The 46,986-nt window shown below is 54.8% G+C and carries 54 protein-coding genes, 1 rRNA gene and 1 pseudogene (1 of these 56 only partly in view); 45 read left to right on the forward strand and 11 right to left on the reverse strand.

The genetic code is table 11. The features are described from left to right. From hisC to ypjB, 11 genes are all read left to right on the forward strand, one after another. On the forward strand, nt 1-802 hold the 3' portion of the coding sequence (gene hisC / locus B1A75_RS09855) for a histidinol-phosphate transaminase (protein ID WP_074043332.1). Its footprint begins 296 nt before the window's first position; 802 of the gene's 1,098 nt are visible here — the last part of the coding sequence; its start codon lies off the left edge, out of view; its stop codon occupies nt 800-802. An 87-nt stretch (nt 803-889) separates the two neighbouring features. Beyond that, nucleotides 890-1,993, forward strand: coding sequence for a prephenate dehydrogenase (locus B1A75_RS09860; RefSeq protein WP_074043331.1), 1,104 nt, complete (start codon nt 890-892; stop codon nt 1,991-1,993). A gap of 27 nt (nt 1,994-2,020) precedes the next feature. After that, nucleotides 2,021-3,304 (forward strand): 3-phosphoshikimate 1-carboxyvinyltransferase, encoded by a 1,284-nt coding sequence (gene aroA / locus B1A75_RS09865; RefSeq protein WP_074043330.1) that lies wholly within the window; start codon nt 2,021-2,023, stop codon nt 3,302-3,304. 265 nt (nt 3,305-3,569) lie between these two features. Continuing rightward, complete coding sequence (locus B1A75_RS09870) at nt 3,570-4,826, forward strand: tetratricopeptide repeat protein (RefSeq protein ID WP_074043329.1); 1,257 nt, start codon at nt 3,570-3,572, stop codon at nt 4,824-4,826. 56 nt (nt 4,827-4,882) lie between these two features. Then, nucleotides 4,883-5,416: a ReoY family proteolytic degradation factor gene (locus tag B1A75_RS09875; protein ID WP_013144907.1), complete on the forward strand. Its 534-nt coding sequence runs from the start codon at nt 4,883-4,885 to the stop codon at nt 5,414-5,416. 88 nt (nt 5,417-5,504) lie between these two features. Continuing rightward, nucleotides 5,505-5,960 (forward strand): YpiF family protein, encoded by a 456-nt coding sequence (locus tag B1A75_RS09880; RefSeq protein WP_074043328.1) that lies wholly within the window; start codon nt 5,505-5,507, stop codon nt 5,958-5,960. Nucleotides 5,961-6,104: 144 nt separating this feature from the next. Then, a complete protein-coding gene (locus tag B1A75_RS09885) occupies nt 6,105-6,614 on the forward strand; it encodes a Rieske (2Fe-2S) protein (RefSeq protein WP_074043327.1) in 510 nt (169 codons plus the stop codon). A 3-nt stretch (nt 6,615-6,617) separates the two neighbouring features. Continuing rightward, nucleotides 6,618-7,292 carry a menaquinol-cytochrome c reductase cytochrome b subunit gene (qcrB, locus tag B1A75_RS09890; protein ID WP_011231676.1) on the forward strand — a complete coding sequence of 225 codons (675 nt, stop codon included), beginning with the start codon at nt 6,618-6,620 and terminating at the stop codon, nt 7,290-7,292. A gap of 50 nt (nt 7,293-7,342) precedes the next feature. Then, the gene (locus B1A75_RS09895; RefSeq protein ID WP_074043326.1) at nt 7,343-8,107 is read left to right on the forward strand and encodes a menaquinol-cytochrome c reductase cytochrome b/c subunit; all 765 of its coding nucleotides are present in this window, start codon (nt 7,343-7,345) and stop codon (nt 8,105-8,107) included. A 78-nt stretch (nt 8,108-8,185) separates the two neighbouring features. Further along, entirely contained in the window at nt 8,186-8,809 is a 624-nt protein-coding gene (gene lhaT, locus B1A75_RS09900) for a lipoprotein heptaprenylglyceryl N-acetyltransferase LhaT (RefSeq protein ID WP_074043366.1), read from the forward strand. Nucleotides 8,810-8,917: 108 nt separating this feature from the next. Beyond that, entirely contained in the window at nt 8,918-9,706 is a 789-nt protein-coding gene (gene ypjB, locus B1A75_RS09905) for a sporulation protein YpjB (protein ID WP_074043325.1), read from the forward strand. Nucleotides 9,707-9,843: 137 nt separating this feature from the next. Here the strand turns inward: ypjB and B1A75_RS09910 are convergent, their stop codons facing one another. Then, on the reverse strand, nt 9,844-10,716 hold the full coding sequence (locus B1A75_RS09910; RefSeq protein ID WP_074043324.1) for a YitT family protein: 873 nt from the start codon (nt 10,714-10,716) through the stop codon (nt 9,844-9,846). A 160-nt stretch (nt 10,717-10,876) separates the two neighbouring features. Here B1A75_RS09910 and B1A75_RS09915 point away from each other — a divergent pair, with 160 nt between their 5' ends. From B1A75_RS09915 to nth, 18 genes are all read left to right on the forward strand, one after another. Next, a complete protein-coding gene (locus B1A75_RS09915; protein WP_074043323.1) occupies nt 10,877-11,212 on the forward strand; it encodes a nucleotide pyrophosphohydrolase in 336 nt (111 codons plus the stop codon). Further along, the gene (gene dapB / locus B1A75_RS09920) at nt 11,209-12,006 is read left to right on the forward strand and encodes a 4-hydroxy-tetrahydrodipicolinate reductase (RefSeq protein WP_074043322.1); all 798 of its coding nucleotides are present in this window, start codon (nt 11,209-11,211) and stop codon (nt 12,004-12,006) included. The genes B1A75_RS09915 and dapB overlap by 4 nt, the downstream gene beginning before the upstream one ends. A gap of 30 nt (nt 12,007-12,036) precedes the next feature. Then, the gene (gene mgsA, locus B1A75_RS09925) at nt 12,037-12,471 is read left to right on the forward strand and encodes a methylglyoxal synthase (RefSeq protein WP_066229182.1); all 435 of its coding nucleotides are present in this window, start codon (nt 12,037-12,039) and stop codon (nt 12,469-12,471) included. A 5-nt stretch (nt 12,472-12,476) separates the two neighbouring features. Continuing rightward, a complete protein-coding gene (bshB1, locus tag B1A75_RS09930; protein WP_074043365.1) occupies nt 12,477-13,187 on the forward strand; it encodes a bacillithiol biosynthesis deacetylase BshB1 in 711 nt (236 codons plus the stop codon). Next, the gene (gene bshA / locus B1A75_RS09935; RefSeq protein WP_074043321.1) at nt 13,184-14,320 is read left to right on the forward strand and encodes an N-acetyl-alpha-D-glucosaminyl L-malate synthase BshA; all 1,137 of its coding nucleotides are present in this window, start codon (nt 13,184-13,186) and stop codon (nt 14,318-14,320) included. The genes bshB1 and bshA overlap by 4 nt, the downstream gene beginning before the upstream one ends. Beyond that, nucleotides 14,317-15,531, forward strand: a complete 1,215-nt coding sequence (locus tag B1A75_RS09940; protein WP_079936129.1) for a CCA tRNA nucleotidyltransferase — start codon at nt 14,317-14,319, stop codon at nt 15,529-15,531. The genes bshA and B1A75_RS09940 overlap by 4 nt, the downstream gene beginning before the upstream one ends. Beyond that, nucleotides 15,489-16,478 carry a biotin--[acetyl-CoA-carboxylase] ligase gene (locus B1A75_RS09945; RefSeq protein ID WP_074043319.1) on the forward strand — a complete coding sequence of 330 codons (990 nt, stop codon included), beginning with the start codon at nt 15,489-15,491 and terminating at the stop codon, nt 16,476-16,478. The genes B1A75_RS09940 and B1A75_RS09945 overlap by 43 nt, the downstream gene beginning before the upstream one ends. Before the next feature lie 266 nt (nt 16,479-16,744). Further along, on the forward strand, nt 16,745-17,581 hold the full coding sequence (gene panB / locus B1A75_RS09950) for a 3-methyl-2-oxobutanoate hydroxymethyltransferase (protein WP_079936130.1): 837 nt from the start codon (nt 16,745-16,747) through the stop codon (nt 17,579-17,581). Beyond that, the gene (panC, locus tag B1A75_RS09955; protein ID WP_074043364.1) at nt 17,581-18,483 is read left to right on the forward strand and encodes a pantoate--beta-alanine ligase; all 903 of its coding nucleotides are present in this window, start codon (nt 17,581-17,583) and stop codon (nt 18,481-18,483) included. The genes panB and panC overlap by 1 nt, the downstream gene beginning before the upstream one ends. Further along, complete coding sequence (gene panD / locus B1A75_RS09960; protein WP_033025737.1) at nt 18,465-18,848, forward strand: aspartate 1-decarboxylase; 384 nt, start codon at nt 18,465-18,467, stop codon at nt 18,846-18,848. The genes panC and panD overlap by 19 nt, the downstream gene beginning before the upstream one ends. Before the next feature lie 50 nt (nt 18,849-18,898). Next, complete coding sequence (gene dinG, locus B1A75_RS09965; protein WP_079936131.1) at nt 18,899-21,625, forward strand: ATP-dependent DNA helicase DinG; 2,727 nt, start codon at nt 18,899-18,901, stop codon at nt 21,623-21,625. Nucleotides 21,626-21,961: 336 nt separating this feature from the next. Next, the gene (locus tag B1A75_RS09970) at nt 21,962-22,132 is read left to right on the forward strand and encodes a YpmA family protein (protein ID WP_074043363.1); all 171 of its coding nucleotides are present in this window, start codon (nt 21,962-21,964) and stop codon (nt 22,130-22,132) included. A gap of 5 nt (nt 22,133-22,137) precedes the next feature. After that, complete coding sequence (locus B1A75_RS09975; protein ID WP_074043316.1) at nt 22,138-22,614, forward strand: cell wall elongation regulator TseB-like domain-containing protein; 477 nt, start codon at nt 22,138-22,140, stop codon at nt 22,612-22,614. 21 nt (nt 22,615-22,635) lie between these two features. After that, a complete protein-coding gene (locus B1A75_RS09980; protein WP_074043315.1) occupies nt 22,636-23,817 on the forward strand; it encodes a pyridoxal phosphate-dependent aminotransferase in 1,182 nt (393 codons plus the stop codon). 16 nt (nt 23,818-23,833) lie between these two features. Continuing rightward, nucleotides 23,834-23,995 (forward strand): hypothetical protein, encoded by a 162-nt coding sequence (locus B1A75_RS19880; RefSeq protein ID WP_161496644.1) that lies wholly within the window; start codon nt 23,834-23,836, stop codon nt 23,993-23,995. A gap of 28 nt (nt 23,996-24,023) precedes the next feature. Then, on the forward strand, nt 24,024-25,352 hold the full coding sequence (gene asnS / locus B1A75_RS09985; RefSeq protein ID WP_020278328.1) for an asparagine--tRNA ligase: 1,329 nt from the start codon (nt 24,024-24,026) through the stop codon (nt 25,350-25,352). A 67-nt stretch (nt 25,353-25,419) separates the two neighbouring features. Further along, nucleotides 25,420-26,127: a DnaD domain-containing protein gene (locus B1A75_RS09990; protein ID WP_074043314.1), complete on the forward strand. Its 708-nt coding sequence runs from the start codon at nt 25,420-25,422 to the stop codon at nt 26,125-26,127. A 103-nt stretch (nt 26,128-26,230) separates the two neighbouring features. Continuing rightward, complete coding sequence (gene nth, locus B1A75_RS09995) at nt 26,231-26,902, forward strand: endonuclease III (protein WP_074043313.1); 672 nt, start codon at nt 26,231-26,233, stop codon at nt 26,900-26,902. 100 nt (nt 26,903-27,002) lie between these two features. Here nth and B1A75_RS10000 read toward each other — a convergent pair whose 3' ends face one another. Together B1A75_RS10000 and recU are read right to left on the reverse strand one after the other, a co-directional pair. Then, the gene (locus B1A75_RS10000) at nt 27,003-29,711 is read right to left on the reverse strand and encodes a penicillin-binding protein 1A (protein WP_079936132.1); all 2,709 of its coding nucleotides are present in this window, start codon (nt 29,709-29,711) and stop codon (nt 27,003-27,005) included. 33 nt (nt 29,712-29,744) lie between these two features. Continuing rightward, complete coding sequence (recU, locus tag B1A75_RS10005; protein ID WP_079936133.1) at nt 29,745-30,347, reverse strand: Holliday junction resolvase RecU; 603 nt, start codon at nt 30,345-30,347, stop codon at nt 29,745-29,747. Nucleotides 30,348-30,599: 252 nt separating this feature from the next. On the opposite strand from recU, the gene B1A75_RS10010 reads away from it, so the two are divergent. Further along, nucleotides 30,600-30,842, forward strand: a complete 243-nt coding sequence (locus tag B1A75_RS10010) for a hypothetical protein (protein ID WP_074043310.1) — start codon at nt 30,600-30,602, stop codon at nt 30,840-30,842. Nucleotides 30,843-30,958: 116 nt separating this feature from the next. Further along, complete coding sequence (locus B1A75_RS10015; RefSeq protein ID WP_079936134.1) at nt 30,959-31,342, forward strand: YppE family protein; 384 nt, start codon at nt 30,959-30,961, stop codon at nt 31,340-31,342. A 79-nt stretch (nt 31,343-31,421) separates the two neighbouring features. Here the strand turns inward: B1A75_RS10015 and B1A75_RS19885 are convergent, their stop codons facing one another. Together B1A75_RS19885 and B1A75_RS10020 are read right to left on the reverse strand one after the other, a co-directional pair. Continuing rightward, nucleotides 31,422-31,592, reverse strand: a complete 171-nt coding sequence (locus B1A75_RS19885; RefSeq protein ID WP_013144930.1) for a hypothetical protein — start codon at nt 31,590-31,592, stop codon at nt 31,422-31,424. A 119-nt stretch (nt 31,593-31,711) separates the two neighbouring features. Next, a complete protein-coding gene (locus B1A75_RS10020) occupies nt 31,712-31,912 on the reverse strand; it encodes a YppF family protein (RefSeq protein ID WP_011231648.1) in 201 nt (66 codons plus the stop codon). A 194-nt stretch (nt 31,913-32,106) separates the two neighbouring features. Between B1A75_RS10020 and B1A75_RS10025 the strand changes: the two genes are divergently transcribed. Beyond that, entirely contained in the window at nt 32,107-32,448 is a 342-nt protein-coding gene (locus tag B1A75_RS10025; RefSeq protein ID WP_074044697.1) for a YppG family protein, read from the forward strand. A gap of 83 nt (nt 32,449-32,531) precedes the next feature. Here the strand turns inward: B1A75_RS10025 and B1A75_RS10030 are convergent, their stop codons facing one another. Continuing rightward, complete coding sequence (locus B1A75_RS10030) at nt 32,532-32,786, reverse strand: sigma-G-dependent sporulation-specific acid-soluble spore protein CsgA (RefSeq protein ID WP_011231646.1); 255 nt, start codon at nt 32,784-32,786, stop codon at nt 32,532-32,534. After that, complete coding sequence (locus B1A75_RS10035; protein ID WP_011231645.1) at nt 32,786-32,971, reverse strand: hypothetical protein; 186 nt, start codon at nt 32,969-32,971, stop codon at nt 32,786-32,788. The genes B1A75_RS10030 and B1A75_RS10035 overlap by 1 nt, the downstream gene beginning before the upstream one ends. Before the next feature lie 83 nt (nt 32,972-33,054). Between B1A75_RS10035 and B1A75_RS19890 the strand changes: the two genes are divergently transcribed. Continuing rightward, nucleotides 33,055-33,207, forward strand: coding sequence for a hypothetical protein (locus tag B1A75_RS19890; protein WP_176202401.1), 153 nt, complete (start codon nt 33,055-33,057; stop codon nt 33,205-33,207). Nucleotides 33,208-33,332: 125 nt separating this feature from the next. Here B1A75_RS19890 and B1A75_RS10045 read toward each other — a convergent pair whose 3' ends face one another. Then, nucleotides 33,333-33,797 carry an Hsp20/alpha crystallin family protein gene (locus B1A75_RS10045; protein ID WP_079936136.1) on the reverse strand — a complete coding sequence of 155 codons (465 nt, stop codon included), beginning with the start codon at nt 33,795-33,797 and terminating at the stop codon, nt 33,333-33,335. A 234-nt stretch (nt 33,798-34,031) separates the two neighbouring features. Between B1A75_RS10045 and B1A75_RS20535 the strand changes: the two genes are divergently transcribed. The 7 genes and pseudogenes from B1A75_RS20535 to B1A75_RS10070 all read left to right on the forward strand — a co-directional run. After that, nucleotides 34,032-34,154 carry a hypothetical protein gene (locus tag B1A75_RS20535; protein WP_255781669.1) on the forward strand — a complete coding sequence of 41 codons (123 nt, stop codon included), beginning with the start codon at nt 34,032-34,034 and terminating at the stop codon, nt 34,152-34,154. 188 nt (nt 34,155-34,342) lie between these two features. Beyond that, the gene (locus B1A75_RS10050) at nt 34,343-35,017 is read left to right on the forward strand and encodes a response regulator transcription factor (protein WP_079936137.1); all 675 of its coding nucleotides are present in this window, start codon (nt 34,343-34,345) and stop codon (nt 35,015-35,017) included. Beyond that, nucleotides 35,014-36,426 carry a HAMP domain-containing sensor histidine kinase gene (locus tag B1A75_RS10055; protein ID WP_074044693.1) on the forward strand — a complete coding sequence of 471 codons (1,413 nt, stop codon included), beginning with the start codon at nt 35,014-35,016 and terminating at the stop codon, nt 36,424-36,426. Before B1A75_RS10050 ends, B1A75_RS10055 begins: the two co-directional genes overlap by 4 nt. A 4-nt stretch (nt 36,427-36,430) precedes the next feature. After that, nucleotides 36,431-36,586, forward strand: coding sequence for a hypothetical protein (locus tag B1A75_RS19895; RefSeq protein ID WP_167367387.1), 156 nt, complete (start codon nt 36,431-36,433; stop codon nt 36,584-36,586). Nucleotides 36,587-36,601: 15 nt separating this feature from the next. After that, nucleotides 36,602-37,156, forward strand: coding sequence for a glycerol-3-phosphate responsive antiterminator (locus B1A75_RS10060; RefSeq protein ID WP_079936138.1), 555 nt, complete (start codon nt 36,602-36,604; stop codon nt 37,154-37,156). A 158-nt stretch (nt 37,157-37,314) separates the two neighbouring features. Continuing rightward, nucleotides 37,315-38,973, forward strand: a complete 1,659-nt coding sequence (locus B1A75_RS10065) for a glycerol-3-phosphate dehydrogenase/oxidase (RefSeq protein ID WP_079936139.1) — start codon at nt 37,315-37,317, stop codon at nt 38,971-38,973. A gap of 150 nt (nt 38,974-39,123) precedes the next feature. Continuing rightward, nucleotides 39,124-39,525, forward strand: a pseudogene (locus B1A75_RS10070) (GH36 C-terminal domain-containing protein); the annotation flags it as partial. Between the two features lie 66 nt (nt 39,526-39,591). Here the strand turns inward: B1A75_RS10070 and B1A75_RS10075 are convergent. Further along, complete coding sequence (locus B1A75_RS10075) at nt 39,592-40,374, reverse strand: EcsC family protein (protein WP_079936140.1); 783 nt, start codon at nt 40,372-40,374, stop codon at nt 39,592-39,594. 192 nt (nt 40,375-40,566) lie between these two features. Between B1A75_RS10075 and B1A75_RS10080 the strand changes: the two genes are divergently transcribed. From B1A75_RS10080 to B1A75_RS10095, 4 genes are read left to right on the forward strand one after another with little or no spacing between them, the layout of a single operon-like run. Further along, nucleotides 40,567-41,751 carry a galactokinase gene (locus tag B1A75_RS10080; protein ID WP_074044689.1) on the forward strand — a complete coding sequence of 395 codons (1,185 nt, stop codon included), beginning with the start codon at nt 40,567-40,569 and terminating at the stop codon, nt 41,749-41,751. Then, nucleotides 41,748-42,734 carry a UDP-glucose 4-epimerase GalE gene (gene galE, locus B1A75_RS10085; protein ID WP_074044688.1) on the forward strand — a complete coding sequence of 329 codons (987 nt, stop codon included), beginning with the start codon at nt 41,748-41,750 and terminating at the stop codon, nt 42,732-42,734. Before B1A75_RS10080 ends, galE begins: the two co-directional genes overlap by 4 nt. Before the next feature lie 2 nt (nt 42,735-42,736). Then, entirely contained in the window at nt 42,737-44,287 is a 1,551-nt protein-coding gene (gene galT / locus B1A75_RS10090; protein WP_074044687.1) for a UDP-glucose--hexose-1-phosphate uridylyltransferase, read from the forward strand. Between the two features lie 28 nt (nt 44,288-44,315). Then, nucleotides 44,316-45,338 (forward strand): LacI family DNA-binding transcriptional regulator, encoded by a 1,023-nt coding sequence (locus B1A75_RS10095; RefSeq protein WP_074044686.1) that lies wholly within the window; start codon nt 44,316-44,318, stop codon nt 45,336-45,338. Between the two features lie 16 nt (nt 45,339-45,354). On the opposite strand, the gene B1A75_RS10100 is transcribed toward B1A75_RS10095, so the two are convergent. Both B1A75_RS10100 and B1A75_RS10105 read right to left on the reverse strand, forming a co-directional pair. Next, nucleotides 45,355-45,798, reverse strand: coding sequence for an Hsp20/alpha crystallin family protein (locus B1A75_RS10100; protein ID WP_011231631.1), 444 nt, complete (start codon nt 45,796-45,798; stop codon nt 45,355-45,357). Nucleotides 45,799-45,862: 64 nt separating this feature from the next. Continuing rightward, nucleotides 45,863-46,153, reverse strand: a complete 291-nt coding sequence (locus tag B1A75_RS10105) for a hypothetical protein (RefSeq protein ID WP_074044685.1) — start codon at nt 46,151-46,153, stop codon at nt 45,863-45,865. Nucleotides 46,154-46,753: 600 nt separating this feature from the next. Between B1A75_RS10105 and B1A75_RS10110 the strand changes: the two genes are divergently transcribed. Beyond that, nucleotides 46,754-46,986 (forward strand): 16S ribosomal RNA (locus tag B1A75_RS10110); the annotation flags it as partial.

Here is a 46,986-nt window from a genome sequence, read left to right on the forward strand (position 1 = left end):
CGCCTTTTTAGAGCCGGGCGTGAATACGGTGATGGCGGCGCCGACGTTCCCGCAATACCGCCATAACGCCATCATCGAGCAGGCCGAGGTGCGCGAAGTGCCGCTTGTTGATGGGCGGCATGATTTGGAGGCGATGCTTGCGGCCATCGATGAAAACACGCGCATCGTCTGGGTTTGCAACCCGAACAACCCGACGGGCACGTATGTGAATGACACTGAGCTGCGCGCCTTTTTGGACCGCGTGCCGCCGCACGTGCTCGTCGTCGTGGACGAAGCGTACTACGAATATGCGACGGCGCCTGACTACCCGCAAACGGTGCCGCTTTTAAACGAGTATGAGCGGCTTGTCGTCATGCGCACGTTCTCGAAAGCATACGGGCTCGCCGCGCTCCGCGTCGGCTACGGCGTGGCGAGTGAGGCGCTCATCCGCGCCGTCGAGCCGGCGCGCGAGCCGTTTAACACGTCGACCATCGCCCAAGCGGCCGCGGCGGCCGCGCTTGACGATCAAGCGTTCATCCGCGCCTGCGTCGAACGAAATCGCGCCGAGCTTGAGCGGTATTATCGCTTTTGCGAGGAGAACGGCCTGAAGTATTACCCGTCGCAAACGAACTTTTTGTTCATTGATTTCGGGATGGATGGCGACGAAGTGTTCCGCTATTTGCTGGAGCGAGGCGTCATTGTCCGCTCGGGCAAAGCGCTTGGGCTGCCGACCGGCGTGCGCGTGACTGTTGGCACGAAAGAGCAAAACGACCGGGTGTTGGAACTCGTTTCGCAGCTGCTTCGGGAAAAACAGCTCGCCTGACCGTTCGGCGGCAGGATGGATAGAAAAGACCGGCCCGTTGCTTTTCGAAAGCAGCGGGCGCACGTTTACATAAAGTAGGTGGGACGATTGGAAGGAAAGGTGTTCATTGTCGGCCTCGGCTTGATCGGCGGATCGATTGCATTGGCGATTAAAAAAGCACATCCGGAGGCGGTGATCATCGGCTACGACGTCAATGAGCGGCAGCTCGGCTTGGCGCGCTCGCTCAAGGTGATCGACGCAGCAGCCCGTTCGCCCGAAGACGGATACGGGCAGGCGGATTTGATCGTTCTGGCCGTTCCGGTCATGCAGACGGAGGCGCTGCTTTTGTCGATGCCGCTCGAGCGGCTGAAGCGCGGCGTCATCGTCACCGATGTCGGCAGCACGAAGCAGCGCATCGTCCAAGGCGCCCGCCGCCTGTTGGATCGTGGCGTAGCGTTCATCGGCGGCCATCCGATGGCCGGGTCGCATAAAAGCGGTGTGGCGGCGGCAAGGGCTCATCTGTTTGAAAATGCTTTTTACATTTTGACGCCGACGGACGATGTGCCGCCGCAGCAAGTCGAGGCGTTGAAACAGTGGCTTGTGGGAACGAAAGCGCAGTTTGTCATCTTAACGCCGGAAGAGCATGACCGCATCACTGGCGTAATCAGCCATTTTCCGCATTTGATTGCGGCGAGCCTCGTCCATCAGGCGCGCGAATATGAGTGCGAAAACGCCCTCGTCAGCCGGCTGGCGGCCGGCGGCTTCCGCGACATCACCCGCATCGCGTCGAGCAATCCGGAAATGTGGCGCGATATTTTTATCCATAACAAGCATGAACTGCTTGCGCTCTTTGACCGCTGGATCGCCGAAATGGAGCGGCTGCGCTCGTTTGTCGAAGAAGAAAACAGCATCGCCATTTACCATTACTTTTTGGAGGCGAAACAGTTCCGCGACGGGCTGCCGTCGAGGACGAAAGGAGCGATTCCGTCGTTTTACGATTTGTATGTCGACGTGCCGGATTATCCGGGCGTCATCTCCGAAGTGACCGGCTATTTGGCCGAGGAAAACATCAGCATCACGAACATCCGCATCATTGAGACGCGCGAAGAAATTTACGGCGTGCTCCGCCTCAGCTTCCAAAGCGAAGACGATCGGGCGCGGGCGAAAGCGTGCCTCGCCAAACATACGAACTATGCCACCTATGAAGGGTAGCAATGAAAAACAGTGGAGGGATTTTGCATGCAGCTGCCAACCAACGTGTCATCGCTCCGAGGAATGATCGAAGTCCCCGGCGACAAATCGATTTCCCATCGCGCCGTCATGCTCGGGGCGCTTGCTTCTGGACGGACGGTGATTGACCATTTTTTGCCTGGGGCGGACTGTTTAAGCACGATCGACTGTTTCCGGAAACTCGGTGTCGACATTCGCCAGGACGGGACGACAGTCGTTGTCGAAGGAGCCGGCCCCGGCGGGCTGCGCGAGCCGGCCGCGGTGCTTGATGTCGGCAACTCGGGAACGACGGCGCGCCTGTTGCTCGGCATTTTGGCCGGCCAGCCGTTTCACGCCTGCCTTGTCGGCGATGAATCGATCGCCAAGCGGCCGATGGGGCGGGTGACGAAGCCGCTTCGCGAAATGGGGGCGCGTATTGACGGGCGTGACAGCGGCAATTATACGCCGCTTTCCATCCGCGGCGGCGCGCTTCGCCCGCTTCGCTACACTTCGCCGGTGGCGAGCGCGCAAGTGAAATCAGCCGTTTTGCTTGCGGGCTTGTTCACCGACGGCGTAACGTCGGTCACCGAGCCGCACCGCTCGCGCGACCATACCGAGCGGATGGTTCGGTTGTTTGGTGGTGAAGTGAATGTGGATGGCTTGACCGTCTCGGTGGCCGGTCCGCAACGCTTGCGTGGGACGCACATTTACGTTCCCGGCGATATTTCGTCAGCCGCCTTTTTCCTTGTCGCCGGCGCCATTGTGCCAAACAGCGAAATTACGCTGAAAAACGTCGGCTTAAATCCAACGCGGACCGGTATCGTCGATGTGCTCAACGAAATGGGGGCAGACGTCGTGATTGACAACGTCCGCAATGAGGAAACCGAGCCAGTCGGCGACATTACGGTCCGCACGTCGACGCTTCGGGCGGTCGAAATCGGCGGGGATCTGATTCCAAGATTGATCGACGAAATTCCGATCATTGCCTTGCTCGCGACGCAGGCGGAAGGAACGACCGTCATCAAAGACGCGAGCGAACTGAAGGTGAAAGAGACGAATCGGATCCATACGGTCGTCACCGAGTTGAAAAAATTCGGCGCTGACATCGAAGCAACCGACGACGGCATGATCATCCGCGGCAAAACACCGCTTTATGCCGACGGGATTGTTGTCGACAGCCATGGCGACCACCGCATCGGCATGATGCTCGCCGTTGCCGCCTGCATCGCCAAAGGGACGGCCCGCCTCGAGCGCTCGGAAGCGGTCGCCGTTTCCTATCCGGCGTTTTTTGCCGATCTCCGTTCGCTTCTGTAAGGCCTCCCGCCCCAAGCGGGCGGGCGGTCATATTTTGCTTTGTTCGTTCATATGTTGTCAGTGAGAGGAATGGCTCCGCATTTTTGAAAGCGGATACATTCCCGGTTTCCGGCCGAAAAACGGCGCACCTTCCAGACAGAGAGCGGTTTGGTTGCGGAAACGGCCATGATCGATTATCATCATTCATGTTCCCGTTGTAACGGTACATAACGATTTGAATGGCAAAGGCGGATGGCCGCCTGCCGCAAGAGAGGGCTGACGAACCATGACACGCGTCGAACAAATCATTCGCTTAGTGGAAAACGGAAACGTCGACCAAGCGTTGGCGCTCGTGCCGAAAGTGAAAAAATATGGAAATGATGAAGAAAAATATGTACTCGCCGACTGCTTGTACGGATGGGGAATGCCGGAAGAGGCGAAGGAGCTGCTTGAGGAGCTGGCTGCCCGCTATCCGGATGACGGCGACATTCGCTTGTTTTTGGCGGAAGTGTATACGGAGCTTGAAGCCGAAGAGGAAGCGCTCGCCATTTTGTCGGAGATCGGAGAAGATGATCCGCAGTTTGTCCGCGCGTGCCTTCTTGCCGCCGATTTGTACGAAATGCAAGGGTTGGCGGAAGTGAGCGAGCGGAAGCTGCGTCAAGCGTACGAGAAAGCTCCAGATGAGCCGATCGTGCAGTTTGCGTTGGCTGAGCTGTATTTTTCGCACGGCGAATACACAAAAAGCGTGCCGCTTTATGAACAGGTGCGGAAGACGAATAAGGAGATGGCCGGCGTCCTCATCGCCGAGCGGATCGCTGAGGCGCTCAGCCGTTCCGGGGAATTCGAGGCGGCGCTTCCGTATTATGAGGAGGCGCTCAATGAAAAAATGGACAGCCGGACGCTGTTCGCCTACGGATTCACCGCGTTGCAGGCCGGCTATACACAAACGGCCATCGATAAGCTCAGCGCTTTAAAAGAGCTCGATCCGGACTACACTCCGCTTTACCTTTATTTGGCGAAAGCGTATGAACAAGAAGGACGGCTCGTGCAAAGCTATGAGACGGCGCTTGAGGGAATCGGCGTCGACGAATGGAACAAAGAGCTCCGCCTTTACGCCGGCAAGCTGGCGCTCAAGCTGAACAAGCCGGTGGAAGCAGAAGAGCACTTGAAAAAGGCGCTTGAGATCGATGGCGGGTACATCGAGGCGCTCACGGTTTTATCGGCGCTTTGGCTAAACGAACAGCGCTATGAGGATGTCGTAGCGCTTCTTGAGCAGGCGATGGCCGATGGCGAGTACGATCCGCAGTTTGAATGGGACCTTGGGCGCGCCAAACATCGGCTTGAAATGTACGACGATGCATTAAACCATTACGGCGAGGCATATAATTTCTTTAAGCACAATGTCGAGTTCCTCGAAGAGTACGGATATTTTCTCATCGAGGAAGGAAATCGGGCGGCGGCGAAAGAAATATTTCAACAGATCGTCCGTCTCGACCCAACCCATACGGAGGCGGCGGAGATGCTGCTTGAGCTCGAAGAGTAGGGGAGAAGCGGTGGCCCAACCTCTTTCTTGGAAACCGATCGAGGGGGAAGCGCAGAATGACGCACGTATCCGTCAATGAGAAAAAAGAGTTTATCCGTTGGTTTTTAAGCCACTATCAGTTGAAGCGGCGCGAGTGTGTCTGGATTTTAAACTATTTGATGAGCCATGACCAGCTCATGCAAAAGGTGCATTTTGTCGAGAATGCCCAATATTGCCCGCGCGGCATCATTATGTCGACCCATTGCGTCGACGATGTGCCGTTCCGCTTTTACAAAGGCAATGTGATGACGACCGATGCAGAGAAATCGTTCCACGACATCCGTTTAAACCGCGACGAAGATATTTACATTCAACTGAATTTCCGCGCTTCTTTTCACTCGCCGCAATATGTCGCCGTGCTTGAGGAAAACCCGTATGCGCCGAAGCAGGCGCAAGTGAGCGAAAACGACCAGCGCCTTGCCGAGCAGTTTTTGGAACGCTCCATTTATGAATTCCGGCGCGGGCGGCTCATGAAGCTGATCGATGAGGCGCTTGACCGCCATGATGAAGAGGCGTTCCGCCGCCTGACCGATGAATTAAACAAATTGTAAAAACCTTGCCGCCGGCAAGGTTTTTCTTTTGCCGAAAAATATGGTATGGTGATGAAGGGAAGAAACTTTAAGGCAAAGGAGAGTACGAATGAAGTGGACAGGCGAGGACGTCGCCCTCTATGAACGAGAGCGCGACTACATCGACACGGCGCTCCTTCCGCTTTTGCCGGTGGCTTTCGGCCAAGGAGCGAAGCGGTTCGCTTCCGGAGGGGAGCTCGTCGGGCTCATCGCGGCCGAGGTCGAGCGGCAGTTGAAGGGCCGGTTGTTTTTGTTGCCGTCGTTTGTGTATTTTGCCGATGAGCCGCGGGCGCTGCTTACCGAAAGACTGGCGGATTGGACCAACCGGCTTAGGCGGGAAGGAATGAAGCATTTGTTTTATGTGACGTGCGACCGTGCGTGGCAAGAGGGCGAAGAAGCCGACCGCGTTTGGTTCGTTCCAGTTGTTCCTCTCGAGAGCATGGATGAATCATACAAGCACAAGCTTGTCAGAGAGCAGGCCGCCGAGCTGCTCCGCTTTCTCGTCGGTCGCTGGGCGCAAGAGTAGACGCGGCAAAGTCCGACGTTTTGCCGTCTGCGATATTGACCTTGTCCAGCAATTGAGCTATCATTAGAATGTCCTAGTTTTCCATATGTGTTATACATACAATCGTCCGGTGCGGACTTGATTTTGCATAGAGGGGGGAAGACGATGAGCGACAACAAACATCGTGTAACGAGACGTCAGTTTTTAAACTACACGCTGACCGGCGTCGGTGGCTTTATGGCGGCAGGGATGCTTATGCCGATGCTCCGTTTTGCCTTTGACCCGCTTTTGAAAGATGAGGCAGGAACGGACATGGTCGCGGTAGCGGACGTCAAAGAGATTACGACCGAACCGAAGCGTTTCGACTTTAAAGTGAAAGTGAAAGACGCTTGGTACGAGTCGGAAGAGCCGAAATCAGCATGGGTGTATAAAACGGACAAAGGGGAGATCATCGCCCTGTCGCCGATCTGCAAACACCTCGGCTGTACGGTCGACTGGAACACGGACAAAGAGCATCCGAACCAGTTTTTCTGCCCATGCCACTACGGGCGCTATACGAAAGACGGCACGAACGTTCCGGGGACGCCGCCGCAAGCTCCGCTTGACCGTTACGAGTACAAAGTGAAAGACGGCAAGCTGTATTTAGGTAAGGCGAAACCAAGAAAGGAGGCGTAATGCGTGTTAAACAAGCTGTATGACTGGGTCGATGAACGCTTAGATATTACGCCTTTATGGCGGGATATCGCCGATCACGAAGTTCCAGAGCACGTCAACCCCGCCCATCATTTTTCCGCCTTTGTCTATTGTTTCGGCGGGCTGACGTTTTTTGTCACGGTCATTCAAATTTTGTCAGGCATGTTTTTGACGATGTACTACGTCCCGGATATTAAAAACGCGTGGGAATCGGTGTATTACTTGCAAAACGAAGTGGCGTTCGGCCAAATTGTGCGCGGCATGCACCACTGGGGGGCAAGCCTTGTCATCGTCATGATGTTTTTACATACGCTGCGCGTCTTTTTCCAAGGGGCTTATAAAAAGCCGCGCGAAATGAACTGGATCGTCGGCGTATTGATCTTTATGGTGATGATGGGTCTTGGCTTCACCGGCTACTTGTTGCCGTGGGATATGAAAGCGCTGTTTGCGACGAAAGTTGGTTTGCAAATCGCGGAAGCGACGCCGCTCATTGGCCCGGCCATTAAGACGCTGTTAGCTGGGGACCCAGAAATTGTCGGCGCGCAAACGCTGACGCGCTTCTTTGCCATTCACGTCTTCTTCTTGCCGGCCGCTTTGCTCGGCTTAATGGCAGCGCACTTTTTAATGATTCGCAGACAAGGCATTTCCGGTCCGCTATGATCGGTCGGCCCGACGTTTGCAGGCGATAGAAAAAAGGAGGGAACCACGCAATGCATCGCGGAAAAGGAATGAAATTCGTCGGCGATTCCCGTGTTCCCGCGGTGAGAAAACCGAATATTCCAAAGGACTATTCGGAATATCCCGGGAAAACGGAAGTGTTTTGGCCGAACTTCCTGCTCAAGGAATGGCTGGTCGGATCGGTCTTTCTCGTCGGTTTCTTATGCTTGACGGTCGCCCATCCGTCGCCGCTTGAGCGGATCGCCGACCCGACGGACACGACGTACGTGCCGCTGCCTGACTGGTATTTCTTGTTCTTATACCAATTGCTCAAATATTCGTATGCGTCTGGTCCGTATACGGTTGTCGGCGCGATCATCATCCCGGGGTTGGCGTTTGCGGCGTTGCTTTTGGCGCCGTTTTTGGACCGCGGCCCGGAGCGCCGTCCTTGGAAGCGTCCGGTAGCGACCGGGATGATGCTGTTGGCGCTTGCGGCGATGATTTATTTGACATGGGAAGCGGTCGTCACGCACGACTGGAAAAAAGCGGCTGAACAAGGGAAAATTCGGGCGGAAGTGAAAATTGACACGAACGCGGAAGGCTATAAAATCGCCCAAGCGAACACATGTACATCGTGCCACGGACAAAACTTGTCCGGCGGCGCTGGCCCGTCGCTCATCGGCACCGGCCTGAAGCCGGAGGAAATCGCCAAAATTGCGAGAGAAGGGAAAGGCAGCATGCCGGCTGGCATTTTTAAAGGCACGGATGAAGAGTTGAAAAAACTGTCCGAATTCATCGCCGGACTAAAAGCGGAATAATCGTTTCGACACGAAAAAGCTGACTCGCGTTAGTCAGCTTTTTTCGTGCCAACATGAAACCGAGGCGAGGTGCAGATGATGGCATGGATTTATGCGCTGCTGGCTTCCCGGCCGGTTGTTTGGCTGCTCTTGTTCGTCAACGCGGCCGGCACCATCTATGGATATTATTGGTATCGTTATCAACTTGCCGATACGCCGCCCGTCTTTTTGCCGTTTGTTCCCGACAGCCCGACGGCGAGCCTTTTTTTTCTTGTCGTCCTTGTGGCATGGCTTTTCGGCAGGTCGGCGCCGCTTTTTGAAGCGTTGGCTTTGGTGACGCTTGTTAAGTATGGAATTTGGGCGGTCGTCATGAATGTGCTCGTTTGGCGCGTCACCGGCACGCTCGATTGGACCGGCTGGATGCTCATCGTTTCGCACGGGGCGATGGCGGTCGAAGGAATGCTGTATGCCCGGTTTTATCGATTTCGCTTCCTTCACCTTATGCTGGCGGCCGTGTGGACGCTGCATAACGATGTCATCGACTACGTCTTTGGCATGATGCCGCGCTATAGTGTGCTGGCTGACTACGCCGGCGAAATCGGCTATTTTACGTTTTGGTTGAGCATCGCATCGATTGCCGTTGCGTATCAGCTTGGTGTCCGCCTCCGGCGCCAGCCGCTTCTGCCGGGCAGCGGCCTGTCTTCCCGGCAGGCATCAGAGTAGAGCGTTGAACACAAGGGGGAACGTTGGGCGGTAGCTTTCTGGCAGTTGCCTGGTCTACTCTTGTCCACTCCTTCATACATTGTACTAGTGGATGAGGGAGGGACGATGATGAAGCGAATCGGGCTAGCCATGCTGTTGTCGCTTGCCTTTTTATGGCCAGCGCCCATTGGCGTGGCCGGACAAACAAACGGTTGGGAGCAGTTGGACGATATTTCCGACGAGGCGCTGCAATTGGCGAAAAACGGGCGTTTTGTCGAAGCAAAAGAAGTGCTCCGCTATTTTTCCGAGCGGTTTTTCGCCCTTGGGGCAAAAGAACGGTTGAAATCGGCCGATGAATTGCGGGCGGTGACCGTGACGCACGAGCAGGCAGTCAAGGCGATGACGGCGCCGATCCCCGCGGAAGACAAGGTGGCGGCGATCACCCAGTTTCGCCTTGTTGTTGACGCCATCCATTCGACATACCAGCCGCTTTGGACGGAGATGGAGCCGGCTGTCATGGGGGCGTTTGCCGCGGTCGAAAAGGCGGCACAACAAGGCGAGCAGAAAGCGTATGCCGCTGCCCTCCGCCAGTTGCTTGACCGCTATACATTGATCGAGCCGAGTGTGAAAATCGACGTGCCGCCGGAAATCGCGACAAAGGTCGATGACGATCTTGAGGCATTGCAGGCCGCCGCGTTTTGGCAACGCGGCGAAGGCGAGCAGCGCGAGCAACTCGCCGATGCGCGTCATGATCTAGAAGCGCTGTTTGCCGGGGTGAAAAAGGACGAAGCTGATCCGTCGCTGATTTGGGTGATGATTTTCACTGGCGGGGTAATCGTGCTGACGCTGACGTACGTTGGCTGGCGGAAGTACAAAGGGGAAAAAGAAGAGAAGCGGGCGCGGCAGCCGGAAGAATAAGCGCCGGCGCTCTTGGTGAGGGGGAAACGTTTCCCCCTCTTTTTTGTTTTCCCGTAGCTTTGCGCAAGCGCCGCCCCGGCACTTTCAAGCGGCGCTTGCCGGGCTTGTCCCGGTTGGGCTTTCGCGCCAGCGGCTTTTCATGGTTCCAGCGGCCGCTTTTGTTCATCGAGCGTAAACCCTTCGCCGAGCACATCATGCACATCGGTGACGGCGACGAACGCATGAGGGTCAACGGACATAATGACGCTTTTTAAGCGCGGCAGTTCGTTTTTGGCGACGACGCAATACAAAACATCGCGGTCGCGCTTCGTATACGAGCCGCGCCCTTTCAGCACGGTGACGCCGCGCTCCATCTCTGTCAAGATGCGGTTGGCGATCTCTTCGCTTTTTTCTGAGATGATGGTCGCCCCTTTCGCCGCATAGCCGCCTTCCTGCATAAAATCAATGACCCGGGCGGCGATAAAGACGGCGACCAACGTATACATCGCCTCGCGGTATGACAAGTAAAGAAGAAGCGACAACGTGATGACGGTGGCGTCAAAGGCAAACATCGTTTTGCCCATGCTGATGCCTTTATATTTATGGACGAGGCGGGCGATAATATCGACGCCTCCGGTTGTGCCGCCGTAGCGGAAAATAATGCCGAGGCCGACGCCGATAAAGACGCCGGCAAACAAGGCGGCAAGCGTCATGTCATGTCGAAGCGGCATATGAATCATGTAGCGTTGAAAGATGGATAAAAACACGGAAACGGCGACCGTGCCGATGACGGTATACAAAAACGTCTGGCGGCCGAGCAGCTTCCAGCCGATGAAAAAGAGTGGAATGTTGAGCGCCAAGTTGGTGATGGCTGGATCCAGTCCGAACAAAAAATAAAGAAGAAGCGTAATGCCGGTAAACCCGCCTTCCGCCAAATTGTTTTGCATGTTGAAATGAACGAGACCGAAGGCGAAAATGGCGGCGCCAAGCAAAATAAACAGGCAGTTTTTTATCTTTAGTCCGAAAATCATACCGTCCCTCCGTCCGCAAAAATAGTCGGCGCCCTTAATTATAGAGGAACTCGCCCGTATAGGCAATGATGGCCGAAAACGGGGCGGATTGGCAGCGGGCGAAAACATTTGTCAAATGCGCCGCTTTTCGCTAACATGAAAACAGGCGAGGTGACAAGCCATGCAGGAGAAAACGATGAAACAAATGCAACAGGAAGTAGATGACTATATCAGCCAATTCAAAGAAGGCTATTTCAGCCCGCTCGCCATGCTGGCGCGGCTGACCGAGGAGCTCGGCGAGCTGGCGCGCGAAGTGAACCATTACTACGGCGAAAAGCCGAAAAAGGCAACCGAAAAAGAAAAAACGGTGGAAGAGGAGCTGGGCGATTTGCTGTTTGTGCTCATTTGCTTTGCCAATTCGCTCGGCATTGACTTGCAGGCGGCGCACGACCGGGTGATGGACAAGTTCCGCACCCGCGACGGCGACCGCTGGACGCGGAAGGAGGAAGGATCATGACGATTCGCATTGTCATCGCGGGGCCGCGCGGCCGCATGGGCCGCGAAGCGGTCGCGCTCGTGCAGCAAACAGACCACTTTGAACTGGCCGCGGTCATCGACCGCCGTTACGATGGACAAAACTTAGCGGAGATCGACGGATTTTCCGGCGTCAACGCCCCGATTTACACCGATGCCGCCCGCTGTTTTGCCGAGGTGAAGCCGGACGTATTGATCGATTTGACAACACCGGAAGCCGGAAAGCGGCACACCGAACTGGCGCTGCGTTATGGCGTCCGTCCAGTCGTCGGCACGACCGGATTTACGCCGGAAGATATCGAGCGGCTCACAGAGCTGGCCGAGGAGAACAACATCGGCGCCATCATTGCACCGAACTTTGCCGTCGGCGCGGTGTTGATGATGAAATTCGCCCGCATGGCGGCCAAATATTTCACCGATGTGGAAATCATTGAACTGCACCATGACCAAAAGCTTGACGCTCCGTCCGGAACGGCGTTGAAGACGGCCCAGCTCATCGCCGAAGTGCGCCCGTCGAAAAAGCAAGGACACCCGGACGAAAAGGAGACGCTCGCCGGCGCGCGCGGCGCCGCTTACGACGGCATCCCGATCCACAGCGTCCGTCTGCCGGGCTTTGTCGCTCATCAAGAAGTGATTTTCGGCGGCAACGGCCAGACGTTGACGATCCGCCACGATTCGTTCGACCGCCGCTCGTTTATGTCCGGGGTGAAGCTGGCGGTCGAAACGGTGATGCATTTGCGTACGCTCGTCTACGGGCTTGAACATATTTTGGAATAGAGCGGACAGTCTAGAAGGGGAGAGGAAACGATGAAGATCGCTTTGATCGCCCATGACAAAAAAAAGGAAGAGATGGTCGCCTTTGCGACCGCCTATGCGCCTCTGCTCGCCAACCATGAGTTGTACGCCACCGGCACGACCGGCTTGCGCATTCAGGAAGCGACCGGCCTTCCAGTCCATCGCTTCCAATCTGGGCCGTACGGAGGCGACCAAGAAATCGGGGCGATGATCGCCCGCAATGAAATGGATCTTGTCATTTTTTTCCGCGATCCGCTCACCGCCCAGCCGCATGAGCCGGACATCAGCGCATTGATGCGGCTTTGCGACGTCTATGCCGTGCCGTTGGCGACGAACATCGGCACGGCCGAGCTGCTCGTCCGCGCGTTGGAGCGCGGCGATTTGGCATGGCGCAGCATCGTGCGCGGCCGGACAAAAGGCGGGGAGGAAAAGGAAACAGAAAGGTGACAGCGATGATGGAACGATGCGACTTATTGGCGTTTGGCGCCCATCCGGATGATGTCGAAATCGGCATGGGAGGGACGATCGCCAAATATGTGCACCGCGGCTTTCGCGCCGTTATTTGCGACTTGACGCAAGCCGAGCTGTCGTCCAACGGCACGGTCGACGAGCGGCAGAGAGAGGCGGCCGAGGCGGCCCGCCGGCTCGGTGTATCCGAGCGGTTCAATCTCGGGCTGCCTGACCGCGGCCTTTACGTCGAGGAAGAGGCGATCCGCCAGATCGCAGCGGTCATCCGCCGCTACCGGCCGCGCCTTGTATTCGCCCCCTATTGGGAAGATCGACATCCGGATCACGGGCGATGCGCCCGCCTTGTCGAGGAAGCGGTCTTTTCCGCCGGCATCCGCCGCTACGGCGCCGGGGAGCTTGGCGACGCGCACCGCGTCCGGGCTGTGTATTATTACATGATCAACGCTTTTTGCCGCCCGCATTTTCTCATCGATATTAGCGAAACGATCGATGACAAGCTGGCCAGCCTGCGCGCATACGAAAGCCAATTTCAAAAACGGCCTGGCTCGGTTGCCACCCCGCTGACCAACGGCTACATCGAGATGATTGAAAGCCGCGAGCGCTGGTTCGGTCAACAAATCGGCGCGGCGTATGCGGAAGGGTTTTTGACGAAAACGCCGATTCATCTTTCCAATTTATTTGAGGAGGAGCGATGAAGCTGAAAATCGGGATTGTTTGCTATCCGACGGTCGGGGGCTCCGGGGTGGTCGCCACTGAGCTTGGCAAGCTGCTGGCGGAGCGGGGGCATGAGATTCACTTTATCTCATCGAGCATGCCGTTTCGTTTGAATAAAGTGTACGGCAACATTTATTATCATGAAGTCAGTGTCAACCAATATTCCGTCTTTCAATACCCGCCGTACGATTTGGCATTGGCAAGCAAAATTGCTGAGGTGGCAAAGCGGGAACGGCTCGATGTGCTTCATGCCCATTACGCCGTTCCTCATGCTGTCTGCGCGGTGTTGGCGCGGCAAATGGTCGGCGAGCTGCCGATCGTCACGACGCTGCACGGCACGGATATCACCGTGTTAGGCTATGACCCGTCGCTTTCCGATATGATCAAATTTGGCATCGAGCAGTCGGATATCGTTACGGCGGTGTCTGACGCCCTTGCGCGGCAGACGTATGAACTGCTCGATGTGCAAGCGACGATCCATACCGTCTACAATTTTGTCGATGAACGCGTCTACCGTCGCCGGGAAGCGGGCCATTTACGGCGCGAGTACGGCATTCGCGACGATGAACGGGTTGTGATCCATGTCTCGAATTTCCGGAAAGTGAAGCGCGTGCCTGATGTGGTGCGAGCGTTTGCCATCGTGCGCCGGCATGTGCCAGCCAAACTCTTGCTTGTCGGCGACGGCCCGGAAATGACCGTCGTTTGCCGACTTGTGAAAGAGCTTGGTCTGCAAGATGATGTCCGCTTTTTAGGAAAACAGGATAAACTCGAAGAGCTGTATTCGATCAGCGATGTGATGATGCTTTTGTCGGAAAAAGAAAGCTTTGGGCTCGTATTGCTTGAGGCGATGGCGTGCGGTGTTCCGTGCATCGGCACGGCCATCGGCGGGATTCCGGAAGTGATTGAGGATGGGAAAACTGGGTTTTTATGCCCGCTTGGCGATGTCAAAGAGGCGGCAAGACAGACGATGGCGCTGTTGACGGACTGCCGGTTGCACGCTGAGATGGCAAGACAGGCGGTGCAAACGGTCGAGCGCAAGTTCCGCTCGGCCGACATCGTCGGGCAGTATGAACAGCTGTACGCTTCGCTTGCGGCAAGGAAGGTGAAACGATGAAACCGCCGTTTGAACAGGCGCTCGGCATTATCCGACAATTGAAGCGGCATGGCTATGAGGCGTATTTTGTCGGCGGCGCGGTGCGCGACTTGTTGATCGGGCGTGCGATCGGCGACGTCGATATCGCGACGAGCGCTCTGCCGGAAGAAGTGATGCGCTTGTTTTCGAAAACGATCGACGTCGGTTCGAAACACGGCACGGTCGTCGTCGTGCATGAAGGAACAGCGTACGAAGTGACGACATTCCGCACGGACGGCGATTATGAAGACCATCGCCGTCCGGAGTCGGTGACGTTCGTTCGTTCGCTTGAGGAAGACTTAAAGCGGCGCGATTTCACGATGAACGCCATCGCCATGGATGAACGCGGAACGATCATTGATCCGTTTGGCGGACAAGAGGCGATCGAGCGGCGGCTCATTTGCACGGTCGGGGCGGCGGACGAACGGTTTCGCGAAGATGCGCTCCGCATGATGCGGGCTGTTCGCTTCGTCAGCCAACTTGGATTTGCGCTTGCTGAGGACACGAAGCGGGCGATCGTCCAAAACGCACCGCTTATGGCCCACATTTCTGTCGAACGGATGACCATGGAAATGGAAAAACTGCTCGCCGGTCCGTTCGTTGCCGAAGCGTTGCAGCTGTTGGCTGATACGAGGCTGTTTGTTTATTTGCCTGGGCTGGCCGAAAAAGAGCAGCTGCTGCGCTCGGCTGCCGCCTGCCGCTGGCCGTGGCTCACAGAGCGCGAAGAGCGCTGGGCGCTTCTTTGCCGCGCGCTTGATGTCAAAGACATACGTCCGTTTTTGCGCGCCTGGAAGCTGCCCAACAAAGTGATCGATGAAGCTGGCGCCATTTTGGCGGCGCTCGATGATGTCCCTAGGCCGGAGGCGTGGACGAACGAACAGTTGTTTTTGGCCGGCCTCAAGCGGGCGCTATCGGTTGAAGCGGTGCGCGCCGCGTTGACCGGCGCGCCGTCCGAACCGCATCATGAGGAGCTCCGCCGCCGCTTTGCGGCGCTGCCGATCAAAACGAAAGCGGAACTTGCCGTCAACGGGAAAGACGTCATTCGCTGGGCTGGAAAACCGGCCGGTCCATGGGTGAAAGAGACGCTGGATGCCATCTGGCGGGCGGTCGTCGGCGGCGAAGTCGAAAATGAGAAGGAGCGGATTCACGCATGGCTCATGGAGCGCAATCGGACACACGAAAAAAACTGTTAGAGTTGTTTGCCGAGGCGAACGGCGAGTTTTTGTCCGGGCAAAAAATCAGCGAACAGCTCGGCTGTTCGCGGGCGGCGGTATGGAAGCATATCGAGGAGCTGCGCAAAGAGGGGTTCGAACTGGAAGCGGTGCGGCGCCTGGGCTATCGGATCGTCAGCACGCCGGACAAAGTGACGGCCAATGAAATCCAGCTCGGCCTAAAAACAGAAAAACTTGGCCACGCGATTCACTTTTTTGACGAGGTCGATTCAACGCAGCGCATTGCCGCAAGACTCGCGTACGAAGGGGCGCCGGAAGGAACGCTCGTCGTCGCGGAAGAGCAAAAGGCCGGCCGCGGGCGGTTGGATCGGAAATGGTTTTCCCCGAAAGGGACAGGCATTTGGATGAGCCTCATTTTGCGGCCGCCCATTCCGCCGCAGCAGGCCCCGCAGTTGACGCTCGTGGCTGCGGTGGCCATCAGCCAGGCGATTCAAGAAATAACCGGGCTTGTCCCAGACATTAAATGGCCGAATGACATTTTGCTTAGCGGCAAAAAATGCGTCGGCATTTTAACGGAGCTGCAAGCCGATCCTGACCGCGTTCATTCCGTCATCATCGGCATCGGCATCAACGTCAATCAAACGGTCGAACAGTTTCCAGAGGACATCCGGTCCATCGCCACGTCGTTGGCCATCGAAAAGGGCGGACGCGTGAAGCGCGCACCGCTCATTCAGGAAATTTTGTTCCGGCTTGAGCGGCTGTACAAGCAATATTTGGAACACGGCTTTCGCCCGATTAAGCTTCTTTGGGAAGGGTACGCCGTCTCGATCGGCAAGCCGGTGACGGCCAGAACATTGGGCGGCGTGATTCGCGGCATCGCCCGCGGCATCACCGATGACGGACTGCTCATCCTTGAAGATGAGCAAAAGAACATCCATTACATCCATTCGGCCGATATTCAGTTCTAATTTGCCACTAGAAAAATTGTGACAATTTTGTTAAAATACAAAGCGAGGAAAAGGGCAGTATCTTTCATGAAAAGAACTGCACCGAGACCGACAACACGAATAGGTGAAGGAAATGATCTGCCTTGATCCTTTTTCGAAGGACTAGGACAGAGGGATGAACGAAACCGACGGCGGTTTTATGGCGTCCTTCTTTCTCAAGGCGGGAAAGAAGGGCGTTTTGTTTCGGGCGGTTCATCTCCTCTGCAACAAAAGAGGAGGGAACGAAAATGAAAACAAAAACCGACTTTTTCCGCATGAAGCAGGCGGGCGAGCCGATCGTCATGGTGACCGCCTACGATTTTCCGTCCGCGAAGCTTGCCGAGCAAGCCGGCGTCGACATGATTTTGGTCGGCGATTCGCTCGGCATGGTTGTGCTCGGGTATGATTCAACGATCCCGGTGACGGTCGATGACATGATCCACCATACGAAGGCGGTTCGCCGCGGTGCGCCGAACAYGTTTATTGTCACCGATATGCCATTTATGTCGTACCATGCGTCCAAAGAAGAAGCGCTGCAAAACGCCCGCCGCATCATGCAAGAGTCAGGGGCGAACGCCGTTAAAGTCGAAGGGGCGGATGAAGTCGTTGAGATTATTGCCGCGCTGACGAAAGCCGGCGTGCCGGTCGTTGCCCATCTCGGGTTGACGCCGCAATCGGTCGGCGTTCTTGGCGGCTATAAAGTGCAAGGCAAAGATGCCGAAAGCGCGAAAAAGCTGCTCGATGATGCGAAACAATGCGAGCAGTCGGGAGCGATCGCCCTTGTCTTAGAGTGTGTTCCGAAGCAGCTCGGGGCGGCCATGGCCCGGGAGCTCACCATTCCCGTCATCGGCATCGGCGCTGGGGCGGAAGTCGACGGCCAAGTGCTCGTGTATCACGATTTGCTTGGCTACGGCGTCACCCGCGTGCCGAAGTTTGTGAAACAATACGCGTCCATCCAAGAGACAATCGTTGAGGCGTTAGCCAACTATGTCGCTGATGTCAAACTGCGCCAGTTCCCGGAGCCGGCGCAGACGTTTACGATGAAGGAAGAAGAATGGGTGGCGCTTTACGGAGGAAAGCAATGATGATTGTGATGGATCAGATTGCGGCGATGCAGGCGCTCATGCGTCAATATCGTCGCGAAGGAAAGACGATCGGGTTCGTTCCGACGATGGGCTATTTGCATGAAGGGCATACTTCCCTCATCGATCGGGCGCGCGCGGAAAACGACATCGTCGTCCTAAGCGTTTTCGTCAACCCGCTTCAGTTCGGACCGAACGAAGACTTTGCCCGCTATCCGCGCGATTTCGAGCGCGACCGGCGCATCGCCGAACAGCACGGAGTCGACGTCTTGTTCCATCCGGAAGCGGACGAGATGTATCCGGAGCCGCTTACCGTACGAGCGATCGTTCAAGCGCGCGCCGACGTGCTGTGCGGACGGTCGCGCCCCGGTCATTTTGACGGCGTGGCGACGGTGCTCATTAAGCTGTTCAACATCGTCATGCCCGACCGCGCGTACTTCGGGATGAAAGATGCCCAACAGGTGGCGGTCGTCGACGGCTTGATCCGCGATCTCAATTTTCCGATCGAGCTCGTGCCGGTGCCGACGGTCCGCGAGGCGGACGGGTTGGCGAAAAGCTCGCGCAACGTCTATTTGTCGCCGCAGGAACGGAGCGAGGCGCCGGCGCTGTATGCGGCGCTTCAAGCGGCTGCTTCCGCCGTCGAACGAGGGGAGCGAAGCGCAGCGGCCATCCGCCGGCTCCTCAGAGAGCATATTGAAGCGCATACGCATGCGGAGATCGATTATGTCGAAGTATGTTCATATCCGGATTTGACGCCGCTTGAGACGCTCGCCGGGACAGTGTTGATCGCTGTCGCCGCCCGATTTGCGAGCGCCCGGTTGATCGACAACATCATCGTTGAGCTGCCCAAAACCGGCGAACAAGGGGATGGAAAGGGGGAGCAACCATGTTTCGCACGCTCATGAATGCAAAAATTCACCGCGCCCGTGTAACAGAAGCCAATCTCGATTACGTCGGCAGCATTACGATCGATGAAGATATTTTGGATGCCGTCGGCATTGTGGCTAATGAAAAAGTACAGGTAGTTAACAATAATAATGGAGCCCGTTTTGAAACATACGTCATCCCCGGCGAGCGCGGCAGCGGCGTCTTTTGCCTAAACGGCGCCGCCGCCCGCCTCGTGCAAAAAGGGGACGTTATTATCGTCATCTCGTATGTGCTTGTTCCGGAGGAAAAAATCGCCGTGCATCGGCCGAAAATCGCCATTATGGACGAAAACAACCGGATCGTGCAGCTCATTGCCGAAGAGCCGGCACATACGGTTTTATAATGAGGGCAAAAAGGGGCTTTCCGCCCCTTTTCGTTTTGAGGTGATCGTTTATGGCAACGCGCTTTGTCATCATTGACTTGGAGACAACCGGAAATGGGCCGAAAAAAGGCGACCGGATCATCCAGCTCGGCATGGCGGTCGTCGAAGATGGCCTGATTGTCGAGCGGTTTGCCAGCTTTTTTAACCCGGAACAGCCCATTCCGCTGTTCATTCAGCAGCTGACGAACATCAACGAACAGATGGTCGAAGGGGCACCGCTGTTTGCTGACAAGGCGGGCGAGATCGCCGCCTTGATGCACGGTGCTTACTTTGTCGCCCATAACGTCGACTTTGATTTGCCGTTTTTGCAGGCCGAGCTTGAACGGGCTGGCTGGCCGCCGTTTGCCGGTCCGACGATCGATACGGTCGAGCTCGCCCGCATCGTGCTGCCGACTGCCGAAAGCTATAAGCTCGGCGATTTGGCGAGGCAGCTCGGCCTCCACCACGATCGTCCGCATCAAGCGGACAGCGATGCGGAAGTGACCGCCAAGCTGTTCATCGCCTTGCTTGAGCGGTTGCGCCGCCTGCCGCTGATGACGCTCGAGCAACTGCGCCGTCTCGCTCGCCATTTAAAAAGCGATATTTACTTGCTTCTTGACGCAGTCATCGCCGAAAAACAAGATGAGCGGCCGACAGATTGGGCCGCCGCATACCGCGGCATCGCGCTGAAAAAACCAGCGCCGGAGTTAGAGAAGAAGGAGCGGCGTCCCGCTTTGGCTTCGTTTTCCGCTTTTTATCGGCAAAAACAGCCTCTTCCGCTTCCTGGCTACAAGCATCGCGCACAACAGTGGGAAATGATGCAGCTTGTTTACGAGGCGCTGTCGACGTCCCAGCACGCGCTCATTGAAGCAGGGACCGGGCTTGGCAAATCGCTCGCTTACCTCATTCCCGCTGCCTTTTTCGCCTATGAGCGGCAAGAGCGGGTCGTCATCAGCACGCATACCCTCCAGCTGCAGGAGCAGCTCATTCGCCGCGATTGGCCGGTATTGCGGCAAATCGCGCCGTTTCCGCTCCGCGTTGCCGTTTTGAAAGGAAAGCAAAATTACTTATCCCTTGACAAGTTCGCTTCGTTTTTGTCGGAGCCGTCTGACACGTACGATGCGGCGCTCTTGAAATGCCAGGTGCTCGTTTGGCTGCTTGAGACCGACAGCGGCGACTTGGACGAATTGAATGTGTCATCCGGCGCCCGTCTCCTATTGTCCGCGCTTGCCATCGGCGAAGAGGAAGACGGCGGGCGGCATCATTTTTTCGCCCGGGCGAAAGAGCGCGCCGAACAGGCGGATATCGTCATTACGAACCATGCGCTTTTGCTTCATGATTTGACCGGCCCGGCGCCGCTTTTGCCGCCGTTTCGCCATCTGATCATCGATGAGGCGCATCGGCTTGAAGATGCCGCCGCCCGGTGTTTTGGCGAGCAGATTGGCTATGTGTCGTTTCGCCTGCTGACCGCCAAAATCGCGCAGACGATCGCGAAATGGGTAGAAGCAGAACAGGACGCACCGAATGGGGCTCTTGTCCGTTGCCAGCAGCGCCTTGAGGAGCTGCAGTTTGAAGGGGACGAGCTGTTCCGCCTGTTGCGCCGCTATGCGTTGGACAAAAAGCCAGCTCGCGCTGGACGTTGCCGCTATCGCTTTTCGCCGACGGACGAACAGAGCCGGGCGTGGCAGGCGGCGGTGGAGTTATGCTGGCGCCTGCGCGATTTGGCGGCGGCGCTATTCGCTGAAGCGAAGCCGCTTCTATCCGCTGATACGAGTGGCGATTTCCCACCATCCGCCTTGCTGTCGGCCGATTTGGCGGCTCTCAACCGGCAAATGGCTGCGCTCGTGCGTTTGCTGACCGAAAAGGAGCCGGGTGTCGTCCGGTGGATCGAAGCGGACGAAAAAGGGGCGGCGAACGCTGTCCGCCTTTACTCGCAGCCGGTTGACCTTGCTGACTTTTTCGCCGATCAACTGTTTATGAAAAAACGGAGCGTCGTTTTGACGTCGGCGACGCTCACTGTCCGCGGCCGGTTCACGTATATGGCGGCGCGTCTCGGCCTTGAGGATTTTTATCCACTTTGCCGCTCGTTTCCGCCGCCGTTTCGTTACGAGGAGCAGGCCGCGCTCTTCGTGCCGGCGGACATGCCGCTCGTTTCTGCCGTGCCGCTTGAAGATTACGCCGAAGCGGTCGCCGCTTCGGTGCTTGCGATCGCCCGACGCCTCGGACGGCGGGTGCTTGTGTTGTTCCCTTCGTATGAATTGTTGAAACTGACGGTTGATGCGTTGAAGACCGGGGAAGAAGGCGAGCCGTTTGTTTTGATCGCTCAAGGAGTGCAAAGCGGCAGTCCGGCAAAACTCTTGCGGACGTTTTTGCAGTTTGAGCATGCGGTGTTGTTTGGGACGAGCAGCTTTTGGGAAGGGGTCGATCTGCCAGGTTCAGCGCTCGATGTGCTTGTCATCGCCCGCTTGCCGTTTGCGCCCCCGGACGATCCAGTGATGGAGGCAAAAAGCGAGCGCATTCGCTCAGGAGGCGGCGATCCGTTTTCCGAGCTGGCGCTTCCTGAGGCGGTGCTTCGTTTTAAGCAAGGGTTTGGCCGCCTCATTCGCACTGAAGACGACAAAGGAGCCGTATTTGTGCTGGATCGGCGGCTAATGGCTTCCCCGTACGGCGCGGATTTTCTCACTTCCTTGCCGCCGCTTTCGGTGCATGAAGGCGCGCTTTCTGAGCTGCTCGACAAGGCGGAAACTTGGCTTTCTTAAAGCGGGCTTTATTTCTCATAAAGATGGACGAAACGGCGCAATCTAAAGGTGTCAGGCGGCAAAAAACCCCGCATGAAGCGGGGGAAAGAAGCAAATTGGCGTTGACGGTGTAGGCGGGCAAATTTGTTATGAAATGGTCGGACAAACCTGCTATAATAGGGAAGAAGCACAACTGCGATGACAGCTTGCGGCCTTGCCGTTTGGCGTTGTCGGCTCGGCCGCAGAGGTGCGAAGAAGCACGCCTTTGATGTCACCTTCGCTGTATTTGTATTGTTGCCGGAGCCGCCGGCGTGTATAAGTAACAAAATTTGCGCCGCACAGGAGGAAACGACGAAAATGGAAAGCAAAATCGAAGTGCTCGCTACCGTCAAAGTTCAGCACTCCGACGACTTGTACAAAATTGTCGATTGCTTGAACCGAACGCTAAAGCGCGACAATTTGATGTTTGGCCTTGCCTTGGATGAAAACGACAAGCGCCAGGCCGTCTTTACGATTTATCGGACGTGATCACGATGAAAAAGTGGGGTTGGTTCGCTCTGCTTTTTTTTGGGTTCCTCATTTGGCAGGCATGGTCGATTTATGACGAGGCGATGGCGCCCAAACGGCTGATGGTGGAAAACGCGTTGGCGCGGGCGAAGGAAGCCGCCGGGCTTGCTGATGTGAAGAAAGTCTATACATATTATGGCGACGAAGCGTGCACCGTATTCATCGGAAGAACGGAACAAGGGAAAGCAGCCGTCGTTTGGGTGCCTGAAAAAGAGGGGGATGTCGTCGTCAAGCGCGTGGACAGCGGCATCAGCGAGGCAGAAGCGCGCGCCATTTTGCAGCGCGACCGCCGCCCGCGGCGCATCATCGACGCGACGCTTGGCATGGAAAAAGGCGTGCCTCTTTGGGAGTTGACATATATTGATGCGGAAGGAAGGTATTCGTTTTATTACCTTCACTTTGCGGATGGGGCCTTCCTGAAGAGGTACAGTTTTCAACAGTGAGGACGTGAGGGGGAAGAAGCGATGAAACTGGCAAAACGGGTGGCGTCGCTGACGCCATCGGCGACATTGGCCATTACGGCGAAAGCAAAGGAACTGAAAGCGGCCGGATACGACGTGATCGGCCTTGGGGCCGGCGAACCGGATTTCAACACGCCCAAGCACATTATCGAGGCGGCCATCAAGGCGATGAATGAAGGGCATACGAAATATACGCCGTCAGGCGGGTTGCCGGCGCTGAAAGCGGAAATCATCAAAAAGTTTGCCCGCGACCAAGGGCTTTCGTACGAACCGGCGGAAATCATCGTCTGTGTCGGGGCGAAGCATGCGCTTTATACGCTCTTTCAAGTGCTGCTTGATGAAGGCGATGAGGTCATCATTCCGACGCCATATTGGGTGAGCTACCCGGAACAAGTGAAGCTGGCTGGCGGCGTTCCGGTTTATGTTGAGGGGCTGGAGGAAAACGGCTTTAAAATGACGCCGGAACAGTTGAAAGCGGCCATTACGCCGCGGACCAAAGCGGTCATTCTCAATTCTCCGAGCAATCCGACCGGCATGATTTATACGGCCGAGGAGCTGAAAGCGCTCGGTGAAGTATGCTTGGCGCATGATGTGTTGATCGTTTCGGACGAAATTTATGAAAAATTGATTTACGGCGGGGCGAAACATGTGTCGATCGCCGAACTGTCGCCGGAGCTGAAGGCGCAGACGGTCATCATCAACGGCGTATCGAAATCGCACTCGATGACAGGGTGGCGCATCGGCTACGCGGCTGGACCGAAAGACATCATTCAAGCGATGACCGATTTAGCAAGCCATAGCACATCGAATCCGACATCGATCGCTCAATATGCGGCCATTGCCGCCTACAGTGGGCCGCAGGAGCCGGTCGAACAAATGCGCCAAGCGTTTGAAGAACGGCTCAACATCATTTACGACAAGCTTGTAGAAATTCCAGGCTTCACCTGCGTTAAACCGCAAGGAGCGTTTTATTTGTTCCCGAACGCCCGAAAGGCGGCGGATATGGCCGGCTGCCGCACGGTCGACGAGTTCGTCGCTGCTTTGCTGGAGGAAGCGAAAGTCGCGCTCGTGCCCGGCTCTGGGTTTGGGGCGCCGGACAACGTTCGCTTGTCATACGCGACATCGCTTGAGGCGCTCGAGACAGCGATCGAACGCATCCGCCGGTTTATGGAGGCGCGGGCCTAAGGCGCCTTGCGCCAAGGTGTCAGTGGAAAGAAAAGGGCGGCTTTGTTTGGTGCAAAGCCGCTTTTTCCGCGTCGATTGGAGCGGCGGACTGCCGGTCGGCTCCGGGGGACGGCTGCGTCGAAAGGCGTTTGGTGGGCGCAGCATCGTTTTGCGCCGCTTTGGCTGGTCGTTGCCGTGACGCCGGCGGAACGGTATAATAGCGAATGATGGATGTGTCGATTATTGGAGGGAATCAGTGCGTGAAAACGACGACGATTGCGGAAGTGAATCAATACGTAGGACAACAAGTGACGATCGGCGCTTGGCTCGCGAACAAGCGCTCAAGCGGGAAAATCGTCTTTTTGCAGCTGCGCGACGGCACTGGCTTTATTCAAGGCGTCGTCGAAAAGGCGAACGTCTCGGAAGAGGTGTTTCAGCGCGCAAAAACATTGACGCAAGAAACGTCGCTCTATGTGACGGGCACGGTGCGCATCGACGAGCGCTCCCCATTTGGCTACGAGCTGTCGGTTGCCGATTTGCAAGTCATTCAAGAAGCGGTTGACTATCCGATTACGCCGAAAGAGCATGGCGTCGAATTTTTGATGGACCATCGCCACCTTTGGCTTCGGTCGCGGCGCCAGCACGCGATCATGAAAATTCGCAACGAAATCATCCGGGCGACGTATGAGTTTTTCAACGACCGCGGGTTTGTGAAAGTCGACGCCCCGATTTTGACTGGCAGCGCACCGGAAGGAACGACCGAACTGTTCCATACGAAATATTTTGATGAGGATGCCTATTTGTCGCAAAGCGGCCAGCTCTATATGGAAGCGGCGGCGATGGCGCTCGGCAAAGTGTTCTCGTTCGGCCCGACGTTCCGCGCCGAAAAATCGAAAACGCGCCGCCATTTGATTGAGTTTTGGATGGTGGAGCCGGAAATGGCGTTTTATGAGTTTGAAGACAATTTGCGGCTGCAAGAAGAGTACGTCTCCTACCTTGTGCAGTCGGTGCTCGAGCGCTGCCGGCTTGAACTCGGGCGGCTCGGGCGCGACGTGTCTAAGCTTGAGCTGGTCAAACCGCCGTTTCCGCGCCTAACGTATGATGAGGCGATCAAGCTGTTGCATGAAAAAGGATTGACCGACATCGAGTGGGGCGATGACTTCGGTGCGCCGCATGAGACGGCCATCGCCGAAAGTTTTGACAAACCGGTGTTCATCACCCACTATCCGACCTCTTTGAAGCCGTTTTATATGCAGCCGGACCCGAACCGCCCCGACGTTGTGCTATGCGCCGATTTGATTGCGCCGGAAGGATACGGGGAAATCATTGGCGGCTCGGAACGAATTCACGATTATGAGTTGCTCAAGCGCCGCCTTGAAGAGCACCATTTGCCGCTTGAAGCGTATGAATGGTATTTAGATTTGCGCAAATACGGTTCTGTGCCGCATTCAGGGTTTGGGCTCGGCCTGGAGCGCACCGTCGCTTGGATTTGCGGCGTCGAACATGTGCGCGAGACGATTCCGTTCCCGCGGCTGCTCAACCGGCTTTATCCGTAAAAAACCCCCTGCAAAAAGGGGGTTTTTTCGCCGCCGTCATGTTATACTATAGTTGAGGTGCATCGGCATGGAAAAGAAAAAGGTGGCCGAATGGCTGGCGCAAGGAAGCATCGCCGTCCCGAAGCTGCTGCTTGGCCACTACAAGCAGCTTGGGTTGGGCGAGGGGGAGCTCGTCTTGCTTTTGCATATGCAGTCGTTTTTCGAAGAAGGCGTCTTGTTTCCGACGCCGGCCGAGCTGGCCGAAAGAATGACGGTCTCGGCAGCGGAATGCATGGACATGGTGCGTCGGCTCTTGCAAAAAGGGATGATCGCTATTGAAGAGCATACGGATGAACAAGGCATTCGCAACGAAAAATATACGCTTGAACCGCTTTGGGAGAAGCTAGTGCATCATTTGTACACCCAAGCGGCTCAACAGGGGGAACTCGGCCGGCAGGAGGAAGAGGAGAGCTTATACACCGTTTTTGAGCAGGAGTTTGGCCGCCCGCTCTCCCCGTTCGAGTGTGAAACGCTTGCGATGTGGATCGATCAAGACGGCCATGAGCCGGCCATCATTAAAGCGGCGCTGCGCGAAGCGGTGCTGTCGGGGAAGTTGAATTTCCGCTACATCGATCGCATCTTGTTTGAATGGAAAAAGAACGGCATTCGCACGATTGAACAGGCGCACGACTACGGCAAAAAGTTTCGCAAGCCGAAACTGTCCTCCCGTTCGGCGAAACAGACGGCGGGAGAATTTAAACAGACGATCCCGTTTTTCAATTGGCTCGACTCGTAACGAGAGGCGCTGTCTCTCGTTTTTGTTTGTCCAAAAATGGCCAATCGAACCGGTAAAAGGCGTCGTTTTGTTCGACCCAACATGGCAATAAGGAGGAGACGAGGTGCTGACAAAGCAACAAATCCGCTACTGTTTGGATGAGATGGCAAAAATGTTTCCGGATGCGCATTGCGAGCTTTTGCACCGCAATCCGTTTGAGCTGCTGATTGCGGTCGTTTTGTCGGCGCAATGCACCGATGCGCTCGTCAACAAGGTGACGAAACGGCTGTTTGAAAAATATCGGACGCCGCACGATTATATTGCTGTGCCGCTTGAGGAGCTCGAGCAAGATATCCGCTCGATCGGCTTATATCGGAACAAAGCGCGAAACATTCAAAAGCTGTGCGCAATGTTGATTGACAAGTACAACGGCGAAGTGCCGCGCGACCGCGATGAGTTGATGAAGCTGCCGGGCGTCGGGCGGAAGACGGCGAACGTCGTTGTGTCCGTTGCGTTCGGCGTGCCGGCCATCGCGGTTGATACACACGTCGAGCGCGTCAGCAAACGGCTCGGCTTTTGCCGCTGGGACGACTCGGTTTTGGAAGTCGAGAAGACGTTGATGAAAATCATCCCAAAAGAAGAATGGTCGATCACCCACCACCGAATGATTTTTTTCGGCCGCTACCATTGCAAGGCGCAGGCGCCGCAATGTCCGTCATGTCCTCTTCTTCATTTATGCCGTGAAGGGAAAAAGCGAATGCGAAAGCAGGAGAAGGAAAAGACAAGCGCTCGTTGAGGCCGCCCATCGGCTCGGCCTGCCGGCGGAATGTCTAAAAGAAAAGATGGCTCGATTGCCGAGCCATCTTTTTTTGGCAATGCCGGGCGCCGGCCCGCCGTTATTGGCGGCTCCCGGCATTGGCTCCGGCGCCATTTCCGTTTTTTACCGGCGGCGAGGCGGGCGTCGCAGGTCTGCCGGAGCTGGTGCTGCCGGTCGTTCCGTTGGTTTGGCCGTTATTTCCGTTCGGCTGTCCGTTATCGGTGCCGGTCTCACCGTGATTGCCGTCGTCTTGTCCATTGCTATTTCCGCCATTTTGTCCGCCGGTGTTCCCTTGTCCACCTTGGTTTTCATTTCCATTGGTTTGGTCTCCGTTGCCTTGGCCATTTCCGTTGTCTTGGCCATTGTTATTGCCGTTAGGCGCGCCGTTGCCTTGATCGGCGTCGCCTGGCGATTGCGGCGGAACAGGGTTGTTATCTGGCTCGCCGGGGACATGAACGCTGGCTATGGCCGGTTTGCTCATTCGTTCGCCGTCTTTTGCGTACACGGCGATTGTGTACGTCCATCCTGGCGTCGGATTGGAAATCGTGATCGAACGGTCTTTTGTGGTGATCGTATTCGTTTGACCTTGGCCATCTTTGACGCGCACCTCGAAGATCGTCTCATCGGTTTGCTCATCGTATGACCACGAAACCGAGATGGCGTTCGCCGCTTGGTCGTACACAGCGGTCAACCCTTTCACCGCCGGCAGTTCTTCCGGCACGTCGTTCGCTGTCTCCGTCGGCTCAGTGCCGCGCACGAACAATTCATACGTAATTTCGCTTTCCGGCGTGTATTTGCCGGCGAGCTTCGGCGGGTTTGTGCCTTTTTTGATCGGCAGCTTGACGACGCTCTCCGGCTGCTTGAAGCTTCCGCTGCCGTCATCGATATGGGACATTAAGTTTTTCAACAAGTATTTCGGGATTTTTTGTTCCTCTATACTAAGCTTTGCCGTGCTGCTTCGCTTGCTGAAGCCGACCCAAATGGCCGCCGTATAGTTTGGCGTATAGCCGACAATCCAGCTGTCCGGCACATCGTCTCTTTGGAGGCCAAATTTGGCGCCGTCTTCGCCGTAGTTTGTCGTTCCTGTTTTGCCCGCGAGCTCAAGCCCTGGGACATTAGCCAACACGCCGGTTCCGGAGCGGATGACCGTTTTCAGCACATCGGTGATCATATAAGCGGTATAGTCGTGCATCACCCGTTTCGGCTTTGGCTGCAAATCCATTTCCGTGCCGTCTGGGAAGACGATTTTCGTCACGGCATACGGCTTTGTGTAAATCCCGTTGTTGCCAAAGGCGGTGTAGGCCCCGGCCATTTGCAACGGTGACACATAGTTGGATACTCCCCCGATCGCATATGGCTCATATACTTCACTAAAGCCCATCCCAAGACGATTGGCAAACTCCATCGCCCGTTCTTTGCCGACGGCTTGGAACGTTTTTAACGCCGGGATGTTGCGTGATTTTGCCAGTGCCGTCCGCAAGGTGATCGGCCCCATATATCCTCCGCCGGCGTTGCGGATCGGCGTGCCGTCCGAATACGTATACGGCTCGTCAACAAGAATGTGCGCTGTTGACCATTTTAAATATTCGATCGCCGGTCCATAGTCCAAGATCGGTTTGATCGCCGAACCCGGTTGGCCGACCGGTTTGATGGCGTAGTTGAAGCCAAATTCGACGTGGTCGTGGTTGCGCCCGCCGCCTAACGCGCGAATGGCGCCTGTTTTTGTGTCGACGACGGCGATGCCGGATTGCAAATCTTTCTTATTGGTGAAGTACTTGTCAGAGTTTAATAGCTTTTCTACGTATGCCTGAGCGTCTTGGTCGAGCGTTGTATAAATTTTCAGCCCGTCTTCAAAGACGTTGACGTTCGCTTTGTCGGTCACTTCTTTGATCACTTCGTCAATGAAGGCGTCATACGGCACGGAGCTTTGCGGTTTTTTCCGCTCAGCGAGCATCGACTGGATCGGCACTTGCTTGGCTTTTTCCGCTTCTTCCTCGCTGATAAAGCCGTGTTTCGCCATCAGCGACAACACGGTGTCGCGCCGTTTTTTCGCCGCCTCTGGATGGTCATACGGATTGTACCGGTTTGGGCTTTGCGGCATGCCGGCTAACAGCGCCGCCTCCGGAAGTGTCAACTCTTTTAAGTTCGTTTTGCCAAAGTAATACTCCGCAGCGCGGGCGACGCCGTAAATGCCGTCGGAGTAATAAATCTTGTTCAAATACATTTCCAAAATTTCATGCTTCGAATATTTTTGTTCAAGCTGCAGCGCGAGCCACGCCTCTTGCGCTTTTCGCTTCAATGTTTTCTCCCGTGACAAAAACGTCATTTTGACGACTTGCTGGGTGATCGTGCTGCCGCCCTCCGCACCGAATCCTTCCTTGATGTTGGCGACGACGGCGCCAGCCAAGCGGACGACATCAATGCCGTGATGTTCATAAAAGCGGGCGTCTTCCGTTGCCAGCACGGCATCTTCGAGCACTTTGGGCACGTCTTTATACGAAATGTACGTCCGCTTGTAGCCGCCAAGTTCGGCGACTTTCTTCCCATTCATATCGTACACGATGGAAGAGAGCGGGTCTTTAATTTTCGCTTCATCAAGCGGGGGGGCGTCCTTGACGAAGTAGGCGAACGCCGCCACGCCGCCGACAGCGACGATCGCAATGATGAACAATATCGCAATGGCGACTGTTTTCAGCCACGCGGTCCCTTTTTTCGTTTTCGCTTTCTTCTGTTTCGTTTGTTTTGCTGCCTGCTTTCGTTCCACGCGAGAACGATATTCACCAGACATAAGCAAATCCTGCCTTTCTTACAAGTTTTCACTTCAACCGCTGAAGTACACGTTGTCTACTACACTAATATAATCAATTCTCGGCTGGTAGCCAAGCGGAATGGAATGTCCGTGCCGTTCGATCTCTTGTTTCGGAATCGACTTTCGTCCGCCGGCTTCCTGTTCGTTCCACCAAGCGATCAAATGAGAGGCGTCAAGCAAATACGTTTCATTGAGCAAAGAAAAACGCAAAATCGCAAAACAAATGCCGCCGTGGGCGACAACTTGCTCCATATGGCGGATTTGATGAGCGTGGAAATTTTTCAGAGGAAACGCCGTTTTGTTTCTTGTCTCTTTCGCCTCAAAGTCGATGTACTTGCCGCGGTACACACCGTTGTAGTCGGTCGTCGACGCCTGCCGGAAGTAAGCTTCGGTAATGACGGCGGCGCTCCGTTTCGGATAGTCGACGCGCACGATTTGCACCGGGGTCGGCTTTTTATGGATGACAGCGATGCCGCGTTCCCGGTAATATTCATTCGTCTCGTTTAAGTCGTCTTCGAGCGTCATGCCGCGATTGGCATAATCGGCCGCCGGAAGGTGCGCTATGCTTGTTTTGTTTCCGCGGTACTCTTTTCCGCTCGGGTATTTGAGTGTCATCGCGTTCATCTCCTTTGAATGGTTTTTATTATACCATACGCTCCGGTCATATGCGCCCTTTTTTCTTTATTTATCCTCTCTGACCGAGAAGACCTTCGTCTTGATCGAAGGCAAGCGGGGGAGGAGGGCAATGTCGAATGACGGCTGCTTGCCACTTTCTTTGCCGAATTCGTTCTACTTTTGTCGCCGCGGCAGGAGTCGTCCTTCCCGCCGCGAATGGAATATCATCATGCGAGAAATGGGGGAGAGGGCATGGAAAAACGGCTCGTCAAAAAAGAGGAGATCGAAAAGCAGCTGCAGGAAATTGTCGCACTCATCGAGCAAGTCGATGCGAAAATGGAAAAAGTGATCGCCGATGTCATCGAAGAGCGTTATGCGCAAAATCAAGCGCAGCTCGGGCGCCTTGAAGGGCAGATCGCCGGCGTGGAACAGCGGCTTGAGAAGGAGAAGCAGAGCGTTGCACTTCCGCTTTCGTCGAAATTGTATTTCGTGTAAGCCGGCCGGTATGGTATCATCAAACAGAAGCGCATCGCGGTAAAACGCATCCGTTCTTCGGGCCATAGGGCATATGGGCAAACCGGATTTGCCGGCATGGATAAGGAGGAGGCGCCATGGAAAAAGAGCTTAAGGCGTTGACGAAGCGGCTGCAACAATACAACGAACAGCTGCTTTTGATCGCCCGGCGCGCCCGCGAGCGGAACGAGGAGCCGGATTTTTTTGGCGACGTGAAACCGATGGCCGAAGAGGTGCAGGCCGTTGCCGAACGGTGGAAGGACGCCGCTTCCCGCTGGATCCGCCATGCGCGGCCGAAATATGTCCATGAGCGGCAAATTGAGGCCGCCGCCGACCATATGGCGAAGCTGTGCGTTGAGGCATTTTATCCATCCGTTCCCGAGCGCCGCATCAAGCAATACAGCCAGGCCGTCGCTTATACGCTGGCGCTTGTCAAGGAACGGCTTGACGACACGAGCGAAGCAGGCAAGGAGAGGCTTTGACGGGGCAGGAGAAAGCGGCCGCACGGAAAAAGGGGCTGACCCAAAACGCGAGTGCGTTTTGGATCAGCCCCTTTTTGTTTTATGTGTCTTTGCCTGTCGTGATCGAGACCGGGCCGCCTTCTGCAGTAGCGACGGTGTTGATCTCGTATTCGACCCGCTCAGTATGCTTGGGCGGCGCTGGTTTTCCATGTTTCGGCTTTTCATGGTCATGGCCTTTCAATTTATGGTTAAAATGGACACCTCGACCCATCGCCAATCCCCCCTTGTACGACAATTCCTCTTGCCTCTTTAGGGTGGGAAGAAACATCGTTTTTTATGCGTCTTGAGGAACAGGGGCAAAAAAAAGAAGGGAAAAGCTCCCTCATCGTCCTACAGCCCAGCGTATTCCCCTGCTTCATCCGGCTGAGAGGCGCCGGCTTTTTCGAGCTCACGCACGAGATCGCGGTACTCGGCGAGCGAAATTTCCCCGCGCAAATACAGACGGCGGGCAAAATCAAGCAGTTCGTTCGCCTCAGCCGGTTCGCAATGTTTGACCGCCATAAACTTATGCTTTAACTCCGTCACGTTCATTCGATGCTTTTCCCCCTTCCCCCTTTTTTACATCGTACCATGAAAATAGGAAGAAAGAGTGATTTCGGAAAATTAAAACTTCCGACAAGAGGTGACATGTCCGTACACGTCGTCAGGCGTTTGCACATATACTAGTGGCAGCTCGCCTCCTTAGCCTAGGGGGAATCGATTATCAAACATGGGGGAGAGGAGACATGCACCGTTATCCGCGCCCAGTTTCGCCGCCGGTTTATGGACCATACGGCTCAGGCGGCCATTATAGTCCTTATTTTCACTATGGGGTTTCATCCTTCCCATCGGCGCCGGTTCACTGGCCTCATCTTCCGTACGGCCATGCCGCGCCTCCCTCGTATCCGATGCCGTATCCAAAGCCAGGGCCGCTTTTGCCGCCGCGCCCGTCGTTTCTCGCCCAGTTTAAAAACAACGACGGAACGTACGATATCAACAAAATGATGAGCACGGTGGGGCAAATGATCAATACGGTCAATCAAGTGAACGGCATGTTGAAAGGGTTGCTCGGTACGTTTAAAAAATGAAACCGCGTCATGGCGCGACGGTCGAGCGCGCTTGAAAAAGGGAAACCGCTCCGCCGTTTGCACGGGGAGCGGTTTGCACGTTGTCAAATGAGCAACTCATACACTTCATTGAGCTGATACACGCGCTCATAATCGCGCTCATCCATCGCATAGCGGATTTCATGGGGCAAAATGCGGTCCAAAAAGGCGCTTTCTTCTTGCGTCAAGTCGCGGACAAATTCCCCTTCGCCTCGGTATGGTTTGCTGATCAGTTTTTTGTAAATGCGTTTTGGGGTGTCGCCGTGGTGATCCAAATAGTTGGACAGCACTTCGCGCAAGTAAGCGAGTGTTTGTTCCATCATCGTCCGCCCCCTTCAAAAAAAGAGACAAACTCTTTGCTTGTGTTTGTGCGGCCTTGGACGTACGGATTTTCTTCCGTCACGCGGTCCGGGTCGAGGTTTGTTTTGATGACAAGCATCGGCTCATCCGACGGCTCGTTGATCAGTCGGTCGTTCAATTGTTTGAAATCGGGCAGTTTCGCCATTCGTTTTGCACCTCCTATCAGTAGCGTAGCTTGTCAGCCGAGAAAGTATGTATGCATCGTTTTGGCCGCGGCAAGGCAAGCGAATGGCAAACAATAAGGGGGTGATGGCGGTGACAGACCGCAACGACAACCGGAAGCGGAAAAACAAATACACGAACAACCGCGAGGAAATCGCCAACGAATGGGTGACCAAAAAAGAAGTGTCGGAAGCCGTCAGCCGCTCCGGGTTCTCCTGATAAACAATAGAAGCTGGACGAGAAACAAGCCGCTCCCCATGCAGGGAACGGCTTGTTTCACGCCCAAGCGCGGCGCTGGCCGTTGCCAAAATGGTTTTTGAATGCACACACAGGCTGGATCGTCCTCAATCGATATCGATATATTTCCGCTTTTGCGGCAGCTGGATGGTGAGCGTCCCATTTTGAAACGAGGCTTTCACCTCATGCTCAGCGACCGGATACGGAAACGGAATCAGCCGCGCCACGCGCCGCCGGGCGTGGCGGCGTTCGTATACATGGCCGTGATGATCTGCCGATTCAATTGTTTCATTGTGATCGACGATCAGTTGCAGCCCATCTTCCTGCCATTGCAAGCTGATTTGTTCCCTCTTGATATCAGGCAGCCGGACCATGATTTGGTAATCGTGCTTCGTCTCTTTCACCTCGATCGGAATGTACGCTGCAGCAAACGTTTGTGCGAAATAGTCATCGAGCGTTTCAAACAGTTTTTGCAGCGGCCGTTCATCAAACCATTGATTCATCATTTTCCGCAAATGATGGAACGGGTGGTGGCCTCCCTCGCTGGCTGGCGGTTGAAACGATTCATTCATTGCGCTTCCCTCCCTTTCTTTTCCAAAACAGCGAAATGGCTCTGTCGAGACGCTGCCGATTGGCAAGGCGATTCACTGTCAATGTATGTACGGAGCGCAAAAAAAGCTACTCCATGCTTTTTTAGGGAGTTTTCATCTTATTTTAATCCAGATGGAATATAATGACATCACCATCCATGAGATGCACATCAATAACGCTGCGGGTTGCCCGGCGGCGGGAGGAGGGATGGCGCGATGCATTGGGTTCATTGGCTGGTGACATTGTTTTTTTCTGGAACAGCCGTGTCGCTTCTCTCTTATCAAGTGTTTGAAATCGTTCAAGCCGTTGTTGATTGGATCGTTGACCGCCATTCATGAACGGTTGGCCGGACCGCTTTTTGACGGCGCGCTTTTCAGGGCAGCCGCCAACAGCGGTCCGCTCTCTTTCGCCCGCTGATCGCCGTTGGCGGCGGGCTTTTTGTTGTGTATAGTAAAAATAAAACGAAAGAAACCGGGGATGTATAAAGGTGGAAGCAGCAACAGCCACAAGAGAGGAGGAGCAACTGATGAACAGACGTGTTTTATTGATTGAAGATGAGGCCGGGCTGGCCCGGTTTTTGGAGCTTGATTTGACGCACGAAGGCTTTGACGTGCATGTATGCGCCGATGGGCGCGAAGGGCTCGAGCTCGCTCTTTCTGAGCAGTGGGATCTCATTTTGCTTGATGTCATGCTGCCACGTTTAAATGGCATGGAAGTATGCCGCCGCATCCGGGCGGCGAAATCGACGCCGATCATTATGATCACAGCGCGCGACAGCGTGTTTGACCGCGTTATGGGGCTCGATAACGGGGCTGATGACTACATTGTCAAACCGTTTGCCATTGAAGAGCTGCTCGCCCGCATCCGCGCCTTGTTTCGCCGCGTTCATCCTGAATCGGACGGCCAAGTGCTGACGTTTAAAGATTTAGTCGTTGATGTGCAGGCGCGCACGGTGAAAAAAGGAGATGAGTTTATTGAATTGACGAGGCGCGAATACGATTTGCTCGTCGCATTTATGCAAAACATCAATGTCGTCTTGACGCGCGATACGCTGCTTGACAAAGTGTGGGGATTTGATGCCGAGGTCGAGACGAACGTCGTCGATGTGTATGTCCGCTACTTGCGGCAAAAGCTTGACGAACACGATAAAGAGCGGTATATCCAAACGGTGCGCGGCACGGGATATGTGATGCGGCCATGAAGCGGGAGGCTATTCGCCGGCTTTCGCTGAAAGGGAAGCTGACCGTTTTGTCTGCCGGGGCGATTTTCATTACGTATTTTGTGTTTACGTTTTTGCAATATCATATGGTCAAACAATGGCTGCTGAAGGAAGAAGAAAAAACGATGGAGCAAACGGTGGCGGAAATTGAAACATATTACGCGGAAAAACGTAATGTATCATGGGAGGCTATTCGCCGCAGCCGCGCGTTTTTGGAAAAGCTGAATGAACGCTACCAGCTCATTCGCGTCACGGATGAGAAAGGAAACGTCATCGTCTCCGTTTCAAACGGGGCGGCGGTGTCGCTATCGCCAAGCGAGATGCCCGACAAGCGGAAAATGGATGAGCATTTCATCAACAATGAACGGTTTTTGCTGCTCCGCCAGCCGCTTCATATTGGCCAATTGCATGGAACGATCGAAATCGCCCGTCGGCTGGCGAGGTTCCAACAAGTGACCAACACGCTCTTTCTCATCATGACGGCGATCGGCTTTTTGGCCATGGCGGCAAGCGCTCTCGCCGGCCGGTTCGTGGCGCAAAGTTTCGTCCGGCCGCTGCAAACGCTGGCTAAAACGATGGCGGACATTAAAAACAACGGGCTGAAACGGCGCATTGATGTGCCTCCGACGCGCGATGAAATCTCAGAATTGATGGTGATGTTCAACGGCATGATGGATGAAATTGAGCGGTCGTTCGCCATGCAGCGGCAATTTGTCGAGGATGCGTCCCATGAACTGCGCACGCCGCTCGCCATTTTGCAAGGCCATCTTTCGTTGCTGCAGCGATGGGGCAAGCACAATCCAGAGATTTTAGAAGAATCGCTCGAAGCGGCGGTGAAAGAGGCGGAGCGGCTGAAGCGGCTCGTTCTTGAGCTCCTTGACTTATCGCGCGCCGAGGCGATTACGGTGCCGGATGAGATCGTGCCGATGGATGCTGCGGCGGCTGTCGGACAAGTCGTCAAAAACTTTCGCGTCTTGCATCCGGATTTTCAATTTCTGATTGACCAGCCGGAGAAGCCGCTCGCGCGCATGGCGATGGCGAAACATCATTTTGAACAACTGCTGTTCATTTTGCTTGACAATGCGGTAAAATATTCTCAACGAATGAAACAAATCGTGGTTTCCTTGCGTGAGGAAGGGCCGTTTGTCATCGTGTCCATCCGCGATTATGGAATCGGCATTCCGAAAGAAGAGCTGAAAAACGTTTTTTTGCGCTTTTACCGCGTCGACAAAGCGCGCAGCCGCGAACAAGGCGGCGCCGGGCTCGGCCTTTCGATCGCCAAGGAGATCATCGATAAATACGGCGGACAAATTGTCATCAAAAGCGAAGTTGGCCAAGGAACGACGGTCGAGCTTGCCATTCCGAAAGCGAAGCAGGAGAGAGGGGCGTGAAATGATGGGGCATCTTCACGAAGAAGAGACAGCGGGCAAAAAGGCGATTCATCATGTCGTCGAAAAGTTCCGCAAGCGCGGGGTGAAAATCGCGACATGCAAACCGCGAACCATGATGTCACTGTCATGCTTAGATGAGATTGACAAAATGAGAGGATGAATCGAGGAAAAGAAAATGGAAGTGAAACAGCGCATCATTCCGGCCATCAAAACGATGAAGCAATTTGACGCCTTTTTGTCAAGCGGTTACACGGTCGGCGTGTTGCTTGAGGTGCATATCGCCCAATTAAAAAGTGTGTTCGATTACGTGCGCCGGTGCGGCAAACAGCTCATTGTCCATGCCGATTTAGTGCAAGGACTGAGCCATGATGAGCATGCGGCGGAATACCTTTGCCAAGAGTTCCGCCCCCATGGCCTCATTTCGACGAAAGCGGGCGTCATTATGAAGGCGCGGCAAAAAAAAGTGCTCGCCGTGCAACGGGTATTTTTGTTAGATTCGCATGCCCTTGAAAAGAGCTACCAGCTGATCGCCAAAACGAATCCCGATTGCATTGAAGTCATCCCGGGCGCCATGCCGCACATCATCCGCGAAGTGAAAGAACGGACCGGGAAACCGATTTACGCCGGCGGGCTCATCCGCACCCCCGACGACGTCGAGCGGGCGCTAGAAGCCGGCGCGGCGGCGGTGACGACGTCAAACGAAACATTATGGCGCCACTACAATGGATAATGCGTTGAGCTGGCCAAATCGGTTGCAGTCTGCTACAATAAAGGTAACAAGTTAATCATCAGTCAGGAGACAGGGAGAGACCATGCATGCATGGTAGGCGAAAGGCTTATCGTGTTTGCAATGGTCTCTTTTTGTCTTTTTCAAAGGAGGAATCATGCATGGCGTTTTCAAGCAAACAGCGGAGCGATGTTCTTCAAGCGATGAACGAAAAACAATATGATCTTCTGATCATCGGGGGAGGGATCACCGGCTCTGGCATCGCCCTTGACGCCATCTCGCGCGGCATGACGGTGGCGCTTGTCGAGATGCAAGATTTTGCCGCCGGAACGTCAAGCCGGTCGACGAAACTCGTTCACGGCGGCTTGCGCTACTTGAAGCAGTTCGAGGTGAAGCTTGTCGCCGAAGTCGGGCGCGAACGGGCGATTGTGTATGAAAACGGCCCGCACGTCACCACACCGGAGTGGATGTTGCTGCCCATTTACCGCGGCGGGACGTTCGGCAAATGGAGCACGTCGCTCGGCCTTTGGCTGTATGACCGGTTGGCTGGCGTCAAGCAAAGCGAGCGGCGCACGATGCTTGATGCCTGGAAGACATTGGAAAAAGAGCCGCTCTTAAAGCGCGACGGCCTGATCGGCGGCGGCTATTACGTCGAGTACCGGACCGACGACGCCCGCCTAACGATCGAGGTCGTCAAAAAAGCAGCTGAACTTGGCGCCGACGCCGTCAACTATGTAAAAGCGGAACAGTTTTTGTACGACGAGCGCGGCCGCATCATCGGCGCCCGCTGCCGCGACATGCTCGGCGGCCTCCTGTATGACATCCGCGCCAAAAAAGTCGTCAATGCCGCCGGACCGTGGGTCGATGTGCTGCGCGACAAAGACGGATCGAAAACCGGCAAGCGGCTCCGGCTGACAAAAGGCGTCCATATCGTCATCGACCAAAAGCGGTTTCCGCTCAAGCAGGCGGTCTATTTTGACACCCCGGACGGCCGGATGGTGTTTGCCATTCCGCGGGATGGGAAAACGTATGTCGGCACGACTGATACGTTTTACGACGGCGACCCGGCTCATCCGGCGATGACGGAAGAAGACCGCAACTACTTACTAAAAGCGATCCGCTACATGTTCCCTTCGGTTGGCATCACTGCCGACGACGTCGAGTCGAGCTGGGCTGGCGTCCGTCCGCTCATTTATGAAGAAGGGAAAAACCCGTCGGAAATTTCCCGCAAAGACGAGATTTGGACATCGCCATCCGGCCTCATTACGATCGCCGGCGGCAAACTGACCGGCTACCGGAAAATGGCCGAGACCGTCGTCGATCTTGTCGCCAAGCAGCTGGAGAAAGAAGAAGGAAAAGTGTTTCGGCCATGTCGGACGAAACAATTGCCGATTTCCGGCGGCGATGTCGGCGGCTCGCACCGCCTCCCTGCCTTCATCGCCGAAAAAGCGGGAGAAGCGGTGCGCTATGGATTGACGAAAGAAGCGGGAGCGCGGCTGGCGAGACAATACGGCACAAATGTCGACCGGCTGTTTGCTTTAAGCCAGCAATACGACCGTTCATCTGGCTTAACGCGCGAAACGTTCATCCGCCTCGTCTACGCCATTGAGGAAGAAATGGCGGCCAAACCGGTCGACTACTTCATCCGCCGCACCGGGGCGCTGTTGTTTAATATTGATTCTGTCCGGCGGGAGAAAGAGGCGGTCATGGCGTTTATGGCGCGGTATTTGGGGTGGACGGGGGAAGAGCGGGACATGTATGAGAAAGAACTCGACAAGGAACTGCGACGAGCGGTATTGGAGGAGAAGGATCAGGATTAGCGGATTATGAACAAATGGGTATAAGAAATATGTGCGCCCTCATCCGGGCGCTTTTTTGATAGATTTTTTCGTAAAAATTAAGTAAAATTTAAATAAAAAATCAAAGTGAGGGAAGAGGATGGCGGTTACATACAATCCGCAAACGAAGCAGTTTCATTTGCAGACAACTTCGGCTATGAGCTCGATATCACGAAATTGACGGAAACAGAAAAACAAATGATTAAGCAACAAGTCGCGTTTTACAAAGACGTGCCCCGCCTTGTCCAGTTCGGCACGTTTTATCGACTGCTAAGCCCGTTTGAAGGCAACGAGGCGGCGTGGATGTTTGTCTCTGCCGACCGCTCGGAAGCGCTCGTCGCCTATTTCCGCGTTTTGGCTGAAGCAAACGCCCCGCTGTCATACCTGCGCCTCAAAGGGCTTGACCCGAATAAAGACTACGAAATCGAGGGCCTTGGCGTTTACGGCGGCGACGAGCTGATGTATGCCGGAGTGGCCTTGCCGTACCGCTCTGGTGATTTTGTCAGCATGATGTGGCGGTTGAAAGCCGTTTAACGATAAGAAGGGATGCTGTCGCTCGAGCCTATGCACCAGCCGTAAACGAATTGAACCCGATGTCGTCTAGACATCGGGTTCAAACTGTTTGAGCTTCTCGATGATGCGACGCTTCCGATAGAGCATCTTCCCGGTTTCAGCGATGTCTTCCATAAACGATTTGTTAAACAGCGAACCGAAAATGACACCGATGATCGGAAAGGCTTGAAACAGCTTTTTCCACCCGTATTGGTCGCGGAACGTCATCATCACTTCCCGCCAGCCTTGCAGCTCGGAAAAGACGCGCCCGCGTTCATTGGAGAACGACGAAAGCTCGTCCAAAATCGCTTTTTTCCCGACGATGTCCGCCGCGGCAAACTGCAGGCATTTGACGACAAACACGCGCTCCTCTTTTTCCTTCGGATCGTATCCGTACACGATGGCGATCTCTTGCAGCGTTTTCAGCGCCAAGCCGAGCAGCGCCGGAATGTCTACCGCCAGCGTCAGCGCCCCGCCAATTCCAGTTGCCGCCCCTTGCAGCTGGGCGAACGTCACTCGCGCATCGATCAACTCGTCGCAAACGCGGTCCATCGTCTCAAGCGGCAAGTGCGGCACTTGCGCAAGCGACGATACCCCGAGCCGAGTGAATATTTTCTCTTCATTCACTAAATATTGCCCGCCGCTTTGAATATAGCTGCCCAACTCATCAAGCAGCTGCCCGAGTTTTCGATGGACGACTTTTGGCGTCAGCTTATCAAGCACTTGAAACGGCAAGCGGCCGAGCTTTTCCCAAAACCATAGGTCTTTTTGGGAGTGTTCCCAATGTTCGATTTTCTTTAACTCTTTTTGTAGCTGCAGTTTGGCGTCCATGTTTGGGCCTCCTGTTCATTCTTATGTTTAGGATAGGTTGATTTTAACGAATTATACGGACGAGGAGGGCATTTTGTTTCTGACAAGAAGCCTGCAGTCATGAACAAACAACAAAGTAGGAGTTTTTCATTGACGAATAGTAAAATTTTAACTAAAATATTTATTATAAGATGACCTTAAGGAGGCCCCTTCATGATCACAACCTTAAAACAGCAATTTACCGAGCTTTTCGGCGGCTTGGGCGAAGGCATCCGCGTCTTTTTCGCCCCCGGCCGCGTCAATTTGATCGGCGAGCATACGGATTACAACGGCGGGCATGTGCTGCCGTGCGCGCTCGAGATCGGCACGTATGCGCTTGTCCGGCCAACGACAGAACCGCTTGTTAGACTGTACTCGAAAAATTTTCCAGAAACCGGCGTCATCACCGTGCCGTATGACGACTTGTCATACCGGAGCGAGCACGGCTGGGCGAACTACCCGAAAGGGATCTTGGCTGCGTTTCAAGCGCTCAGCCCGCTGGAGACCGGATTGGACATTTTGTATTATGGCACGATCCCGAACGGCGCAGGACTGTCGTCATCCGCGTCGATTGAGCTCGTGACCGCGGTCATGCTCAACGAACTGTTCAGGTGCGGGCTTGACCAACTAGAACTTGTGAAAATGAGCCAAACCGTAGAAAATAAATACGTTGGCGTCAATTGCGGCATTATGGATCAGTTTGCCGTCGGCATGGGGAAACAAGATTGCGCCATTCTATTAAACTGCCAGACGCTCGAGTACCGCTATTTGCCGCTCGTGCTCAACGATTGTTCGATTGTCATCGCGAACACAAACAAAAAGCGTGGCTTGGCGGACTCGGCGTACAACGAGCGGCGGGCGACGTGCGAGGCGGCGCTCGCGAAGCTGCAAAGCGTGCGGAACATCGCCTCGCTCGGCGAGCTGACAAGCGCAGAGCTGGCCCGTTATGAACATCTTCTTTCCCCGTTTGAACAAAAACGGGCCCGCCATGCGGTGACGGAAAACGAGCGGACTCTTGAAGCCGCCCGGGCGCTTGAGCGCGGAGACATGATCCGCTTTGGCGAGTTGATGAAACAGTCGCATTTGTCGCTGCGCAATGATTACGAAGTGACAGGCGTTGAACTCGATACGCTCGTTGAAGCGGCATGGTCGCACGAAGGAACGGTCGGGGCGCGCATGACCGGAGCAGGATTCGGCGGCTGCACGGTGAACATTGTGAAAAAGGCATGCGTTCAAGATTTCATTGAACGGGTCGGAAAAGCGTATGCCGAAAAAATCGGTTATGAAGCAAGCTTTTATGTCGTTGAAGTTGGTGACGGGGCGAGAGAACTCACGGAACTGGAGGAGATGAGCCGATGATTTTGGTTTGCGGAGGGGCAGGGTATATCGGCAGCCATGCGGTGTACCGTCTGCTTGAAAAAGGGGAGCGCGTGGTCGTGGTGGATAACTTGCAGACGGGGCACCGGGAGGCGGTTCACCCTGATGCGGTGTTTTGCCAAGGCGATATTCGCGACCGCGATTTTTTGCGCGAGGTGTTTCGCCAGCACGACATTGAGGCGGTCATTCATTTTGCGGCGAACTCATTGGTCGGCGAAAGCATGGAAGAGCCGCTGAAATATTACGACAACAATGTGTACGGCACACAAGTGTTGCTTGAAGTGATGAAGGAGTTCGGCGTCAAGCAAATCGTCTTTTCTTCAACCGCCGCGGTGTATGGGGAGCCGAAACAAATCCCGATCGTCGAAACCGACCCGACGGAACCGACGAACGCGTATGGAGAAACGAAGCTGGCGATGGAAAAAATGATGAAATGGGCGGACCGCGCCTATGGCATCCGCTCGATTTCGCTCCGCTACTTTAATGTCGCCGGGGCGTACGGCACGACAATCGGTGAGGACCACAACCCGGAGACGCATCTTATTCCATTGATTTTAAAAGTGCCGCTTGGCCAGCGCGAGGAAATTTCCATTTTCGGTGATGACTACGACACGCCCGACGGCACGTGCATCCGCGACTACATTCATGTGCTTGATCTCGTCGATGCCCATTGGCTGGCGCTCGAGAAATTGCGGAGCGGGGCAGACAGCGATGTATACAATTTAGGCAACGGAAATGGATTTAGCGTCAAAGAAGTCATCGAAGCGGCGCGGCAAGTGACCGGGCATCCGATTCCAGCCCGCGTCATGTCGCGGCGCCTGGGCGATCCAGCGAGACTTGTCGCTTCATCGGAAAAAGCAAAGCGCGAGCTCGGCTGGGAGCCGAAATACCCGTCCATTACGGATATCGTCGCGTCGGCATGGGAATGGCATCAAGCGCGGCCAAACGGCTATCGGGGTGTGTAAACATGGAAACGATTTTTGCGGCGATTGAACAACTGATCCGTTATGCCGAGCAACGCGGCCTTTTAGCGCCGGAAGATGTTGTGTACGCGCGCAACCGCCTGCTGGCAACGCTCCGACTCACGGAATGGCAGCCGGCCGAGGTCAAGGACGTTCCCTTGGCCTCGCCGGCCCCGGTATTGGACGCTATGATTGATTGGGCGTATGAACAAGGATTGTTGGAAACGAATACAACGACCGAGCGCGATATATGGGATGCGAGACTGATGGACTGCGTCATGCCGCGGCCGTCGGAAGTGATCCGCGCCTTTTACGAGCGGTACCGCCGCGACCCGCAGGAGGCGACGGACTGGTTTTATTCGTTGAGCCAAACGTCCAATTACATTCAAACGGCGCGCATCGCCAACAATCAGCACTGGAAAGTGTCAACAATCTATGGAGAATTGGATATCACCATTAACTTGGCGAAGCCAGAAAAAGACCCGAAGGAAATCGCCAAATTAAAAGAGATGCCGTCATCCTCGTATCCAAAATGTGTATTATGCAAAGAAAACGAAGGGTATGAAGGAACGTGGCGTCATCCAGCCCGTTCCAATCACCGTGTCATCCCGATCACGTTATTGGATGAACAGTGGTATTTCCAATATTCTCCCTACGTGTACTATAATGAACATTGCATCGTCTTCCACGCCGAACACGTGCCGATGAAAATGGAGCGGAAGACGCTTGAGCGTTTGCTCGATTTCGTCGAAAAGTTCCCGCACTATTTCATTGGCTCGAACGCCGATTTACCGATTGTCGGCGGCTCGATTTTAGTGCATGACCATTTCCAAGGCGGGTGCTATACGTTTGCGATGGAAAAGGCGGAGATCGAAGAGTGTATCCCGCTTCCATCGTTTCCGTCGGTCACAGCCGGCATTGTGCGCTGGCCGATGTCCGTCATCCGTTTGACTGGACCGAAAGAGGATGTGTTGGATGCGGCTGCCTTTTTGTATGAAACATGGCGGACGTACAGCGACCCAAGTGTCGAGATTATGGCCTACAGCGGCGATGTTCCGCATAACACGATCACCCCGATCGCCCGGCGGCGCGGCGATTTGTTTGAGTTGGACATCGTTTTGCGCAACAATCGGACGTCAGCGGAACATCCGTACGGCATTTTCCATCCGCATGAAGAATTGCATCATATTAAAAAAGAAAATATCGGCTTGATCGAAGTGATGGGGCTGGCGGTGCTGCCGGCACGGCTTGCCGCGGAACTGGAGACGCTGGCCGATTATCTCGTGCATCGGACAAAAAAAGAAGACTGGGACGAGTCGATGCATAAACATTGGGATTGGTGCGAAGCCATTCGCTCGGCCTATCCGGACATCACGAAGGACAACGTCCATGACATTTTGCGGCACGAAGTCGGACAACGGTTTGTGACCGTGTTGGAACATGCCGGGGTGTTTAAGCGGGACAAGCGAGGGAAGGACGCGTTTCGCCGCTTTATGCAGCACGCTGTGGAGCGCATGTCTTTGTATAAACGCAGCGAAAAACGCGCTTCATTATGAAACATAAGGAAGGGAATTCAAACAGACTATGGCCACGTTAAAAGAAATTGCGGAAAAAGTCGGCGTATCGGTTGCGACGGTGTCGCGCGTGCTCAATTACGATGCGACGCTGTCCGTTTCCGATGAAACGAGAAGGCGCATTTTTGAAGTCGCACAAGAGCTGAACTACAAAACATTGCGGGAACGAAGCCAGCAAGCGCGCGAATCGTTTCGCTTCGGGCTCATTCACTGGTATTCGGAGCGCCAGGAAATCGATGACCCATATTATATGGCGATTCGCCTCGGAGTGGAAAAAGAGTGTTTTGACCGCGGCATCGAACTCGTCAAATTGTTTAAACAGCACGGCGCCTATCCGATCGAACGGATGGAGGCGCTCGATGGCATCATCGCCGTCGGAAAATTCGGGCCGAAGGAAGTCGAGGTTTTTGCCGCCGGGGCCAAACAAATTGTGTTTGTCGACTGTTCGCCTGATGAGCATCGGTTTGATTCAGTCGTCATCGACTTGCGTCAAGCGACGGTGACGGTGCTTGATTATTTGCTTCGGTTGGGGCATACGAAAATTGGCTATATCGGCGGCCGTGAATATGTCGACGGGGAAACGCCGATCCGCGATGAGCGCGAAGCGGCGTTTTACGAATATTTGTATGTCAAAGGGCTGTATGATTCCCGCTATGTATGGATCGGTGCCTTCACTGCTGAAGATGGCTATCGGCTGATGAAAGAGGCTGTTTCAGGCGGCGACTTGCCGACGGCGTTTTTCATTGCCAGTGATTCGATGGCGATTGGCGCCCTGCGTGCGCTGCATGAAGCCGGGATCGCTGTTCCGGAAGAGGCGGCGATTGTCGGATTCAATGATATTCCGACGGCAGCATTTCTTCACCCGCCGCTTTCGACGGTGAAAGTATACACAGAATTTATGGGTGAAACAGCGGTTGAGCTGCTCATCGAACGGTTGACGACGAAACGAGCGATTTGCAAAAAGGTCGTCGTGCCGACAGAGCTCGTCATCCGCGCCAGCAGCGAGGGCAACGAAAAGGGGAGCGGTCGATAAGCCGCTCCCTTCCGTATTAATGGAACTCGATATCAACGCGTTTTTTCGTTCCTGTCGTTGTTTTCGGGATATGAATGTCAAGCACGCCGTTTTTGTACGTCGCGCGAATGTTTTCCGTCGCCGCATCCGCCGGCAGGGTGATCGAACGTTGGAAGCGCCCGAAGAAGCGTTCGCGCCGGTGCATTTGTTCTTCTCTTACATCGTGGTGGCGTTGAATCGTGCCGCTGATGGTCAACATGTTGTTCTGCACGTCAATGTGCACATCCTCTTTCCGCTCCAGCCCCGGCAAGTCGCACGAAACGACGTATTCGTTGGCCGTTTCATGCATGTCGATGCGCGGCATCCAGTGCTGCTCATCCATATGAGTGAACAGCGATGGAAAATCACTAGCAAAAAAGCGGTTCATATCCCGGCGAATCGATTCCAAGTGCCGGAACGGGTCATACGGAATTAACGCCATAACTGCCATCCTCCTTAACAAGAAATGTTTTTTCGCTCAGTAGTGTGAACCGGATTCGTCTGTTTTATGTATGATTGGCTTGCAATTGTTCCATCACCGTCAAATACGCTTGAATGAGTGCTACTTTCATGCCATCCGGTAAGTCAGAGGCGGCCACCCGCTTAACGGCGTAATAAAACTTCACTTCGGACGATTGCCGCACGCGCGGATGCGTCCATTCATCGCGCAGCTCTTGCCTTATCGTTTCATACAAAAGAGTTTGGCTTTCTTGTTCATCAAGCGGTCCGGCCGCTAGCGATCGGTTCGGCCAAAGGCGGCGGTAGGCGTCAAGCAAAGCGGAAAACGGAATATTCATTGCAGCTGGTTCCTCCTTTGATGGGTTGTTTTTTTTCTTACCATGATTATAGTTGATGTAAGCGACGATTACAGGCATTATAATTGATGGAGACGTTTATTACAGGGATCGATTTGTGATGCTGTAGGTGAAAATTCCAGTTGACATGAAAAGCTGGTCGTAATATAATCAAAATCGCCGTTTCGCGACAGTGCAATGCCAAGAAGCAAACGGCAATGAAACAATCAAAAATATGGTTGACAAACAATGAATGACGAGTATAATAAAATATTGCCGCGACAAGATAAACTCGGCAAGAACAAAGCGAAAAAACAACCGCTTGACATTTTGAAAGATTTGTTTATAATAGCATTTGTCGTTAAGTTAAAAAACCGATAGCTTGTTCCTTGAAAACTGAACGAAACGAAGCGCGATAGAAAAGCTGAGGCGCCGTAATTTCGCCTAAAGGCAGCCCGCGTCCTGCGGGCAACGGCGAAATATCGCCATCCTGGCGATCGCGAAGGGCAAATGTTCTTCGCCTGGAGGGATGTTCACATCCCGAAGGTGAAGGTGATTTGACCTTGAGCGGCGGCGAGCCGAAGCTGAAAAGTTGATCAACTTTCTTTGGAGAGTTTGATCCTGGCTCAGGACGAACGCTGGCGGCGTGCCTAATACATGCAAGTCGAGCGGACTGGATTGGAGCTTGCTCTGATTCGGTCAGCGGCGGACGGGTGAGTAACACGTGGGCAACCTGCCCGCAAGACCGGGATAACTCCGGGAAACCGGAGCTAATACCGGATAACACCGAAGACCGCATGGTCTTTGGTTGAMAGGCGGCGCAAGCTGTCACTTGC

Origin of the sequence: Geobacillus sp. LEMMY01, from assembly GCF_002042905.1 — a bacterium.
Taxonomy (GTDB): Bacteria; Bacillota; Bacilli; order Bacillales; family Anoxybacillaceae; genus Geobacillus; species Geobacillus proteiniphilus.

Coding starts and splice junctions, on each gene's coding strand:
- aroA (WP_074043330.1), top strand. CDS start 2,021: ATGCAGCTGCCAACCAACGTGTCATCGCTCCGAGGAATGATCGAAGTC.
- B1A75_RS09870 (WP_074043329.1), top strand. CDS start 3,570: ATGACACGCGTCGAACAAATCATTCGCTTAGTGGAAAACGGAAACGTC.
- B1A75_RS09875 (WP_013144907.1), top strand. CDS start 4,883: ATGACGCACGTATCCGTCAATGAGAAAAAAGAGTTTATCCGTTGGTTT.
- B1A75_RS09880 (WP_074043328.1), top strand. CDS start 5,505: ATGAAGTGGACAGGCGAGGACGTCGCCCTCTATGAACGAGAGCGCGAC.
- B1A75_RS09885 (WP_074043327.1), top strand. CDS start 6,105: ATGAGCGACAACAAACATCGTGTAACGAGACGTCAGTTTTTAAACTAC.
- B1A75_RS09895 (WP_074043326.1), top strand. CDS start 7,343: ATGCATCGCGGAAAAGGAATGAAATTCGTCGGCGATTCCCGTGTTCCC.
- lhaT (WP_074043366.1), top strand. CDS start 8,186: ATGGCATGGATTTATGCGCTGCTGGCTTCCCGGCCGGTTGTTTGGCTG.
- ypjB (WP_074043325.1), top strand. CDS start 8,918: ATGAAGCGAATCGGGCTAGCCATGCTGTTGTCGCTTGCCTTTTTATGG.
- B1A75_RS09910 (WP_074043324.1), bottom strand. CDS start 10,716: ATGATTTTCGGACTAAAGATAAAAAACTGCCTGTTTATTTTGCTTGGC.
- B1A75_RS09915 (WP_074043323.1), top strand. CDS start 10,877: ATGCAGGAGAAAACGATGAAACAAATGCAACAGGAAGTAGATGACTAT.
- dapB (WP_074043322.1), top strand. CDS start 11,209: ATGACGATTCGCATTGTCATCGCGGGGCCGCGCGGCCGCATGGGCCGC.
- mgsA (WP_066229182.1), top strand. CDS start 12,037: ATGAAGATCGCTTTGATCGCCCATGACAAAAAAAAGGAAGAGATGGTC.
- bshB1 (WP_074043365.1), top strand. CDS start 12,477: ATGATGGAACGATGCGACTTATTGGCGTTTGGCGCCCATCCGGATGAT.
- bshA (WP_074043321.1), top strand. CDS start 13,184: ATGAAGCTGAAAATCGGGATTGTTTGCTATCCGACGGTCGGGGGCTCC.
- B1A75_RS09940 (WP_079936129.1), top strand. CDS start 14,317: ATGAAACCGCCGTTTGAACAGGCGCTCGGCATTATCCGACAATTGAAG.
- B1A75_RS09945 (WP_074043319.1), top strand. CDS start 15,489: ATGGCTCATGGAGCGCAATCGGACACACGAAAAAAACTGTTAGAGTTG.
- panC (WP_074043364.1), top strand. CDS start 17,581: ATGATTGTGATGGATCAGATTGCGGCGATGCAGGCGCTCATGCGTCAA.
- panD (WP_033025737.1), top strand. CDS start 18,465: ATGTTTCGCACGCTCATGAATGCAAAAATTCACCGCGCCCGTGTAACA.
- dinG (WP_079936131.1), top strand. CDS start 18,899: ATGGCAACGCGCTTTGTCATCATTGACTTGGAGACAACCGGAAATGGG.
- B1A75_RS09970 (WP_074043363.1), top strand. CDS start 21,962: ATGGAAAGCAAAATCGAAGTGCTCGCTACCGTCAAAGTTCAGCACTCC.
- B1A75_RS09975 (WP_074043316.1), top strand. CDS start 22,138: ATGAAAAAGTGGGGTTGGTTCGCTCTGCTTTTTTTTGGGTTCCTCATT.
- B1A75_RS09980 (WP_074043315.1), top strand. CDS start 22,636: ATGAAACTGGCAAAACGGGTGGCGTCGCTGACGCCATCGGCGACATTG.
- asnS (WP_020278328.1), top strand. CDS start 24,024: ATGGATGTGTCGATTATTGGAGGGAATCAGTGCGTGAAAACGACGACG.
- B1A75_RS09990 (WP_074043314.1), top strand. CDS start 25,420: ATGGAAAAGAAAAAGGTGGCCGAATGGCTGGCGCAAGGAAGCATCGCC.
- B1A75_RS10000 (WP_079936132.1), bottom strand. CDS start 29,711: ATGTCTGGTGAATATCGTTCTCGCGTGGAACGAAAGCAGGCAGCAAAA.
- recU (WP_079936133.1), bottom strand. CDS start 30,347: ATGACACTCAAATACCCGAGCGGAAAAGAGTACCGCGGAAACAAAACA.
- B1A75_RS10010 (WP_074043310.1), top strand. CDS start 30,600: ATGGAAAAACGGCTCGTCAAAAAAGAGGAGATCGAAAAGCAGCTGCAG.
- B1A75_RS10015 (WP_079936134.1), top strand. CDS start 30,959: ATGGAAAAAGAGCTTAAGGCGTTGACGAAGCGGCTGCAACAATACAAC.
- B1A75_RS19885 (WP_013144930.1), bottom strand. CDS start 31,592: ATGGGTCGAGGTGTCCATTTTAACCATAAATTGAAAGGCCATGACCAT.
- B1A75_RS10020 (WP_011231648.1), bottom strand. CDS start 31,912: ATGAACGTGACGGAGTTAAAGCATAAGTTTATGGCGGTCAAACATTGC.
- B1A75_RS10025 (WP_074044697.1), top strand. CDS start 32,107: ATGCACCGTTATCCGCGCCCAGTTTCGCCGCCGGTTTATGGACCATAC.
- B1A75_RS10030 (WP_011231646.1), bottom strand. CDS start 32,786: ATGGAACAAACACTCGCTTACTTGCGCGAAGTGCTGTCCAACTATTTG.
- B1A75_RS10035 (WP_011231645.1), bottom strand. CDS start 32,971: ATGGCGAAACTGCCCGATTTCAAACAATTGAACGACCGACTGATCAAC.
- B1A75_RS19890 (WP_176202401.1), top strand. CDS start 33,055: ATGGCAAACAATAAGGGGGTGATGGCGGTGACAGACCGCAACGACAAC.
- B1A75_RS10045 (WP_079936136.1), bottom strand. CDS start 33,797: ATGAATGAATCGTTTCAACCGCCAGCCAGCGAGGGAGGCCACCACCCG.
- B1A75_RS20535 (WP_255781669.1), top strand. CDS start 34,032: ATGCATTGGGTTCATTGGCTGGTGACATTGTTTTTTTCTGGAACAGCC.
- B1A75_RS10050 (WP_079936137.1), top strand. CDS start 34,343: ATGAACAGACGTGTTTTATTGATTGAAGATGAGGCCGGGCTGGCCCGG.
- B1A75_RS10055 (WP_074044693.1), top strand. CDS start 35,014: ATGAAGCGGGAGGCTATTCGCCGGCTTTCGCTGAAAGGGAAGCTGACC.
- B1A75_RS19895 (WP_167367387.1), top strand. CDS start 36,431: ATGGGGCATCTTCACGAAGAAGAGACAGCGGGCAAAAAGGCGATTCAT.
- B1A75_RS10060 (WP_079936138.1), top strand. CDS start 36,602: ATGGAAGTGAAACAGCGCATCATTCCGGCCATCAAAACGATGAAGCAA.
- B1A75_RS10065 (WP_079936139.1), top strand. CDS start 37,315: ATGGCGTTTTCAAGCAAACAGCGGAGCGATGTTCTTCAAGCGATGAAC.
- B1A75_RS10075 (WP_079936140.1), bottom strand. CDS start 40,374: ATGGACGCCAAACTGCAGCTACAAAAAGAGTTAAAGAAAATCGAACAT.
- B1A75_RS10080 (WP_074044689.1), top strand. CDS start 40,567: ATGATCACAACCTTAAAACAGCAATTTACCGAGCTTTTCGGCGGCTTG.
- galE (WP_074044688.1), top strand. CDS start 41,748: ATGATTTTGGTTTGCGGAGGGGCAGGGTATATCGGCAGCCATGCGGTG.
- galT (WP_074044687.1), top strand. CDS start 42,737: ATGGAAACGATTTTTGCGGCGATTGAACAACTGATCCGTTATGCCGAG.
- B1A75_RS10095 (WP_074044686.1), top strand. CDS start 44,316: ATGGCCACGTTAAAAGAAATTGCGGAAAAAGTCGGCGTATCGGTTGCG.
- B1A75_RS10100 (WP_011231631.1), bottom strand. CDS start 45,798: ATGGCGTTAATTCCGTATGACCCGTTCCGGCACTTGGAATCGATTCGC.
- B1A75_RS10105 (WP_074044685.1), bottom strand. CDS start 46,153: ATGAATATTCCGTTTTCCGCTTTGCTTGACGCCTACCGCCGCCTTTGG.